Source organism: Prolixibacter denitrificans, from assembly GCF_003014495.1.
Classification (GTDB): Bacteria; Bacteroidota; Bacteroidia; order Bacteroidales; family Prolixibacteraceae; genus Prolixibacter; species Prolixibacter denitrificans.
The window spans coordinates 344,831-402,501 of the sequence record NZ_PYGC01000004.1 but is presented as its reverse complement, the minus strand read 5'-3'; the positions used below and the strand labels follow the sequence as shown (position 1 = coordinate 402,501).

The 57,671-nt window shown below is 46.0% G+C and carries 50 protein-coding genes and 1 tRNA gene (2 of these 51 running past the window's edge); 23 read left to right on the top strand and 28 right to left on the bottom strand.

Features of this window, described 5'->3' with window-relative positions; all coding sequences use genetic code 11:
• The 4 genes from CLV93_RS10755 to CLV93_RS10740 form a co-directional block, all read right to left on the bottom strand.
• Positions 1–1,031, bottom strand: the 5' portion of a protein-coding gene (locus CLV93_RS10755) for a hybrid sensor histidine kinase/response regulator (protein WP_106542195.1). Its footprint begins 64 nt before the window's first position; the window shows 1,031 of its 1,095 coding nt (coding positions 1–1,031); it begins with the start codon at positions 1,029–1,031; the stop codon falls past the left edge of the window.
• Positions 1,032–1,309: 278 nt separating this feature from the next.
• The gene (locus CLV93_RS10750; protein ID WP_106542194.1) at positions 1,310–2,140 is read right to left on the bottom strand and encodes an SMP-30/gluconolactonase/LRE family protein; all 831 of its coding nucleotides are present in this window, start codon (positions 2,138–2,140) and stop codon (positions 1,310–1,312) included.
• Between the two features lie 126 nt (positions 2,141–2,266).
• On the bottom strand, positions 2,267–3,085 hold the full coding sequence (locus CLV93_RS10745; protein ID WP_146142006.1) for a CPBP family intramembrane glutamic endopeptidase: 819 nt from the start codon (positions 3,083–3,085) through the stop codon (positions 2,267–2,269).
• A 116-nt stretch (positions 3,086–3,201) separates the two neighbouring features.
• Positions 3,202–3,849, bottom strand: coding sequence for a peroxiredoxin (locus CLV93_RS10740; protein WP_106542192.1), 648 nt, complete (start codon positions 3,847–3,849; stop codon positions 3,202–3,204).
• Positions 3,850–4,264: 415 nt separating this feature from the next.
• Between CLV93_RS10740 and rpmB the strand changes: the two genes are divergently transcribed.
• The 8 genes from rpmB (at position 4,265) to CLV93_RS10700 (ending at position 8,395) form a co-directional block, all read left to right on the top strand.
• Positions 4,265–4,507, top strand: coding sequence for a 50S ribosomal protein L28 (gene rpmB / locus CLV93_RS10735; protein WP_106542191.1), 243 nt, complete (start codon positions 4,265–4,267; stop codon positions 4,505–4,507).
• 15 nt (positions 4,508–4,522) lie between these two features.
• On the top strand, positions 4,523–4,705 hold the full coding sequence (rpmG, locus tag CLV93_RS10730) for a 50S ribosomal protein L33 (protein WP_106542190.1): 183 nt from the start codon (positions 4,523–4,525) through the stop codon (positions 4,703–4,705).
• 8 nt (positions 4,706–4,713) lie between these two features.
• Positions 4,714–4,866, top strand: coding sequence for a DUF4295 domain-containing protein (locus tag CLV93_RS10725; RefSeq protein ID WP_106542189.1), 153 nt, complete (start codon positions 4,714–4,716; stop codon positions 4,864–4,866).
• A 134-nt stretch (positions 4,867–5,000) separates the two neighbouring features.
• Entirely contained in the window at positions 5,001–5,948 is a 948-nt protein-coding gene (gene ftsY / locus CLV93_RS10720; RefSeq protein ID WP_106542188.1) for a signal recognition particle-docking protein FtsY, read from the top strand.
• Positions 5,949–6,037: 89 nt separating this feature from the next.
• A complete protein-coding gene (gene rimO, locus CLV93_RS10715; RefSeq protein ID WP_211297803.1) occupies positions 6,038–7,333 on the top strand; it encodes a 30S ribosomal protein S12 methylthiotransferase RimO in 1,296 nt (431 codons plus the stop codon).
• Between the two features lie 173 nt (positions 7,334–7,506).
• Positions 7,507–7,782 carry a YtxH domain-containing protein gene (locus tag CLV93_RS10710; RefSeq protein ID WP_106542186.1) on the top strand — a complete coding sequence of 92 codons (276 nt, stop codon included), beginning with the start codon at positions 7,507–7,509 and terminating at the stop codon, positions 7,780–7,782.
• Between the two features lie 27 nt (positions 7,783–7,809).
• Positions 7,810–8,190 (top strand): phage holin family protein, encoded by a 381-nt coding sequence (locus tag CLV93_RS10705; RefSeq protein WP_106542185.1) that lies wholly within the window; start codon positions 7,810–7,812, stop codon positions 8,188–8,190.
• Entirely contained in the window at positions 8,177–8,395 is a 219-nt protein-coding gene (locus CLV93_RS10700) for a hypothetical protein (RefSeq protein WP_146142005.1), read from the top strand. Before CLV93_RS10705 ends, CLV93_RS10700 begins: the two co-directional genes overlap by 14 nt.
• Positions 8,396–8,456: 61 nt before the next feature.
• Here CLV93_RS10700 and CLV93_RS10695 read toward each other — a convergent pair whose 3' ends face one another.
• From CLV93_RS10695 to CLV93_RS10675, 5 genes are all read right to left on the bottom strand, one after another.
• Entirely contained in the window at positions 8,457–9,032 is a 576-nt protein-coding gene (locus CLV93_RS10695; protein WP_246187228.1) for a DUF2179 domain-containing protein, read from the bottom strand.
• Positions 9,033–9,099: 67 nt separating this feature from the next.
• Positions 9,100–10,674: a peptide chain release factor 3 gene (locus tag CLV93_RS10690; RefSeq protein WP_106542183.1), complete on the bottom strand. Its 1,575-nt coding sequence runs from the start codon at positions 10,672–10,674 to the stop codon at positions 9,100–9,102.
• 122 nt (positions 10,675–10,796) lie between these two features.
• Positions 10,797–11,405 carry a class I SAM-dependent methyltransferase gene (locus CLV93_RS10685; RefSeq protein WP_106542182.1) on the bottom strand — a complete coding sequence of 203 codons (609 nt, stop codon included), beginning with the start codon at positions 11,403–11,405 and terminating at the stop codon, positions 10,797–10,799.
• A 3-nt stretch (positions 11,406–11,408) separates the two neighbouring features.
• Positions 11,409–11,741: an iron chaperone gene (locus tag CLV93_RS10680; RefSeq protein ID WP_106542181.1), complete on the bottom strand. Its 333-nt coding sequence runs from the start codon at positions 11,739–11,741 to the stop codon at positions 11,409–11,411.
• 222 nt (positions 11,742–11,963) lie between these two features.
• A complete protein-coding gene (locus CLV93_RS10675) occupies positions 11,964–12,176 on the bottom strand; it encodes a hypothetical protein (RefSeq protein ID WP_106542180.1) in 213 nt (70 codons plus the stop codon).
• 388 nt (positions 12,177–12,564) lie between these two features.
• Between CLV93_RS10675 and CLV93_RS10670 the strand changes: the two genes are divergently transcribed.
• Complete coding sequence (locus CLV93_RS10670; protein ID WP_106542179.1) at positions 12,565–14,508, top strand: OmpA family protein; 1,944 nt, start codon at positions 12,565–12,567, stop codon at positions 14,506–14,508.
• Between the two features lie 28 nt (positions 14,509–14,536).
• Here the strand turns inward: CLV93_RS10670 and CLV93_RS10665 are convergent, their stop codons facing one another.
• From CLV93_RS10665 to CLV93_RS10640, 6 genes are all read right to left on the bottom strand, one after another.
• Positions 14,537–16,528 (bottom strand): DUF4954 family protein, encoded by a 1,992-nt coding sequence (locus CLV93_RS10665; RefSeq protein ID WP_106542178.1) that lies wholly within the window; start codon positions 16,526–16,528, stop codon positions 14,537–14,539.
• A 1-nt stretch (position 16,529) separates the two neighbouring features.
• Entirely contained in the window at positions 16,530–17,255 is a 726-nt protein-coding gene (locus CLV93_RS10660; protein ID WP_106542177.1) for a class I SAM-dependent methyltransferase, read from the bottom strand.
• A 35-nt stretch (positions 17,256–17,290) separates the two neighbouring features.
• On the bottom strand, positions 17,291–17,563 hold the full coding sequence (locus tag CLV93_RS10655) for a hypothetical protein (RefSeq protein WP_106542176.1): 273 nt from the start codon (positions 17,561–17,563) through the stop codon (positions 17,291–17,293).
• 133 nt (positions 17,564–17,696) lie between these two features.
• The gene (locus CLV93_RS10650) at positions 17,697–19,790 is read right to left on the bottom strand and encodes an ATP-binding protein (RefSeq protein WP_106542175.1); all 2,094 of its coding nucleotides are present in this window, start codon (positions 19,788–19,790) and stop codon (positions 17,697–17,699) included.
• Positions 19,791–19,911: 121 nt separating this feature from the next.
• On the bottom strand, positions 19,912–23,598 hold the full coding sequence (purL, locus tag CLV93_RS10645; RefSeq protein ID WP_106542174.1) for a phosphoribosylformylglycinamidine synthase: 3,687 nt from the start codon (positions 23,596–23,598) through the stop codon (positions 19,912–19,914).
• Positions 23,599–23,773: 175 nt separating this feature from the next.
• Positions 23,774–25,279, bottom strand: coding sequence for a dihydrolipoyl dehydrogenase family protein (locus CLV93_RS10640; protein ID WP_106542173.1), 1,506 nt, complete (start codon positions 25,277–25,279; stop codon positions 23,774–23,776).
• Positions 25,280–25,566: 287 nt separating this feature from the next.
• On the opposite strand from CLV93_RS10640, the gene CLV93_RS10635 reads away from it, so the two are divergent.
• From CLV93_RS10635 to CLV93_RS10610, 6 genes are all read left to right on the top strand, one after another.
• Positions 25,567–26,874, top strand: coding sequence for an acetyl-CoA hydrolase/transferase family protein (locus CLV93_RS10635; RefSeq protein WP_106542220.1), 1,308 nt, complete (start codon positions 25,567–25,569; stop codon positions 26,872–26,874).
• Between the two features lie 333 nt (positions 26,875–27,207).
• Entirely contained in the window at positions 27,208–27,609 is a 402-nt protein-coding gene (gene mce / locus CLV93_RS10630; protein ID WP_106542172.1) for a methylmalonyl-CoA epimerase, read from the top strand.
• Positions 27,610–27,644: 35 nt separating this feature from the next.
• Complete coding sequence (locus CLV93_RS10625) at positions 27,645–29,204, top strand: acyl-CoA carboxylase subunit beta (RefSeq protein ID WP_106542171.1); 1,560 nt, start codon at positions 27,645–27,647, stop codon at positions 29,202–29,204.
• A gap of 11 nt (positions 29,205–29,215) precedes the next feature.
• Positions 29,216–29,575, top strand: coding sequence for an OadG family protein (locus tag CLV93_RS10620; RefSeq protein WP_106542170.1), 360 nt, complete (start codon positions 29,216–29,218; stop codon positions 29,573–29,575).
• Between the two features lie 39 nt (positions 29,576–29,614).
• Positions 29,615–30,040, top strand: coding sequence for a biotin/lipoyl-containing protein (locus CLV93_RS10615; protein ID WP_106542169.1), 426 nt, complete (start codon positions 29,615–29,617; stop codon positions 30,038–30,040).
• A gap of 20 nt (positions 30,041–30,060) precedes the next feature.
• Entirely contained in the window at positions 30,061–31,710 is a 1,650-nt protein-coding gene (locus tag CLV93_RS10610; protein WP_246187229.1) for a sodium ion-translocating decarboxylase subunit beta, read from the top strand.
• 226 nt (positions 31,711–31,936) lie between these two features.
• Here the strand turns inward: CLV93_RS10610 and CLV93_RS10605 are convergent, their stop codons facing one another.
• The 3 genes from CLV93_RS10605 to CLV93_RS10595 are packed head-to-tail and all read right to left on the bottom strand — an operon-like array spanning position 31,937 to position 33,348.
• Positions 31,937–32,149, bottom strand: coding sequence for a (2Fe-2S)-binding protein (locus CLV93_RS10605; protein WP_106542168.1), 213 nt, complete (start codon positions 32,147–32,149; stop codon positions 31,937–31,939).
• A 3-nt stretch (positions 32,150–32,152) separates the two neighbouring features.
• Positions 32,153–32,560, bottom strand: coding sequence for a secondary thiamine-phosphate synthase enzyme YjbQ (locus CLV93_RS10600; protein WP_106542167.1), 408 nt, complete (start codon positions 32,558–32,560; stop codon positions 32,153–32,155).
• Between the two features lie 2 nt (positions 32,561–32,562).
• Positions 32,563–33,348, bottom strand: coding sequence for an HD domain-containing protein (locus CLV93_RS10595; RefSeq protein WP_106542166.1), 786 nt, complete (start codon positions 33,346–33,348; stop codon positions 32,563–32,565).
• A 252-nt stretch (positions 33,349–33,600) separates the two neighbouring features.
• Between CLV93_RS10595 and CLV93_RS10590 the strand changes: the two genes are divergently transcribed.
• The 3 genes from CLV93_RS10590 to CLV93_RS10580 all read left to right on the top strand — a co-directional run bounded on the left by CLV93_RS10590 (position 33,601) and on the right by CLV93_RS10580 (position 36,545).
• Positions 33,601–33,673, top strand: a tRNA-Arg gene (locus tag CLV93_RS10590).
• 182 nt (positions 33,674–33,855) lie between these two features.
• The gene (locus tag CLV93_RS10585) at positions 33,856–35,448 is read left to right on the top strand and encodes a L,D-transpeptidase family protein (RefSeq protein WP_106542165.1); all 1,593 of its coding nucleotides are present in this window, start codon (positions 33,856–33,858) and stop codon (positions 35,446–35,448) included.
• Between the two features lie 263 nt (positions 35,449–35,711).
• Entirely contained in the window at positions 35,712–36,545 is an 834-nt protein-coding gene (locus tag CLV93_RS10580; protein ID WP_170108920.1) for a DUF481 domain-containing protein, read from the top strand.
• A 94-nt stretch (positions 36,546–36,639) separates the two neighbouring features.
• Here CLV93_RS10580 and CLV93_RS10575 read toward each other — a convergent pair whose 3' ends face one another.
• From CLV93_RS10575 to CLV93_RS20255, 7 genes are all read right to left on the bottom strand, one after another.
• The gene (locus tag CLV93_RS10575; protein WP_106542163.1) at positions 36,640–38,244 is read right to left on the bottom strand and encodes a hypothetical protein; all 1,605 of its coding nucleotides are present in this window, start codon (positions 38,242–38,244) and stop codon (positions 36,640–36,642) included.
• Positions 38,245–38,270: 26 nt separating this feature from the next.
• Positions 38,271–39,509 (bottom strand): hypothetical protein, encoded by a 1,239-nt coding sequence (locus tag CLV93_RS10570; protein ID WP_106542162.1) that lies wholly within the window; start codon positions 39,507–39,509, stop codon positions 38,271–38,273.
• Positions 39,488–41,059, bottom strand: a complete 1,572-nt coding sequence (locus CLV93_RS10565; protein ID WP_211297802.1) for a cytochrome c3 family protein — start codon at positions 41,057–41,059, stop codon at positions 39,488–39,490. Before CLV93_RS10565 ends, CLV93_RS10570 begins: the two co-directional genes overlap by 22 nt.
• A gap of 33 nt (positions 41,060–41,092) precedes the next feature.
• Positions 41,093–42,439, bottom strand: coding sequence for an NAD(P)-binding domain-containing protein (locus tag CLV93_RS10560; RefSeq protein ID WP_106542160.1), 1,347 nt, complete (start codon positions 42,437–42,439; stop codon positions 41,093–41,095).
• Positions 42,427–43,230 carry a hypothetical protein gene (locus CLV93_RS10555; protein ID WP_106542159.1) on the bottom strand — a complete coding sequence of 268 codons (804 nt, stop codon included), beginning with the start codon at positions 43,228–43,230 and terminating at the stop codon, positions 42,427–42,429. Before CLV93_RS10555 ends, CLV93_RS10560 begins: the two co-directional genes overlap by 13 nt.
• A 15-nt stretch (positions 43,231–43,245) precedes the next feature.
• Positions 43,246–46,107, bottom strand: coding sequence for a cytochrome c biogenesis protein (locus tag CLV93_RS10550; protein WP_281351404.1), 2,862 nt, complete (start codon positions 46,105–46,107; stop codon positions 43,246–43,248).
• A 66-nt stretch (positions 46,108–46,173) separates the two neighbouring features.
• Positions 46,174–46,338 (bottom strand): hypothetical protein, encoded by a 165-nt coding sequence (locus CLV93_RS20255; RefSeq protein ID WP_153637036.1) that lies wholly within the window; start codon positions 46,336–46,338, stop codon positions 46,174–46,176.
• Between the two features lie 258 nt (positions 46,339–46,596).
• Here CLV93_RS20255 and CLV93_RS10545 point away from each other — a divergent pair, with 258 nt between their 5' ends.
• The 4 genes from CLV93_RS10545 (at position 46,597) to CLV93_RS10530 (ending at position 51,989) form a co-directional block, all read left to right on the top strand.
• Entirely contained in the window at positions 46,597–46,920 is a 324-nt protein-coding gene (locus tag CLV93_RS10545) for a hypothetical protein (RefSeq protein WP_106542157.1), read from the top strand.
• A 603-nt stretch (positions 46,921–47,523) separates the two neighbouring features.
• Positions 47,524–48,534 (top strand): tRNA dihydrouridine synthase, encoded by a 1,011-nt coding sequence (locus tag CLV93_RS10540; protein ID WP_106542156.1) that lies wholly within the window; start codon positions 47,524–47,526, stop codon positions 48,532–48,534.
• Positions 48,535–48,920: 386 nt separating this feature from the next.
• Positions 48,921–50,438 carry an aldo/keto reductase gene (locus tag CLV93_RS10535; protein ID WP_106542155.1) on the top strand — a complete coding sequence of 506 codons (1,518 nt, stop codon included), beginning with the start codon at positions 48,921–48,923 and terminating at the stop codon, positions 50,436–50,438.
• Positions 50,439–50,606: 168 nt separating this feature from the next.
• A complete protein-coding gene (locus tag CLV93_RS10530) occupies positions 50,607–51,989 on the top strand; it encodes a 3-keto-disaccharide hydrolase (RefSeq protein ID WP_106542154.1) in 1,383 nt (460 codons plus the stop codon).
• Here CLV93_RS10530 and CLV93_RS10525 read toward each other — a convergent pair whose 3' ends face one another.
• Positions 51,990–52,694, bottom strand: a complete 705-nt coding sequence (locus CLV93_RS10525; protein WP_106542153.1) for an SOS response-associated peptidase — start codon at positions 52,692–52,694, stop codon at positions 51,990–51,992.
• Positions 52,695–52,873: 179 nt separating this feature from the next.
• On the opposite strand from CLV93_RS10525, the gene CLV93_RS10520 reads away from it, so the two are divergent.
• Positions 52,874–54,280, top strand: coding sequence for a putative oxidoreductase C-terminal domain-containing protein (locus tag CLV93_RS10520; protein ID WP_106542152.1), 1,407 nt, complete (start codon positions 52,874–52,876; stop codon positions 54,278–54,280).
• A gap of 48 nt (positions 54,281–54,328) precedes the next feature.
• On the opposite strand, the gene CLV93_RS10515 is transcribed toward CLV93_RS10520, so the two are convergent.
• Complete coding sequence (locus CLV93_RS10515; RefSeq protein WP_106542151.1) at positions 54,329–56,767, bottom strand: ATP-binding protein; 2,439 nt, start codon at positions 56,765–56,767, stop codon at positions 54,329–54,331.
• Between the two features lie 261 nt (positions 56,768–57,028).
• On the bottom strand, positions 57,029–57,671 hold the 3' portion of the coding sequence (locus CLV93_RS10510; RefSeq protein ID WP_106542150.1) for a polysaccharide deacetylase family protein. 308 nt of this gene lie beyond the right edge of the window; 643 of the gene's 951 nt are visible here — the last part of the coding sequence; its start codon lies beyond the right edge, outside the window; its stop codon occupies positions 57,029–57,031.

Genomic DNA, 57,671 nt, shown 5'->3' with positions numbered 1-57,671 from the left:
GTACCGTCGAACAACTCGACAACCCGTTTGGCATTGTGTAAGCCTAATCCTAAGCCGCTTTCACTACCTTCACGTTGTTCGTAGTCGACAAATGCACCGGCTTTCAGAATTTGCTCGTCACTCATTCCAATGCCTTCGTCCTCGATGGAAAGACGATAAACACTGCCATCGACAGTTGCCACCAGTTTTACATCCGTTTTCCGGGTCGAAAATTTGAATGCATTCTCAACCAGTTCGCTGATGGCCATCTCCATCAGGTCTCTTGGAATTCGAACCGACGCATCAACAAGTGCCAGGCGCAAATCACTTTCGCGCTTCGCTTCTTTGGCAACCGAATGAGCAGCCTGCTCAACAACTTCATAGACATTCTGAGTCGCCGATTCTTTCAGCGTATTTAACTCGTCAGCTTTGTTCGATAAGGCTTCGAGGCGGTAGAATACCAATGTTTTGGAAACGGTTTTCCGGAGTTTAATTCCGGCTTTCAATATCATGTTGACGAAATCGACAATCTCCTGTTTCTCCATGTTGGGATATCCGGTAGCAATTAATTCTGAAAATCCCACAATGGCTTTCATCGGATCCTGAAGCTCTGACGCGAAAGGTAAGCCAATCCGGTTGGTCAGGTTTTTGACGGTCTCGTCGGCTTTTTTCTTCATCGCGCCGATGCGCTCCAGACGGGTGTTAACCGCATCCAGAAGCTGCTCAATCGTAAACGGTTTTGGAATGTAATCATCGGCTCCCAGCAACATACCTTCGCGAATATTTTCTACTGCACTTTTTGCCGTCAGAAAGATAAAGGGAGTGGTAGCTGTAATCTCATTCTCCCGAAGTTTTCTAATCACTTCGTATCCATCCATTCCGGGCATCATAATGTCGCAGAGAATTAAGTCGGGTTGAATCTTACGGGCCATTTCCACACCTATCTCCCCGTTTTCTGCGGTATGTGATTCGAAATTCTCAGCTTCCAGTATCTCTGCAATATTTTCGCGTACGCTCTCGGTATCTTCGATAATCAGAATTTTTGCTTTCATCTGTGTTGTGTTTGTGTTTTATCGCCAGATGTAACTCCTGAAGTCATCTATCAAGGTGTTGCATTGGGAAGTTAAGTTTGATGTTTTTTATAACACTAAGTGATTTAGTTGATTAACGCTTTCCTAATATTAACGACAAAATAGCGAATTTATTGGGAATACATCCATCGAAAATTCACAGTTTCTTTACTTCAGCGAAAGGCGGTTCATCAACGCAAAACATCTTCATCAAAACATCATACAGCCCGAAATTAGTCGTCACAAAATCAAAAGGTGAACTAAAGTTTGATTTTATACGCCATCACCCGGTTATCGGCAAATGTAGGAACCAGTAAAACATCCTTGGACGGTATGTACTCCAGGTCGGCTGCATTGATTTTTTTATCGGTTGTATCGAATAACACGGATTGGCCGGTAGCCGATACGACCTGTACTTTTCCTTTCCAATCGGAAACAATGTACTTTCCATTTCCAACCGCTTTTAAACCGTCAATTCCCCCGGAAAGTGCGACCAGTTTCTCAACTTTTCCACTAACCGGATCTGCGGAAAAAATACCGTCGTTAGTGCCGATTAACAAGTGGCCTTTTTCGCATAACAATCCATTGGGACCAGCAAGTGGTGCTACCTTTCCCCAAATCCCGAAAACGCCGTTTTCCAGTTTGTAAATTCTACCGGTTCCTGAGTCGGAAACATACACCACTCCGTTTTGACTAATGGCAACATCATTCAGGAACTGCGCTTTTGGTGCCTCGTAGAACTTGATTTTTTTCGGATTTGTCAATGATATTTCTGCAAGGCGGTCGATATCGCTTACATACAATTTGTTTTGGTAGATGGCCATTCCTTTAGGTGCATTCAATCCTGAGGCAAACTTCAAGTCGACGACCTTACCCTCGGGAGATATCTTGGAAATAAAACCCTTACCATTTTTATCTGTGGGATTTCCATTAACATTGGATACGAACAAACAATTCTGGTTGGCATCGTATAGTACCGATTCAGGCACTTTTAGTACCCTTTCGGTTTGCCATATGGGACTGACAATTTGTGCATTTGAAGTAAAAGCTGTTAGTAGCAGGAAAAGCAAGAATCCGGGAAGTGATTTCATCGTTTTATAATTTGGTTTTATGAATATCAATCGAGTTTGCTGTACCGACTTTGTCGTCTGGCTCTTTGCACTCGTTGCGGAATGAACTAAACTGAACTTTAAAGTTACGATAGCTTTCAGTAAAAATCAGGCCGCGGGCTTCTTTTTTCGTGAAAACGTTGCCAGGAAGGTGATGATAACACCAACTGCAAATAATAAAACAACTGCCGGAATGTTTAGTTTGTAATCCGGAAGAATAATTCCCGCTTTATGCAGGTTGGTCAGATAGTAAACCGTCAGGAATACCAGCCCGTTGTGCATGGCATGTCCGGTGATAGCTGCCAGGATTGAACCAGTCCGGATACGTACCCAACCCAAAATGAGGCCGAGTAAGAATGTTGCCGGGAATTGCCATGGATTAAGATGAAACAAGGCAAAGAGCAGTGCGGTGTAAAATATGGCCATGGATTTTGGGTAATTCCGGATGAACCCCCGCATGATTAAACCGCGAAAAATTAATTCTTCCACAATCGGAGCGATGATGACCACCCGGAGAATTCCTCCCCAAACGCCTAAGTCGGAGTCGAAGAGCCGCGAAAACATTTCGATAAACCATCCGGGCGGTGGAAGCAAGGTTTCGAAAGCAGCATTGATTTTTCCCAGCGAAATCTGGAGTGCTGCCAACATCAATAATAATCCGGGAATGACAAAAATATTGAAAAGCTTGAATGGAAAAACACTGCCAATTTTTAGTCCGGTCTTTCGGTATCCCCAGTATAAAATGAAAAGTGTTGAACCAAAGAAAACCGGGACTTTTACCCAAGGTTCATATAACCAGTCGGTACCGTGATAATAATCGTATAGAGCAAGAGGAAAATCAACCAGGGTCTGTATAAAAGTATACAGTACAACCAAGTGGACTGCCGCCCAAAAAGTAGGGTAGTATCGCGTTTGTCTTTTGCTCAAATTCGGGAGAATTATAATCGAATATAACTAAAAATGTACGATCTGATGTACTTAACCATAAAAAAGGAGGAGCCTTTTGGCTTCCTCCTAATAAAACATTGATTTCATAGTTAAGTTTAGATGTTCTTTTTTGCCAGATAAAAGTCCACCATTTCGAAGTCCGACTTTTCGCGTTCTTCCATTGCCTCTACCGAAGTAGGAGGCGGAACGATTACTTTTTCGCCCGGCTGCCAGTTCAGCGGCAGGGCTACTTTGTGCTTGTCGGCAGTCTGAAGGGCTTTCAGTGCGCGAACGATTTCGTCCATATTCCGGCCCACATTCAGCGGATAGTACATAATCAGCCTGATAATCCCATTCGGATCGATAATAAAGACGGCCCTCACTGCGGCAGTGGTTGCTTCACCCGGCATAATCATACCATATTTCATGGCAACGTGCATATCCAGGTCGGCAATAATCGGGAAATCGAAAAGTACACCAGTATTCTTTTTTACGTTATTCACCCAGGCAACATGGGCGTGAATACTGTCGATACTTAATCCGATCAATTTACAGTTCATATCCTTGAACTCATTATGGCGGGTGGCAAAACCACTCATTTCGGTGGTACAAACCGGTGTAAAGTCAGCCGGATGGGAAAACAGGATAACCCAGCTTCCTTTGTTGTATTCCGAGAATACCAAATCGCCATAAGTAGTGGTAGCTTTGAAATCAGGAGCCTTATCACCAATGCGGGGCATGGGATTTTCAATATGTTCTTCCATAATAGATTTTTTTGAAATTAATTTGAATTTTAACGAGTAACTTAAAATTACGAGGATAAGCGGGAAAAGTCAAGGTGATTTGCACTTCTTAACTTCCAGTTGGCTAGTTAATTGTATTTAACCGATAGTTATGAGTGCTTACCCTGGAAATGGAATGAGGACCTGAAACGATCGGGAGTGAAATTTTTTGTAGTCAATTACATAGGCCGAAAATGATTCATTCAGCTATTGACAAAAACGTTTTTTCGTACTTTATTTGTTTCTGAAACCTTTAGGTACAGTCGTTTGTGCACGGGTATTTCCTTTTTCGGTTTCCTGCGTAAAAAAACATATAACTGTTTGATATTTTAATCAAAAAGTAGTTACTTTGCGAACTGTTTGAAAAATGTAACGGACGGAAGTAAAAAATACTGAAATGTCAAGAGTTTGTCAGATAACCGGAAAAAAGGTGATGGTGGGTAACAATGTTTCTCACTCAAAGCGCAGAACTAAGAGAAAGTTCCAAGTGAACCTCTTCCACAAGCGGTTTTACCTTCCCGAGGATGATCGTTGGATTAACCTGAATGTTTCTGCTGCCGGGTTGCGCATCATCAATAAAAAAGGATTGAATGCAGCCCTGAAGGATGCGAAAGCAAAAGGTTATATTGATAACATCTAAAAAGGAGCTTGAGAAATGGCAAAGAAAGGTAATCGTGTACAGGTAATTCTGGAGTGCACCGAACATAAAGAAAGTGGAATGCCCGGGACTTCCCGCTATATTTCTACTAAAAACCGGAAAAACACTCCTGATCGTCTGGAGTTGAAAAAATACAACCCGATTCTTAAACGTGTAACCGTTCACCGGGAAATAAAATAATTTGAATCATGGCTAAGAAAGCAGTTGCAACACTTCAGAAAGGTGCCGGAAAAGCATATTCCAAAGTAATCAAAATGGTGAAATCGGAAAAAACCGGTGCTTACACATTCGTTGAGGAAATGGTTCCTAACGATATGGTTAATGACTACTTCAAAAAGTAAATCATATTTCCGTACTAAAGAGAAAGCTTTCGTCAATCACTGATGAAGGCTTTCTTTTTTTATATACACCAACAAGTTGAACCGGGGCTTTTTAACGGCAATTTTGTATCTTCGCCCTGCAATAATCTGATACCATGGGGATATTTAATTTTACCAGGAATAAAAAAGAGAACCTGGATAAAGGTCTCGCCAAAACCAAGGAGAGTGTATTTTCCAAACTCTCGCGTGCCGTGGTTGGCAAATCGAAGGTCGATGACGAGGTACTCGACAACCTTGAGGAAGTTTTGATTACTTCGGATGTGGGCGTCGATACAACCTTGAAGATCATCGAGCGCATCGAGGAGCGGGTGTTGAGAGACAAGTACCTTGGCGTTGATGAATTAAATACGATCCTGAAGGAAGAAATTGCTGCATTGCTCGAGGAGAATAATTCGGTCGATGTGTCGGATTTCGAATTGCCTGATCGTCCGGAACCATACGTGATTATGGTCGTAGGTGTGAATGGAGTAGGGAAGACCACAACCATTGGCAAATTAGCTCATAAGTTTAAAGCGGCCGGCAAGAAAGTCTATTTGGGGGCGGCCGATACGTTCCGTGCTGCAGCCATCGACCAGTTGCAGATTTGGGCCGATCGTGTAGATGTTCCCCTGGTGAAACAAAAAATGGGTTCCGATCCGGCTTCCGTAGCTTTCGATACGCTTCAGTCGGCCAAATCCAACGGGGCCGATGTGGTTATCATCGATACCGCCGGACGTTTACACAATAAGATAAACCTGATGAATGAGCTTTCTAAAATCAAGAAAGTGATGCAGAAGGTTTATCCCGGTGCTCCGGATGAGGTTCTGTTGATTCTGGATGGTTCAACCGGACAGAATGCATTTGAGCAGGCCAAGCAGTTTACAAAAGCGACGGAAGTTACTGCCATGGCGTTGACTAAACTGGATGGTACTGCCAAAGGTGGTGTCGTCATCGGTATTTCCGACCAGTTTAAAATTCCGGTGAAATACATTGGTATTGGCGAAGGAATGGAAGATTTGCAGATATTTAACCGAACTGAATTTGTCGATTCGTTGTTTAGCTAACGGATTCGGTAAATCGATATAACACTGGATGCCGGTTGTGCATCCTTTTTTTGTATATAGGGAAACCATTCAGTAAACAGGATATAGTGATGAAGAAAAAAGTGAATGTGGTGACCATGGGGTGCTCGAAGAATCTGGTCGATTCAGAACTGTTTCTGAACCAGCTTCAGCACAACGGGTATGATGTGGTGCATGATTCGAATGATACAGATGCCCGGATTGTGGCGGTGAATACGTGTGGGTTCATTCTGGATGCGAAAGAGGAATCGGTGGAAGCGATCATGAATTTTGTCGATGCCAAGAATAAAGGAATGGTCGACAAGCTCTTTGTTTTCGGATGTTTGTCTGCTCGCTACCGCGATGAGTTGATTAACGAAATTCCCGAAGTGGACGGGTTTTACGGGAAGTTCGAGGTAAAGAAAATGATTAGCGATTTGAAGGCTAATTATTATATGAGTCTCAGCAACGAACGGTATCTGACGACTCCGTCTCACTACGCTTTTCTGAAAATATCCGAAGGTTGCGATCGAACCTGTTCCTACTGTGCTATTCCCCGCATGACCGGAAAGCACATCTCCAAACCGATGGAGGATATAATTGAGGAAGCAACGCTGTTGGCTAAGAAAGGTGTGAAAGAGTTGCTCATCATTGCGCAGGATTTGTCCTTTTACGGAATGGACCGATACAAGAAAAGTATGCTCGACGAATTGCTGAACAAGCTGTCCGATATTCCTGGCATCGAATGGATAAAGCTGCATTACGCTTATCCGGCCGGTTTTCCTTACAAGATTCTTCCTGTGATGCGGGAGCAAAAAAATATGGCGCGCTATCTCGACATTGCGCTGCAGCATTCCAGCAACCATATGCTGAAAATTATGCGCCGGAATATCACCAGGGAAAAAACGATTGAACTGTTAAACCGTATCCGGAAAGAGGTTCCCGGTATTCATATCCGCACGACGATGCTGGTGGGACATCCCGGCGAGACGGAAGAGGATTTTGAAGATCTGAAGGCGTTTGTTCGTGAGATGCGCTTCGAGCGGTTAGGTGTTTTCCCTTATTCTTTCGAAGAAGATACGTATGCAGGGGAAAACTACAAAGATGACGTTCCGCAGGAGGTAAAAGAAGCCCGGGCTGCCGAATTGATGCAAATACAGCAGGAAATTGCCGCTGAAATTACCGCTGAAAAAGTGGGAACAGAAATGAAAGTGCTCATCGACCGTAAGGACGAAGATTTTTACGTTGGGCGCACCGAATTCGACTCGCCCGAAGTGGATGGGGAAGTTTATATCGACAGCCAGGGTAAAGAACTGGAAGTCGGGAGCTTTTGCCAGGTGGAAATTACCCACACAAACGATTACGATCTCTACGGAGTTGTAAAATAAGAGACCCAATTGAAAAGGTATAAATATGCATATTTATACCTTTTTTGTTTCCCGTCTTTAGCCCTTTGGTTTATCACTTCTGACCTAAAGCATTAGAATTTAAGCTTTTTTAGTAAACATATTTGTCTGTTAGCTGTTCTGTTTAATGAGTTAATCACTAAAAATTTTAAGCTATGGATAAATTTGGATACGGACTTCTCGGAACATTTGTTATCGGAGCAGTCGTTGGAGCATCGGTAGGTTTGCTGTTTGCTCCGCAGAAAGGTGAAGACACCCGCAAATGGATTGGCGACAAACTGAACGACCTCGAAGGTGAAGTTGAAGCCATGGGTAGAAAGCTAAAAACGCAGGAATCAAAAGCTGAAGAGACATTAAACAAGAAAATTCAGGATCTGGAGAAACAGCTGGGTGACTTGTTGAAAAAGTCAAAAACAGCTGAATCCAAGTAACTTATCCGGCAGATAAAATTAAAGCTTATGAAAGATAGCCTGACAGAAGACACCGAAAAGCTGAGCCAAAACCTGAAAGAGTACGTTTCGGCCAGAATAGAATTACAAAAGCTGACATTGGTGGAAGAAAGCACGCGGGTATTGTCGCGGTTTTTCTCGACGACAATTGTCTGGCTGCTGGGTGTTCTGGTACTGTTTTTTGCTTCTATCGGATTAGCTATTCTTATCGGTCAGTGGCTTCAAAATCTGGCTCTTGGATTTCTTATTCTGGCCGCAGGCCTGTTGGTTTTTGGACTACTGTTTTACTTGTTAAGCAAGAAGTGGATAGAACGATCGGTTTTATCCAATATTTACAACATGGTTTTCTCTCAGAAAAAAATGCAACAGGATGAAGATGAAGAAGAATAGAACCATACGAAGTTTAAAAGATGTAGAGATGGAACGTCTCCGGATGGAGTACGAAGTATTAATGGCTGAACATCGGCTGAATATCAGTTGGTTATCTCTTCGTAATGAAATCAATCCTGAAAACATTGTTCGAAGCCTGGCGGCGAAGGCTTTGGTCCCGCTTATTGCAGGCCTTAGGCAATGGTTGTTAAACCGGAATAAATAGCATTTGATTCTTTATTAGATGAAGATAAGCAAGGGGGCACTTTACGATGCTCCCTTGTTTACTATTTACCCATCCTTATTCCCGAAAGATCGTGTGATGGTGCGGTTATACCCCGGTTAACAAATTTCACATCATTGATGGAATAAAACGCGTTGGGATTGTATTGTTTGATGATTTCGGCTACGTTGCTTAAATCGTTCCGCTTTACGATGCTGTAAATAACACTGACCCATTTTCCGGTAGCTCCTTCTGCATTGTGATGAGTAATACCATATCCTGCATTTTTCAGCGCATTAATTAATTTCGTCGAGTCTTTTCGGGTGATAATCTGAAGCTGTACAATACCTACAGCCAGCCTTTCCTCAATCATTAAACCAATGAAGTTACCGGCCGCAAAACCTCCGGCGTAAAATATGTAGCAGACCCAGTTGTCGAGGTTTTGCACAATCTTACTCATCGCCAATATCCAGATAAATACTTCGAAGAAGCCCAGTAGCGGAGCGAGATTCTTTTGCCCTTTCGACACCATCACAATACGAATGGTTCCTATGGTTACGTCCAAAATCCGGGCAAAGAATATTATTAGGGGAAGAACCAGGTAGTTGAACAGGTTCGAGTCCATGAAGGTAGCGTCCATCGGTTTGTTAGTTTTAGTTTTTCGGAAAAATATGAAAAAACCCGGGAAGTTGTCCCGGGTTGTATCTTTAAAACTCTGATTTAAAATGGAAGCTTAACTCCGGAAAATCACGTTGAGCCATATCCAATATAAATGGCGAATCGGCCATGAAGACGTCACGCCCGTGTTTGTCCTTGGCCATTTTGTTGTGTTTCCGTTTTTTGAAATCAGCCAGTTTCTCTTTGTCGTTACTTTCAATCCAGCAGGCTTTGTACATCGAAAGGTTTTCCCACCGACACTTCGCATTGTATTCGTGTTCCAGCCGGTATTCAATAACCTCAAACTGAAGAGCACCCACGGTTCCGATGATTTTTCGACCGTTCAACTCGCTGGTGAACAACTGTGCAACACCTTCGTCCATCAACTGGTCAACACCTTTGTTTAGCTGCTTGGATTTCATCGGGTCGGCATTTTCAATGTATCGGAAGATTTCAGGTGAGAATGAAGGAATGCCTTTGAAATGCAAATCTTCACCTTCGGTAATGGTATCACCGATGATGAAATTGCCCGTATCGGGAATACCTACAATATCACCGGGATAGGCTTCTTCGATAATCTCTTTCTTTGAAGCCATGAAAGCAGTCGGACTGGAATACTTGAAATTCTTTCCCAACCGCATGTGTTTGTAGTTGGTATTCCGTTTGAATGTACCTGAGCATATTTTCACGAAAGCGATACGGCTACGGTGATTCGGGTCGATGTTGGCGTGAATCTTAAACACGAAGCCGGTAAATTTCTCCTCCGTGGGGTCCACGTTACGCTCTTCTGCATCTTTTGGGCGTGGATGCGGAGCGATGCGTACGAATGTGTTCAGTAACTCATGTACACCGAAGTTATACAAGGCACTTCCGAAGAAAACCGGCGCCAAATCACCGGCACGGTAATCTTCTACATTAAATTCAGGGTACACGCCTTCTACCAACTCCAACTCTTCACGCAATACATCGGCATCGTTTCCAATGTAATTTTCCAAATCCGAAGAATCGAGATCTTCAAAGCTAATGCCTTCTTCAATCTCTGTAATACTGGGATTGAAAAGTCTCAGGTTCTTGTCGAAGATGTTGTAAACTCCCTTGAAATCGGGACCGTTGTTGATGGGCCAGCTCAGTGGACGAACCTTGATTTTCAGTTGTTCTTCAATTTCGTCCAGCAGGTCGAAAGAGTCCTTTGTTGGGCGGTCCATTTTGTTGATAAAGACAATCACCGGCGTTTTGCGCATCCGGCAGACATTCATCAGCTTTTCGGTCTGCGGCTCAACACCTTTGGCAGCATCAATTACAATAATCACGCTATCGACAGCAGTCAACGTACGGAACGTGTCTTCCTGGAAATCCTGGTGACCGGGCGTATCCAAAATGTTGACTTTGTACCCCTCGTATTCGAACCCCATTACCGAGGTAGCCACGGAAATTCCACGCTGACGTTCAATTTCCATGAAGTCAGACGTAGCACTCTTCTTGATTTTATTGCTTTTTACCGCTCCTGCCGTATGAATGGCACCACCAAAAAGCAACAGCTTCTCGGTCAATGTGGTTTTACCAGCATCCGGGTGACTCACAATTCCAAAGGTCCTGCGGCGTTTAATTTCTTCCTTAAAACCCATAACTAACTTTTGAGTGGGCAAAGATAGCCTTTTTCGGACATCAGAGAAACCATGTGTCATGAAAACAAATGGGTTACCAGAAGCCTGTTCTGGGTTTGTTTATAGGCTCCTTTATTTGGGAATCAGGCTGGTTGGTAAAAGTTGAGAGCGATGGTTCCTCCTGCGAAGTTCCGGGAAGAATGATGTTTCATGGGGAGGCCATCGATAATACTGGTCAATTCGCCGTTCCTCCTGTAATATCGGAAATTACGGTAATGGTCGCCACCAACCATGAATTCAGCGAACGAAACTGCTTTGTCGGCAATCCATTTTCGGTTTTCGGTAAAGTGATAGTCAACGATGATTAAATAGCCATCGGGTTTTACCACACGAAGCATTTCCTTCAGAATAAGACGACCTTCTTCCGGGCTTTTCTCGTGCAATGCCAGTGAAATCATTGCTGCCTGGTATTGCTGGTCGCGAAAGGGTAATGCGGTGGCATCGGCTTGGATGTATTCGATCCCGGACGATTTCTTACGAGCGACTCTCAGCATGCCATCCGAACGGTCGACTCCTGTGCACCTAATTCCTTTCGTAGCAAGCCGACGAAGTTGGCTACCGGTTCCGCAGCCGACATCCAGTATGTTTTCGATTTTTAAATTGACAAGTGATTCTGTTAAGTTTTCTCTCAGTCCGGTTAAAACCGGTTCCACTAAGGGATCATAAATTCGGGCAAACCAATACGACTCCATTCTTCACGATTTCATTTCTTCAAAAATTTCTTCCAGCACATTTAGCGGAAATTCTTCCGGATGCGTGTAGCGAATACAACTACGTCCGATGCTGGCATTGGCAAAACGGTCACGGTATTTCTCAATTTTTCGTCCGTCAAACAAATAAAACGTCAGGTACTTTTTTTGTGAGGCCATGGCGCAAAACGGCTTGTAAGTGGGCATTCCGTATTCCATTGTCTCTTCGATGTCAGGGAAATACTTTTGAATCATTAAACGAATTTTGGCAATAACCTGTGCCCGTTCTTCGGGAATCATCGTCAGATACTCATCAACGTTAATGGCTTCTGTTTTCATGACGTTCGTATTAGTGTTTGACTTATGTGCGGCCGATGTACCAAATTAACAAAATATCATGATATGTGACTGTTTTAATTTATGAAACATATATGAGTGGGACATAGTTCGGATGCTGTTGGGCATCCATATCGCGGGGAAAGAGCATAAAAAAGAGGAGAGTGGCCTCTCCTCTGTATATTTTAGTTGGTTTGAATCGTTTGGGATGATCGAATCGTTTGACTAATCATCGTCCTCCTCGTCGTAGAAATCTTCTTCGTCATCATCATACCGATTATAACTTTTAATTTCTTCCCAATCTTCCAGATCCTCATTCAGTTCTTCTTCGCTCAAAAGAAATGCGTTTTTCTCTTTTCTGCGAATCTTTTTTGGGCGGAGTGAATCATCTCTGCCATCCATTACATCCCGGTTCTTTTTAAAATTCTTTTTTTTCATAACGTGATGATTAATATCCGTTTCGGTTTACGATATTGGAATAAATCTATCAAATTTTGATATTAATTTCAATTTTAAACTACATGTAAATCAAGGAAAAGTATGTTTTTCTTCAACTCAATCCGGTTGGACATCGTGTGGTTGTATTCCGCTATTGGCGGAATATCGCCTTTTCATCGTTTGGCGGTTTTTGGCTGTGGATGCTTATTTCTTCTCTTAATTTTTAATTTGTTGGTTGTTAGAGTTTTGTATTCTTGTGTGCGACTAAGTTTATTTATCGGTAATTATACAAATCTTTTTAATTAGTTTGCAACCATAAAACGAAAAATTGATCGTTTATTTCAATGTAACGCTCTCTATCATAACGAAAAGAATCTTTATACATTATATGCGACGCCTATTTTTTATGCTATTTTTTGCTTTGTGCTTTTCTGTTCAGGGGGTGGGACAATCGCAGAAAAACGTAGATCCCCGGCTTCAGCGGGAGTTTAACGAAGCAAAACAACTGTTTCAGCAAGGAAAAAGCAACGAAGCTATTAACAAGCTTCAGCATGTTCTGCGGCTGGATGAGCATTTCGCCTTGGCGCATTTCGCCCTGGCTGATATCTACCATTGGAAGAAGAAATCGGAGCAGGAGGAGATACATCTAAAAGCGGGTTTGAAGACGGACTCGCTCAGTTATCCTCAGGGCTTTTACTTTTTGGCTTCACTCCAATATAAAAAGGGCGTGTACGACTCGGCTGTTGTCAATCTAAAACGGTATTTCAGGCTTTCGCCGAAGAAGGAAAATGATGCGAAGCATTTGCTGAAAGCAGCCGAATTTGCCAGCTACGCAATAAAGCACTCGGTTCCGTTTCACCCGGAAAATCTCGGTCCGAATATCAATACGAAGGAAAATGAATATTGGCCCAGTTTGAATGCGGAGGCAAATCAGCTTGTTTTTACGCGCTTGATAACGGTTGATTCTACCGGGAGGCCGTTGCGTTTTCCACAGGAGGATTTCTATTCATCACATCTTGATAGTACCGGTTGGTCAGTTGCCAGGGCCTTGGGGCCGCCCGTGAACACGCCGGATAATGAGGGAGCACAGTGCATTTCAGCTAGCGGGAATTTATTATTTTTCACCGCTTGCAACCGAAAGGACGGTTATGGTAGTTGCGATATTTATTTTACCATGAAGCGTAACGGGAAATGGATGAAGCCGCTCAACCTGATGGCACCGGTGAACACAAAAGGCTGGGAGTCTCAGCCATCGGTCACAGCTGACGGTCGCTATCTTTATTTTGCCAGCAATCGCAAAGGAGGGAAGGGGAAAATGGATATCTGGCGAGCTGAACGTACTAGTATCACCCCTTCGGGACTGCCGGTTTACGGAAAGGTGACCAACGTGGAAGCGGTTAACACGCCTGGCAATGAGTCGTCGCCTTTTATTCATGCCGATGGTAAAACGCTCTACTTTGCTTCGGATTACTGGCCTGGCCTGGGGGGAAATGATCTATTCGTTTCAAGAAATGGAGGCGATGGATTCTCGGTACCGGAAAATCTGGGTTACCCGATTAATACGAATGAGGACGATGAAGGCCTGATTGTCGATGTAACAGGTGAGAATGCCTATTTCGCCTCCAATCGGGAAGGGTATGGCGGAAAAGATATTTTTCATTTCGTTCTGCCCGAAGCATTGCGGCCTGATGCGGTTAGTTACGCAGCAGGAAAAGTGTTCGATGCTGAAACATCGCAGCCACTTTCACCTATGGTGCAAATTATTAATCTGAAGAATGATAGTGTTTTCGAAGAAACCCGGCCCGATGCGTTGAACGGGAAATTCCTCTTGTGCCTTCCGGCAGGAGAGAATTACGGATTAAATATAGAAACTCCTGGCTACCTGTTTTATTCCGAGCATTTTGATTTACGGGATTCGTATGAGAAATCGAAGCCATATCAGCTAGCAATTGCTTTGCAGCCTATAAAGGCTGGGAGTGTAACGACCCTTCGGAATGTGTTTTTCGATACCGATTCGGCAACGCTAAAGCCGGAGTCTTTCCCACAATTGAATCAGGTCGTGGCATTTATGAAGAAAAATCCGGAATGGATAGTGGAAATTTCGGGGCACACCGACAATACCGGAACAAAAGCTCATAACCTCGAGCTTTCAAAACAAAGGGCGAAGTCTGTTGTCAGCTTTTTGGAGGAAAAAGGTATTTCCGCTCAGCGATTGGTGGCGAAAGGCTATGGTGCCACTCAGCCGGTTGCCAGCAACACCACTGCCGACGGACGTGCTCGTAACCGTAGAACGGAATTTCGACTTCTGAAGAAAAACGAAGATAATCGATAATAAAAAAGCCGGAATCTCCGGCTTTCATTTATTGTAGTTGATTTAACTGTTCGAGCATGATGTCGGCCAGTCGGGATTTTCGTTCGATATGATCCAGAATTTCCCGAACAAATTGATTGTTTTCAAAGGTTCCTCTTACCACCTCAAAGTCTTGTGAACGTGTTTCTTCATTTCCGTCCGAACCGAAACCGGTTTGTGATTTTAGTGTGAATTCCTTCCTGGCATCGTCGTAAAGCATGCGGTCGAGTGAAACAACACTTTCTTTCCAGCGTTCTACCATTCCCTTGATGTCGCTGATGGTCATCTCGGAAATCGATTTTCCAAGCCTTTTTTCCAGTAGGTGAGAAGCCCACGTCCATTCATATTCGTAATAGTTGCTGTGGAGACGCGCAAACCATTCACGTGCTTCTGTTAACTCCGTGATTTCTCCTGCCTCAATCTTGTTCATCAGTGATGAAACCTCTTTTTTGGGAGCAATCAATCCGCCCAGGTCAATCCATTCTCCCTCACCGATTTCGGTACCAGGAGTGAGACGCTGACGCATCTCTTCTTCAGTTTTTATTCCCGAGTCCTTTAATCGGGTGATCACCGAGTTACCTAAAAACTTGGTGATTCCCATATTATACAATTGCCAACCTTTCTGAAGCGAGGAGTTCTTGATAATGGTTGAACTGTAGGAGTAGGTCTGGGATGTTTTTCCTGAAATATTTTGTAAGTCTTCGAGAACCTGCTGGCCTCGCAACATCTTCTGAATGGTAAACGGGCTAAGCAGGTTGAAGTTAATAAAGTCGAGCATATCGGGGTCGGTTCGTCGGTCTCTTCGTGGCCATTTGATGGCGTCACGAATGGTACCAACGCTCCGGAGGTTGATTCCAGGCATCAGGTAACTCTCGTCTTTGTTCTCGATCATATAGGAGAAAGGTAAATCCGACGTATCAGAATTCTTGTAGTGACGTCCCATAACTAAAGTGAAGGGACCGATTTTAGCGGGCCACAATAAGTAAGAGTCACTGGCTGTTTTCGAACCGCGTTGTACAATACCGTGGTGAATCGGCCCAAGTTTGTACATGTGGTTACTTTGGTTCGAACCGGAACCTGCATTCAGAAATGAGAACATTCCGGCAATCAACAAAGTCGATTTATGGTGGGTGACGGTGTATGGGCCGGCAAATATGGAGCATGCTTCCCCGTGAAAACCCTGGCAGTTGGCAAAGAACAGCGAGTTCTCAGCCGAGTATTGTTTGCTTAACTGGCAGCCCTGCCCGATGAAGCAATTTTCTACAATGGCTCCGTCGGAGATTTCAGAACCGGAACTGACGATAAAATTGCGGCCAATAACTCCGGCTCCCAAAACAACGGGTGATTCCATTTTGCTGTTTAGGGTCGCATTCTCCAGCCGGTGAACGCCTTCCGCCAGTGTGTAAGGGCCAAAATATACATTGATAATGGAGTGACAATTCAGTATTCGCGTGCCTTTTCCAATGAATCCTCTTTCCGCCCGGCGACTCTCGGCATATTGTTCCACCCAGGCAAATAGTTTTTCCTGTAAATCGCGTCGGTGACGATAGAGTGTCATCATGTATGCGAGGTGTGCCGAAAGATGGTCGTAAATCGGGATTGAGCGTCCGCCGGATTCATCGAGAACAGCCACCATCGTACCGTTACCAAAAGTAGAAGATTCGGTTACGACAACCTGGTCGGTATTTTTAATCACTACATCTTCTTCAATGTCGTAATTGGCGATAAGATGTTGTACGCCGCGAATGAGCACATTATCGCCGATGGTGCAGTTGTGCAATGAGGCATCGTATATCCCGGTCGGTTTTTCTATTCCGTTGAAAAACTTAATTTTTTTGTCGAAGCGGCCCAGTACGTTGGTCCCATAAAAGTGCACGTTTCGGAGGTTTCGGATATCGAAATCATGTGGAACAGTAATCTGATTCCAGTCTTCCGCCGTGCAATGTCGTTGTTCCAGTTTTTCAATTTCATCGGATGTCAGTTTTCTGTTGGTGTGAGCCATTTCAAATTTTTTTTAATACTGAAAGGTAATCATGATGGGAACCTTCTATCATATCGACTACCTGTAATTTATTTTTTTGCGCTGTCAATGTGAGTGTTTCCTGGTCAACAAAAAGCCAATTGAAAGGAATGCCTTCTACATCCCGGTAACTTAAACGGTACTCAACCTGTCCATAGTATTTGTCTGAATTTAAATCTATCCAGGCTTCACCGTTTTCGTCGGTAAACAGATGGAGTAAATCAGCTGAATCAGCCAAAATTTGTCCGCCAGGTTTGAGTAATGTGCCCAGATGATTTAGTAAAAGATCAAGTCCTTGTGGTGTGCCAGAAATTCCCAGTCCATTCATTAACAGTAAAATGGTGTCGAATTGTTCGTCCTTCATCTGCATGACATCGAGTAAACGAACATCCTGAACGCCTCTTTCTTTCATCGTTTGGCAGGCAAAAGGAGAAATATCCAGGGCGGTTACTTTTAATCCTTTTTCCTGAAGCCAAAGTGCATGTGAACCGGCACCGGCACCTACGTCAAGTACGTGGCCGATGGTTTTATCCAGTGCCGATTGCTCAATCTCCGGCATCTGGTCGAAATCTCTGAAAAGATAGGCGGGGGATAACTCCTCGTCTTCCGCAATGTCTGTCTTTACTGTAATTTGATGGTCTTTGGCAGCTGTGTAATAATCCCATATGGCAGCTCCCATCGGATCATGTTCTCTGGTTAAAACTCCCATGGTATACGATTGACCCCGCAAAGTAAGAAAATTACCTATACAGTTACTGCGGTGCTCTCGTATTTATAGAAGACATTTTCCCGTTCCGAAAAGAAATATAGTCCTTTATAGTCTCCCGATGGGATGATAACATTTTGAATATTACCCAACAAGCGATAAATCGCTTTAATCTGGTCGAGGTTCACCTTTTCGTGGTGTAACCAGAATTTTGCATCAAAATCGGAGAGATGAAGAGTCTTTCCACTCCGGGAGGACTGGAGGATGTATTCCTTAATATGGGCATAATTTATTTTACGGAAATGCTCCATTTTCGATCTATTTGAACTTAATTTACAAAAAGGGGCAGCGAGAAAAAAGTTTTGTTAATAAACGTTGAAAACTTTCTGACGAACGTACGGATCTGTTCATCGAATGAAAAATGGGAAAGACTATTTTAAAATATTATGTTCTATCTGAAATGGGCATTGTAATCCAAAAATGACTGCCTTTGCCTGGTTCACTGGTGACGCCGATTTTCCCTCCGTTTTTTTTGACAAATTCCTGACAAACAAGTAATCCAAGTCCTGAGCCTTCTTCGCTGTCGGTGCCTGTCTTTTTCAGGTGCCTGTCGATGCGGAATAATTTGCCCTGTTCTTCCGGTGTGAGTCCTACACCGGTATCAAATACCGAGATTTTAATAAAGTTGCTTTCGGGTTCCAGCTCCGATTTTACCCGGACAGCACCTCCTCTGGGAGTGAATTTGATTCCGTTGGTAATAAGGTTTTTTATTACCGTTTCCAGCATCAAGGCATCGGCATAAACCTGATGTTGTCGCCGAATGTCAAACGAAAGAAATATGTCCTTTTGGTGAGCTTGGGTGATGGTATTCTCGTACAACTCCTCTGCAAATTCACTCAGATTGATGTATTCCGGATTGTATTCAATTTGGTTGGTCTGTGTGCGGGCCCATGCCAACAGGTTTTCGAGCATCTGGAATATCTTAATACTGGTCTGGTTGATTTCGCCCGCAAAATTGACCCGCTCATGGTCCGTCAGTTTGGGATAATCTTCTTTTAATAAGAACGATAAACCCAGTAGTGCGTGAAAAGGATTCTTTAAATCGTGAGCAATGATGGAGAAGAACGTATCTTTTTCTGAATTCAGGGTACGCAACTCCTTGTTCATTTCCCGGTAGGCGTGGTTGAGATCCTCCAGTTCTGCTTTTTGAATTTCAATCTCTTTGTTCTTCGACTCAAGTAGCCGGTTAGCCTGTCGGTTTTCCAGAAAACGATTCAATAAAATGATTAGAATGATAAGAAAGATGCCGGCCAGACCATAGGCAATTTTGTTTTCCAGGATATTTCTTTTCAGCCTGCTTTCTTTCAGCTCATTTTCGAGTTTTAGATTCTGAACTTCACGGGCATTTTTTTCCGTTTCGTACTGTGTTTGTATTTTGGCCAACTGGTCTGCTTTCTCCTTGTTGAAGAGGCTGTCTTTCAGCTGGGTGTACATGACATGATACTTCAGCGCTTTTTTATACTCGTTTCTATCGTTATGGAACTCGTACAGGTTCTTATAGGTGTCCCTGATGAGCAACGGGAGATCGTGTTCTTTGGCAAGACTTAATGCTTCGAGGTAGTCTTTTTCAGCCTGATTATACAGCTTTAGTTTGGACATAGCTGTTCCCATTCCGTGCAGAACATAAGCTTCGCCCATAATGTCTCCCTCTTCTTTAAACAGCTCTTTTGCCTTGCGGAGATAGGGAAGCGAACGTTGATATTCGTTTTTCTTCTGAAAAATCATGCCCAGATTATGCAACACCGAAGCTTCCCGCGAAACCTGTCCCAGTCGGTGAAAAATGTCTTTTGCCCGGTTAAGGTATTGTGATGCGAGGTCGAGACTATCTCGGTCCATATTTAACAAGCCAATACCGTTTGAAATAATCGCGATGCTGGAGCTGTCTCCCAGTTCTTCTTCCACCGCCAATGCGTCGACATAATTTTTCATTGCCTTTGCATTGTCACCGGTTTCTTTTTGGATCATGGCGATATTGGTAAGCATATCAGCCATGTCGCTTTTTTGTTTGAGCTCAGAATAAAGATTGTAGGCATTGATAAATTCCTGAATTGCCTTGTTGAACTCTCCTGTATAATAATAAGTGAGGCCAATGCAGTTTTTGGTCTCGGCGCAAAGTGAAGTATCGCCTATCGTCTGAAACATACTGCATGCTTTTTCATAATAAGGGCGGGCCGTTTTAAAATCACTTTCGTAGTAATACGATTCTCCGATAACGTAATTTGCTTTGGCGATAAGCTTGGGATGATCCTTTTCTGTCTGTTCCAGCTTTGTTAGAGCTTCATTACAGAGAAAACGTGCCAATTCGGATTTGGCGGGTAGAAATGAAGTAGAGTTATTAATCAGTGTTTGGGCCTGTTCTGACTCAGACAGACCTTGTAACTTTTGTTTTAGCGTGTCGGGAACAGACAACGGCTGGCATTGAGCTGTCAGGCCGACAAAAAGGAAAATAACAGTTACAAAAACAGATTTGAGGCTCATTTAGCTCTGCTTGATTAGAGATACATCGTCAATACTCATCATAAAGTTAGTAAACTTTGAGGGAATATCAGATGGTGGGAAAAAGAAAAGGAGCCAGACTATAGAGCCGGCTCCTGTTATTTTATTGCTGCTGATTTTCAATCCATTTCCTCGCGTTGACGAATGCCTCAATCCACGGAGTCACTTTGTCGTCTTTGTGAGCTGAGGGATAAGTTCCCCATTGCCATGGATAAATAGCCCGTTCCAGGTGCGGCATCATGGCCAGGTGGCGACCATTTTTCGAACAAACAGCAGCGGTGTTGAATACCGAACCGTTCGGGTTACCCGGATACCCTTCGTGGGTGTATTTCATTGGGATGTGATAGTCATTTTCCTCCAGCGGCAGGCTGAATTTGCCTTCTCCGTGAGCTACCCAAATTCCCAACCGCTTTCCAGCCATATTTTTCAACATTACTGAATCGTTTTCCTGAATATCCACATTGATGAAGCCGGATTCGAATTTATGTGATTCGTTGTGCAGCATTTTACCTTTCTCTGCATGCTCCGGATAAATCAAATCCAACTCAATCATCAACTGGCAACCGTTACAAACACCCAAACTCAGTGTGTCTTCGCGACGGTAAAAGTTCTCCAGTGCTGTACGTGCTTTTTCGTTGTAACGGAAAGCTCCGGCCCAACCTTTGGCCGAACCCAGTACATCGGAGTTGGAGAAGCCGCCAACGAAAACTATCATGTTGATCTCTTCCAGCGTCTCTCTTCCACTAATGAGGTCGGTCATGTGAACGTCTTTTACATCGAAACCGGCGAGGTAAAGACTCCAGGCCATTTCGCGATCGCCGTTTACACCTTTCTCGCGGATGATAGCCGCTTTCACGCCGCACGGTTGGCGACGTTTGGGATCGATGCCCAGACTGGCAAATTCTCCGTCGAATGACTGGAAGTCGAACTCAAGAGCCTGTTTCTTGTAGTTCTGATAACGTTCCAACGCCAGCTTGCTTCCGCTCTGTTTCCGGTCGAGCAGGTATGAAGGTTTGTACCACAGTTCACGGAGCGAATCTATATCGAAGTTTAATTCTGTTCCTTGGTTGGTAACAGCGATTTCGCGTTTCACAGAAGGCTGTCCAATCTTAATCAAGTCGACACCTTTTTCGTTCATCAGTGCCTCAAGCTTTTCTGCATCATTGGCCTGAAGCAATAATCCCGGGTTTTCACTGAAAAGCAGTTTTACGGAATCAGCTTCATTCAGCGCACTCAGGTCAGTTTCAATACCTCCCTTGTTCTGCGCGAAACACATTTCCAGCAGAGCGGTAATCATTCCGCCGGCAGATATGTCGTGGCCAGCAGCTACTAAACCATTATCGATGGCGTCCTGAACGGCATTAAACGCTTTCACGAAAGCAGCAGGCTCTTTTACGGTAGGAGCTTCATCTCCCAGCTTGTTCACAATCTGGGCAAACGAACTTCCGCCAAGTGTCTTCGGTACTCCCGATAAATCGAGATAATATAGTGGTTTTGATGCGTCGTTGACGAGCACTGGTTCCACTACTTTGCGGATATCGGAAACTTCGCCGGATGCGGAAATGATAACTGTTCCGGGAGCAAGGACGACATCATCCTTGTATTTCTGTGTCATCGAAAGAGAATCTTTCCCGGTAGGAATGTTGATGCCCAGTTCGCAGGCAAAATCGGAAGCGGCTTCCACTGCGTTGTACAGGCGGGCATTCTCGCCCGGGTTACGGGCCGGCCACATCCAGTTGGCGGAAAGCGAAACGCCCTTAATACGGTGCGTTAATGGTGCCCAAACGATGTTGGTCAGCGACTCGGCGATGGAGAGGATGGAGCCTTTCGGCGCGTCAACCAATCCGGCTACCGGTGCGTGACCGATGGAAGTGGCAATACCATATTTCCCCTGGTAATCGATAGCAATTACACCGAGGTTATTCAGCGGAAGCTGTAGCTCGCCGGCGCATTGCTGTTTGGCTATTTTTCCAGTTACCGAACGGTCCACTTTGTTGGTCAGCCAATCCTTGCTACCAACTGATTCCAATTGCAGCACTTGTTCCAGGTAACTGGTAATTTTTTCGTTCTCGTAAGCAATCGGCGCAAATTTTTCTTCAACGGTCGTGTCCTCCAATACCGTAACCGGTGGTTTTCCGAACATATCGGCCAAATCGAGGTCGATGGGTTTTTCGCCGGTTTTGAAATCTTCAAAGGTGAATCGGTGATCGCCTGTGGTTTCACCAACGTCGTACATCGGCGACCGCTCACGATCGGCAATGCGACGGATGAGTTCGAGGTTTTCTTCCCGGACAACCAGCCCCATTCGTTCTTGCGATTCGTTTCCTACGATTTCCTTGGCGGAAAGTGTTGGGTCACCAACCGGAAGTTTGTCCAGATGGATTTTTCCACCGGTTTCTTCTACCAGCTCAGAGAGGCAGTTCAGGTGACCACCCGCACCGTGATCGTGGATGGAAACAATCGGGTTTTTGCCCGATTCCGCTAAAGCGCGGATGGTGTTGTAGGCACGCTTCTGCATTTCGGGGTTGGCGCGCTGTACAGCGTTCAGCTCAATGTGGCTTTCGAACTCACCGGTATCGACCGATGAAACAGCGCCACCGCCCATTCCGATGCGGTAGTTATCACCGCCAAGCAACACCACTTTGTCGCCGGTCGAAGGTGTATCTTTGAGACTGTCTTCACTGCGGCCGTAACCGATGCCGCCGGCCAGCATGATGACTTTGTCGTAACCATATTTTTTGAAGTTCTCGGTATGCTCGAAAGTGAGTAGAGAACCGTTAATGAGAGGTTGTCCGAATTTGTTTCCGAAATCAGACGCCCCGTTGGATGCTTTAATCAGAATCTGCTCTGGTGTTTGGTATAACCAGGGACGTTCTTCCATCGCTTCTTCCCATTCACGGCCGTCTTCTGTGCGCGAATAGCTGGTCATATAAACTGCTGTTCCAGCTATGGGATAGCTGCCTTTTCCGCCCGCAATCCGGTCGCGAATTTCTCCACCAGTTCCGGTAGCCGCACCGTTGAATGGCTCAACAGTAGTTGGGAAGTTATGTGTTTCCGCTTTCAGCGAAAGCACGGTGTCAATATCTTCAACAACGAAATAATCGGGTTTATCCTGTGTGGCCGGTGCAAACTGTTCAACTTTAGGACCTTTGCTGAAGGAGCAATTGTCTTTGTACGCGGAAACGATGGTGTTGGGATTGGTTTGGGTGGTCTTTTTGATGAGGTGGAAGAGGGTGGAAGGTTGTTCTTTGCCGTCGATTATGAAATTTCCGTTAAAAATTTTGTGGCGGCAGTGCTCCGAGTTGACCTGCGAAAATCCGAATACTTCGCTGTCGGTTAGTTTGCGGCCGATTCGTTTTGCTACACCTTCCAGGTAATCAATTTCTTCAGTGCTTAAGGCCAGCCCTTCTTTTTGGTTGTAATCGGCAATGTTATCGATGTAAATAATGGGCTCGGGTTTCCGATCGATGGTGAACACATGCTGATCGAGTCCTTTGTAAAAAGCCTGCAACATCGGGTCGAATTGCGGGGAATCGGTGTCGACCGGGAAAAACTCCTCGATGCGGGCAATGCCGCTAATTCCCATATTTTGTGTGATTTCGACTGCGTTGGTGCTCCAGGGAGTAATCATCTCTTTGCGCGGGCCAACAAAATTGCCTTCCAGATGGTCGGCGTCGATAGGTTGCGCCTGGTCAAAGAGCCAGATTAGTTTTTCGAGGTTTTGCTGGTTAATTTCCTCGTGTGCATCAACGGCAATCAAGTTGGATTTGCCTCTAAAGAACAGGATCATTGTGTGGGTTGTTTTCGTTTACGAAATCAGATAATTCGGATGCCACAAATATAAGGAAATTCGCTTTATGGATTCGGTTGATACATGTTGCTGACCGATGTCGTTCCATGAAGTTCACAATTCCTTTTGGCAACAAAAAACCGCAGAGAGAATTGCTCAATCTGCGGCTTGTATTTTATGATTTTTCGCTTTGTAATTCGAGCGGCTTCCAGGCCCAGCTTTTTATCTTATCAGGAAAAGCTTCGGGTTTGAAGATGGAGCGTTTGTTGAATACCCGGAAACATTCCTGTATTCCTTCCGTCACACTCGGGTGAGGATGAATACTTCGAAGTACTTCATTCATCCCGCTTTCGGAATTCATCAGGTACGAAACGGAGACGATGAAAGCGGATGCCTGTGGACCGGCAGCCTGCATTCCTAAAATCCGGTCACGCCCATCGTCGCTGACCAATACTTTCACAAAGCCGTTGGTGTTCCGCATGGCGATGGTCCGGTTCACCATTTCGTTGGAATAGAATGCTGCTTTGTAAGGAATCTTCTTCTCCTGTAGAATCTTTTCGTTGACGCCAACCGAAGCGACTTCCGGTTTGAAGAACATGAGCGTAGGCATGTGCGAGTAATCGGTGGGATACTCCAGTTCGCCGAAGATGGCCTCGACAATAAAACGTCCCTGTTCTTCAGCTACACAGTAGAGTGCTTTGTGCCCTGTGACGTCTCCCGCAGCAAAGATGTTGCAGTTGTCGAAATCGCCGGTAGCACACTCTTCATTTACTTTCAGGTAGCCGTGCGGCGTTGTTTGTATATTAACGTTTTCCAGTCCCAGGCCTTTGGTGTTGGGATCGCGGCCAATCGAAACCAGAACGACATCTACTTCGATTACTGTGCTGTGCCCGTCCTCATAGTCGAGCACGACTTCCAGGTAGTCTTTCTTTTTATTAACGGTACGCAAGTTGGCGGTGTGGTGAATGACGACCCCGTTCTTCTGGAGGTTTCCGGATACGAAATCACTGACGTCATTGTCGGCAAAGGGAATTACACGGTGTGCGCGGTCGAGAAGGTGAACCTCAGTGTGTCCAAAATTGGAAAAGATAGTGGCGAACTCACAGCCGATAATTCCGGAACCGATGATCATCATTCGCTCGGGGAATTTTTTGAGGTTGAGAATACCGTCCGAGTTGATGATGCGTTTTTGGTCAACCTTCAAATCGGGAAGTTCCCGCGGGCTCGAACCAGTGGCAATAATAATATAATCTGCTTCAATGGTCTCCTTATCTTCTTTCTTCCCGCGGTCAATTTCCAGTGTATTCCGGTCTTTGAAACTGGCGAAACCGTATTTAATGGTTAAACTTCCTTTCTGTCCGGGCTTTTGGGAGTAGGTTTCGATTTGCGAAAGAATCTGATATTGCTTGGTTTTGGCGGCTTTCATCACCGATTTCTTGACTTTCGTGAAATCAACCTGAAGCCCTGAAGCCCGGTATCCCCGGTCTACTGCCGCGGCAACTGCATAATCGTGCGACAACTCCCACATGGTTTTCGAAGTCAGTGCTCCATTCATGACGCCTGCCCCTCCAACATGTCCGGCTTCGATCAAACAAACATCCTTTCCAAAATCCAGGGCACGGACAGCAGCGGAGAAGCCTCCCGGCCCGCTTCCAATGACCGCTAAATCGTATTTTTCCATAGTTTGTTATTGGTATCTTATCGTAAAACAGACTACTTGGGTAATGGTTTCATGCCCCGAAAATAAAAAGCGTTTCAAACATTTTACTCATTTATTTTGATTTTTAATAAATAAGCGTGTTGAGCACATAAATCTTTCCTACAGACTGTAATATGTTTTACATTTGCACTGACTTTGAAAACAGAAAATTTTTCTACATGAAACAAGCCTAGAAGAATATCTCACAGAGGATCGTGATTATCGGTAGCGAGTTCCGTGTGGAAAATTTAAATGCAAATGATAAGCACATGAAATCGATCAAGTATGTAACCGCAGGTGACGCTGTAAAAGTAATTAAATCTGGTGATCGAGTACATTTGAGTAGTGTGGCCGTAACCCCGCACAAACTCATTCGCGCTATGGTTGACCGGGGTCGTGCAGGGGAGTTGTACGATGTGAAAATTCAGCATATTCACATTGAAGGGGAAGTTGAATATGCCAATCCCGAATTTGAAGGTATTTTCGTTGCTGAACAGTTTTTTGTCGGCTCTAATCTTCGCAAGCAAACCCAGGCCGGGTATGCCGATTATATCCCCGTATTCCTAAGTGAGACACAGAAATTAATCCGCGAAGGCTACCTGAAAGTGAACGTAGCCATGGTGTTGGTTTCTCCTCCCGATAAACATGGTTTTGTATCGTTGGGGACTTCAGTAGATGCTACACTGGCCGCCATTGAGTGTGCTGATGTTGTTATTGCTGCTGTTAACCCGAACGTGCCAAGAGCCTGGGGAGATGCCATGATTAGCATCAACGAGATTGACTATTTCGTCGAGGATGACAGTCCTCTGTTTGCTCACGATTGTGCGCCATTGACCGACACAGACATCCAGATTGGGAAAAATGTGGCCGCACTCGTCGAAGATGGCGCCTGTCTCCAGATGGGTATCGGCGGTATTCCGAATGCTGTTCTTGCTCAACTCGAAAACCACAAGGATTTGGGTGTACACACCGAAATGTTTGCTGACGGAATCCTTCCGTTGGTTGAAAAAGGTGTGGTAAACGGAAAACGCAAGTCCATCGACCGGGGCAAAATGGTTGCCTCCTTCCTGATGGGGTCGCAAAAGTTGTATGACTTCATCGATGACAACCCGATGGTTGCCATGATGGATGTGGCCCATACCAACAGTGTAAATGTCATTAGAAAACTGGACAACGTTACCGCAATTAACTCAGCTTTGGCTATTGATCTCACCGGCCAGGTTTGCGCCGATTCTATCGGTATCAGACATTATTCCGGTGTAGGTGGTCAGATTGACTTCATTCGCGGAGCCGGATATTCCCGGGGTGGTAAACCTATCATTGCCATGCCATCGGTAACAGCCAAAGGAATGTCGAAAATCTCGCCGACGTTATTGCCGGGCTCGGGCGTAGTAAGTACCCGCGCCAACATGCACTGGGTAGTAACCGAGTTTGGTGCTGTGAACCTTTACGGGAAAACACTGCAGGAACGCGCACGTTTGCTGATTTCGGTTGCTCATCCCGATCATCAGGAAGAGCTTGATAAAGCAGCATTTGATCGCTTCGGATCGCACTATAAATTTATTTCCTCGAAATAAATAGGAACTCATAAAGGAAGTAAGGTGGGGCTAACGTTCTGCCTTCTTCCTGATCTTTTATATTTCGGTCAATTAGGAGCGAAATATCGGCTTTTCGATCATAAACGTGTTGTTTGACAGTGTGGTATCAGTACTCTTGCCATTTGGTGAGAGTTTTCGCACATGTATAATTATCATGAAAATCCGTTTCTGTTTCTGAATGATCTCATTATTCAGTAAATTATATTTCCTTTTATTTACATATAAGCTTAAAGGACAGGTATCATAGGACCTCTGTCAAAAATTTATCATTATTCCTTAACCATTAGGATGTAACCTAAAACATTAATCACAATGAGCGTATCACATATTGAACACATCGGAATTGCAGTCCAGAGTTTGGAAGAAACTATTCCTTACTATGAAAAACTGCTGGGTACAAAATGTTATGCGGTGGAAGAAGTAGCCGATCAGAAAGTGAAAACGGCCTTCTTCAAAGTAGGACAAACCAAAATTGAACTGTTGGAATCAACCGATCCGGAAGGACCGATTGGTAAATTTATCGAGAAAAAAGGACCGGGCATTCATCATGTTGCCTTTGCCGTTGATAATGTAGACCAGGCGCTGAATGAGGCAGAAGAAAACGGCATCCGTTTGATTGACAAACAAGGACGCAAAGGAGCCGAAGGTTTGAACATTGGTTTCTTACACCCGAAATCCACTTTCGGCGTGCTGACCGAACTTTGCAGTGACTAATCATTTTTTAACTCACTATCTATAGTATAAACACAATGAGCAATCAGGATAAAATCAACAAACTAATTGACCTTCGTGCTGAAGCTAAACTGGGAGGCGGTGAAAAACGCATGGAAGCCCAGCACAAAAAAGGCAAATTTACAGCACGCGAACGCATCGAGATGCTGCTGGATGACGGTAGCTTCGAGGAGTTTGACATGTTCGTAACACACCGTTGTACCAACTTCGGTATGGAGAAAAAGAAATTTTTGGGAGACGGTGTGGTAACCGGTCGGGGTACCATCGACGGTCGGACCATTTTTGTTTTCTCACAGGACTTTACCGTTTTTGGTGGTTCACTGTCCGAAACCTTTGCACAGAAAATCTGCAAAGTGATGGATATGGCTATGAAAGCGGGCGCTCCGGTTATCGGAATTAACGATTCGGGAGGTGCACGTATCCAGGAGGGAGTGACTTCACTCGCTGGTTATGCTGAGATTTTCGAACGGAACATTCTGGCTTCGGGAGTTATCCCGCAGATTTCAGCCATCTTCGGTCCTTGTGCCGGTGGTGCTGTTTATTCTCCGGCGCTTACCGACTTTATCATGATGACCGAGGACAACTCGTACATGTTTGTGACGGGTCCGAAAGTGGTGAAAACCGTTACCGGTGAAGATATCTCAGTTGATGACCTGGGGGGTGGAAAAGTGCACGCGCAGAAATCGGGTGTGGCTCACTTCCTGGTAGAGAACGAAGAGGAAGGTATTTTGCTACTTCGCAAATTGCTGGAGTACCTGCCGCAGAACAACCTGGAAGAACCGCCAATCACCGAATGTTATGACCCAATTGACCGGTTGGAAGATGGCTTGAACGAGATTATTCCCGATAATCCGAACCAGCCTTATGATGTGAAGGACGTCATTCACGGTGTTGTGGATTCAGGCGAATTTCTCGAAGTTCACAGGAACTATGCTAAAAACATCGTGACAGGTTTTGCCAAATTCGACGGGCAGCCGGTTGGTATCGTGGCTAACCAGCCCAACTATCTGGCCGGTGTACTCGACGTGGATGCTTCGCGTAAAGCAGCTCGCTTTGTTCGCTTCCTCGATGCTTTTAACATTCCGATTATCACGTTAGTGGATGTTCCCGGATTCCTTCCCGGTTCCGGACAGGAATATGCCGGTATCATTACGCACGGTGCCAAATTGATGTTCGCTTACGGTGAAGCCACCGTGCCGAAAATCACTGTTACGCTTCGTAAATCCTATGGTGGTGCACACGATGTGATGTCGTGTAAGCAATTGCGTGGTGACCTGAATTACGCATGGCCTTCTGCCGAAATCGCTGTGATGGGTGCGTCGGGTGCTGTTGAGGTGTTGCATGGTCGTAAGCTGGCTGAAATTACCGATCCAGAGGAACGGGCTGCATTTGTTCAGAAGCACGAGGATGAATACAAAGCCAACTTCGCGAATCCTTACCAGGCAGCTGCTTATGGTTACATCGATGATGTGATCGAGCCCCGTAATACCCGTTTCCGCATTATTCGCGGATTACAGGCACTGGGAACGAAAAAGTTGACCAATCCGCCGAAAAAACATTCGAATATACCATTGTAAAAACTGAACGAATGAACATAGCAAGCATATTACTAACGGATGTTCAGGGACTGGGATTGACCATTGCATTGGTTGGTTTTGGAATTGTTATCACTGCTTTGTCAGTCCTGGTACTGGTATTCCTTTATGCTCCGAAACTCATGAAACTCCGGCGCCCTTGCCGAAGAAAGAAGGAGGATTGTGGAGATGGAGAGGAAGAAGAAGTTCAACTGGAGGGTAACGTTAACGCGGCCATTGCATTGGCTATTCATTTGTATCTGAATGAAGCGCACGACGAAGAAAGTAACGTGGTGACGATTAAGCGGGTAAGAAGACGTTATTCTCCTTGGAGTTCGAAAATTTACGGAGTATACGACCGCTGGGCTCGATAATCCGTGGACTAGTCAAAATCAAATCATAACTGACGCAAAATGAAAAAGTTCAAATTTACCATAAGCGGAAACCAGTACGACGTTCAGATCAATGATATCGAAGATAATATCGCCGATTTGGAGGTAAACGGTACCCAATATAAAGTGGAAATTCATCAGGAGGCGAAGAAAATCGCCAAAACTCCTAAGCTGGTTAGGAAACCTGTTCAAAAAGCGCCGGGCGAAGGCGAGATTCAGAAAAGAAGTTCGAAAGCCAAAGCAATTAAAGCTCCGCTGCCCGGAACTATTCTCAGTATAGCCGTGAAGGAAGGGGATACTGTGACGAAAGGACAAACCCTCATGGTGATGGAGGCCATGAAAATGGAGAACTCGATTATGGCGGAAGCCGATGGTACAGTAGCTGCCATCAAAGTTTCTGCTGGTCAGAGTGTTCTTCAGGATGATGTTTTGGTCGAAATTGCATAACCCGGAAAAGACTTGCAGAAATGAATAAATTACTATTAACAATTATAAGCCTGTTTCTCGCGGTTTCCGGTCTTTTCGCTCAGAATCAACTGAAACCTTCAGATTTGACGGAAGGAAAGTGGGTGAACCGGTCGGGCGGCTACATTGCCAACCCGATCATCAACCCCGATACGGTGACGGCCCGGTCCGGCGTAGACAAGGTGGAACGATTTAAAACCCTTGAATTCAATGGTGATGGTTCGTTTAACATGGACTCAGCCAAAGAACGTTATACGGGAAAATGGAGAATAGCCGATGAGCATCTTATCATGGACTTCAATGCCAAGAAACTGATGCATCTTCGGAAAAACACCAACCCGAATCAGCGCTCAGGGTATTCAACTCAGAATTTTACACTGCAACTTCCTCAGCGCGTTCTGTCATTTCAGAACGGTGAACTGGTTGGACAGCCCGGCGATAGCGGTCAGGTATATAAAAATGTGGACGGTGCGCTTTCCGGATTGTTTAATTTTTGGGAATTTACCGGTTTTGCCAACTTTACCTGGGGACACTTCGTCATGCTCATCGTGGGATTGCTCTTTATCTTTTTGGCGATCCGTTACGACTTCGAGCCGATGCTGTTGATTCCTATTGGTACCGGTATCCTTATCGGGAATATTCCGATGTTCCAGGTAACTGATTTCAACCTGCAGCTGGGAATCTACGAGCCGGGATCGGTACTCAACTACCTTTATCAGGGAGTGGTACAGGGATGGTATCCGCCGCTCATCTTCCTGGGAATTGGGGCCATGACCGACTTCTCGTCGCTGATTTCCAATCCGAAGCTGATGCTGTTGGGGGCTGCTGCTCAGGTCGGTATCTTCCTTACTCTGATTGGAGCCCTGATGCTGGGATTTGCTCCGCCGGAAGCTGGTGCTATCGGTATCATCGGTGGTGCTGACGGCCCGACGGCTATCTTTATATCATCCAAACTGGCCAACGGTATCAATGTGATGGCGAACGGGCAGGTGGTGAAAAACCTGATTGGTCCTATTGCGATTGCAGCCTACTCCTATATGGCTTTGGTTCCGGTGATTCAACCACCGGTGATCAAATTGCTGACCAGCAAAAAAGAGCGTCTCATCAGAATGAAACCTCCGCGTGCGGTGACCAAGTTGGAGAAAGTACTTTTCCCGATTGTGGGACTGTTGTTGACTGCCTACATTGCGCCGACGGCACTTCCGTTGCTGGGAATGCTCTTCTTCGGTAACCTGCTGAAAGAATCGGGTGTAACCAAGCGACTGGCTGTAACAGCATCTAATGCGTTGATCGACATCATTACCATGTTGCTGGGAATCACCGTGGGTGCTTCTACACAGGCAGACGTTTTCCTGACTCCTTCCTCCATTAAAATCTTCATTCTTGGAGCGGCCTCATTTGTTGTGGCAACAGCAGGGGGAGTAATTGGAGCAAAAATTATGAACCTATTTTTCAAGAAAGGGAATAAGATTAACCCGATGGTTGGAGCGGCCGGTGTTTCGGCTGTGCCTGACTCGGCCCGTGTGGTACAACAGATGGGACTGAAGGAAGATCCGTCGAACCACTTGCTGATGCACGCCATGGCACCGAACGTCGCTGGTGTGATCGGTTCAGCGGTGGCTGCCGGTGTCTTGCTTAGTTTCTTGATGTAAGAAAAAGAGAACTGATATAATCAGGGGTAGTCTGTTTTCAGACTACCTTTTTTTTATTACCGTCATTACGAGCGTAGCGAAGTAATCTCACGTAAGTTAGAGTCATTAGTTCGGAGCGGGTTCGGTGTGTTGGATTGATGAGATTGCTTTCCCGAAGGATCGGGACTCCCTTCGGTCGCGTCGTCGTTCCTCCTTCTTCGCAATGACGATAAAATGAAGCCTTCTTTTAAAACTCTAACTTCAACTGCCGGATAGCAGGGAGCCTTTTCTTTTCCTCGTCAATCAGCTCCTGAATGCGCGAACGGCACCGGCCACACCCTGTGCCGGCTCCGGTGGCTTCCGAAACGGCCGGAACAAAATAGAGCTCTCCCTTCCGGATCGCTTTCTTTACTTCCGATTCTTCCACTTCGTTACACAAACAGAATAGCTTACGGGGCATAGGCTAACGACTTTCAATGAGGGTAACTACAATCGAACGGTCGTCGCGCGGACCGTCGAATTCACAAAGAAAAATGTTTTGCCAGGTCGACAATCCCATTTTACCTTCAATAATCGGAATGGTTTCGGATGGCCCGACAATTCCTGCTTTCAGGTGCGCATCGCCATTGTTGTCCTGGGCGTCGTGTTCCCAAACGCCAGGGGGAACGAGCTTCCAAAGTAAAGTGATGACATCGTTCTGAACCGAGTTATCCCAGTTTTCCTGAATCATAATACCAGCGGTAGCGCCTTGTACATATACGTTGACCATCCCACTCCCAATATTTGCTTGCTTCACGATGTTGGCGATTTGCGAGGTAATATCGTACAGCCCGTTGTGTTTGTCTGTTTTGAGGTGGACGATCTGTTGCATTATCAGAAAAGTTGGTTCTCGATGTGTATGCGTGCTTTCCGGTATATGTCGATGATGTTATCGTTTTTTGGCAGCGCGTCGTACAACCGCTTAACGTACCCCCGCTGGTTCAAGAGCAGGTAGGTTTTCCGGTAGGTTAAATCGAAAACCCACGAGAGCTGCAGCAGAACGTAGTCGTTATACGTAACCATGTCCTCTTTCTTCGGCATCATGTCGTTGATGATGGCTTTGCAGATGCTATCCGAAATGGCCGGACTTTTCGACAGATGCAAGGTGTCGGCCGGGCTGACTTTCACATCACGGTAGGTGAGGAACTCGGCCGTCAAACGGAGGGTATCCAGTTTATCGGCATCGCGCAGTAATTTGAGGTAATACACTACAAACTCGTTTTCCTTTTTGGGAAGCTCCGGTTTGTTATGAAAGATCGTCACCTTTTGCAGTATCTCTTGTTTCGCCGCTTCCAGCTGTTTGAAGGGGGGAAGTAACGACAACAATTCGGCGCCTGCTTCGGCATGATCCGTTTTGGTTAATTTCGAAAAATGGGGCGAAGACGAAACTTCGCGGAAACGGGCAATATCGTGAAACAGCGCCAGGATTTCCGCCATGCGCATCTCGCCGTCCTCCATATCCAGTGCCTGCCCCAACAACAGGCTGTTTTCCACCACTTTTTCATTGTGCGTCTTCCATTGCTCAAAAGCCTGCTGCTCAGCAAAACCTTTGGTTTCAACAGAACTAAGAATTTGGTTGTATTCCTCGCGGAATTGTTCAAGTGTCTCTTGCGAAATCATAATTTCGTGTTAAACAATATTTACCAAAATTATGGTTTTCTTGTATATAATATGCCATCCCTGATTTATTTAATTATTTGTTGAAATAGCCCCACTGATTTTCAGGTTTTTCGGCAGGAGAGTTAACCTGCAGTCTGAATAATTTCGGGGATTCTGAGAAAAATCCGGAACACACGATTTTGCGTTTGAAGAATATTGCTATTTTTGTGTTCGCAAAATCACGGTGCACCGTGAATATCGCACATAAGGTTTGGTCCCGTAGTTTAACTGGATAGAACGAGGGATTCCGGTTCCCTTGGTGGGGGTTCGAGTCCTCCCGGGATCACATTGAAAACTGCAAGTTCTGCATCAATAGGAGCTTGCAGTTTTTGTTTTATCCACCTACCCAACGACATCGTACATCAACTAATTCATTTTGAAAATACGCTTGAAGGGTTTTCCATACCTGGCTATTCTTATTGTTTCAAAATTTGCTAATATTGACGCCGTTCCAGAGTTGTGTAATTTATGAAGTTGAAACTGTTTTATATTCTGGTCATCGGCCTGGCGCTTATTTCATCGGGGGTAAAAGCGGCCAATCTGAACGGAGAGATAAAGTCAAATATCGAATGTCTGATACGTGAACAGACATTAGTCGGGGGAGGAAAAGTTTTTAATATATCCGAATTACAGAAAGCATATCTTCACGACCATTATGCACCTTATTGGGTAAAACCGAAACAGATCAATGGGTTTGTGTCGCAACTGGAACATTGCGATGCTGACGGGCTACAGCCAACCGATTATCACCTGAAACGGATAAAAACATTACTTTCAAGTCGCAATGTGCATGATCGCGCCAGACTGGACATCTTGCTCAGTGATGCTTTCCTGTTGTACGTTAGTCATATTCAGACGGGGAAAACGGATCCGGTAAAAATTGATCCGCAATGGCATGTTATTCTTAACGAGAAAAATCCGCTAAACTACCTGTACCGTTTATCCCGAACGACGATAAAAGAGGTTTATGCTGAATTGATTTCGATGTTACCATATTACCATGGATTGAAATACCAGCTGCAGCGTTACCGCGATATGGAAGCAAATGGCGGTTGGAAGCGCATTCCGGATGGGAAAATGCTTACACCCGGGATGAGTGATGACCGAGTGGCCATGGTCAGGAGGCGGTTGATGGTTACCGGAGATTATTCCGGAATACCAGATGCAGATTCAACTTTTTATGATAATACGTTAAAAGCCGCTGTCATCAACTATCAGAAGCGGAATGGCCTGGAGGATTTGGGCAATATCGGACCTCAAACTCTGGGCGAGATGAATGTGCCGGTGGAGGAAAGGATTAAGCAGATTCAGATTAATATGGAGCGTTTGCGATGGCTGCCACAACGGTTGCCTTCTTATTACCTGCTGGTTACGATCTATGATTTTTCGCTGTCTGTTTTCGATAATTATAAAGAAGTGGGAACCTACCCGGTAATTGTGGGACGTTCGTACCGGCAAACGCCTGTGTTTCATTCCACCATGCGCTATTTGGTTTTCAATCCGGTTTGGACGATTCCGTCTACCGTTTTGAAAAACGATATTCTTCCGGAAGTTAAGAAAAATACCGATTATTTAAATGAGAAACATATTACCGTTTCTGACGCGGCGGGAAAAGTGCTGGATCCCAAACATATTGACTGGAACGATGAAAAGGTATCAAGGTATGTATATCGCCAGGCACCCGGAGTCGATAATTCGCTGGGGGCGGTCAAATTTATATTCCCGAATCCATATGACGTTTACCTTCATGATACACCCCATCGGGAGTTATTTGAACGTAGTCAACGCACTTTTAGCTCGGGTTGTATCCGGGTGGAACATCCGTTGGCTTTGGCAGCTTACTTGTTACGCAATCAGGACGATTGGAATCAGGAAAAAATTGACCAGACAGTTGCTTCCGGCCAAACAACCAAAGTCGTTTTAAAAAAGCAGCCGGAGGTTTATCTGCTGTATTTAACCGCCTGGACGGATACAAAGGGGAACATGCAATTCCGGGACGATATTTATCAACGCGATACCCGGGTATACCAGGGCTTAACGACGAGGCCACAAAGTGAATAGCGGAAGGTTTCCCTGAAAATTATTCAGTTTTCAATAATTTACTAGCAACTTGCTAACTCCGACCGCAATATACTCGGCGGCCGATTTTTTAGATAATATTGTCCTAATGAAACAGTAAACGAGATGCCCGGCAGGTAGAGCAGAACTAAAAATGATCTAACCTGTTTTAACTGCAGATGGCGATGTATCAGGATAACCTCATGTTCCGGATATATCCCCAAAAGGACCAGGTCAGTTGTTGGTGTCGAATTTAAATGGATAATATGATTTCGAGTAGATTAGCGAAAAAAATCTATGCTGTTTTGTTTTCCGTATTCTTATGGGGGCCGGTAGCTATTCTGCCGGAAATGGCTGATGCTCAGATATTGGATGTGGATCAGCTGACGCTGCATATCGACAGTATTCATCAACATCAGTTGTATGGAAATATCAAAGCCGGCCTCGACCTGAATGAATCACAGACACATGTTTTGCATTTTACGTCGAGTTCGTCTGCATCCTATTTCATGAAAAAAGATGTTTTGATGCTTCTCGCGCAGTTTGGCCTGACACGAACCGGAAAAACCAACGTGTGGGATGCCGGCTATACCCACCTGCGCTATCGAATGGATTATAACCAGAAAATATCTCCGGAATTTTATGCACAATATCAATACGATGGTATTTTGGGTATGAAAAGCCGGTGGCTAGCGGGCTCCAATCTGCGTTTCGAGTTGAAAAGAGACAGTCTGACCATGATTTATCTATCAGGAGGTATTTTTTATGAAAGGGAAAAATGGAATACGGGCGTTGTCAATACTGCGGTTAATCCGGCTGACCAATATATCCTGCGGAACAAAATTAAAATCAACAGTAGTTTTAAATTCACCAGACGCATTACCGACAACTCGGACTTCGTGTTCATCAATTATTTGCAGTTTGTTCCTGATAAAGACATTATCTATCCGCGAATTGCTCCGTCGATGCAGTTGGATATCCAAATGTCCAAACACCTTCAGTTTCAGGTAGCCTTCGATGGTTTATACGATTTTCGGCCGGTCATTCCTATCGACCGTTTTTACTACAGTATTACCAATCAGTTAGTTTATAATTTGTGAGAATGGAGAACTGTGCAGAATTGAGGCCGGTGCTTTTTAGTCATTTTAGGGTATTGGCTTGTTGGAATGTACCTGATTTCCTATATGTTTTGATTTAAAACCGCTGACTTAATCCCCAATACATCCGGTGGAAGACGTTGCTCTTTTCGATAGTGGCTTCGTAGTTCATCGATAGTTGCAGCTTTTTCATGATATACCACGCAAACGAGCAACCGGCCAGGTTTTGATTGATGCCGGAGTTGGAATTGAGAAAGCTATAATCGATGATGCGGTAGGAGAGCGACCCGTACAATTTCCCATTCAGCAGGTATTTCGACAGGTTGCCTCCGTATTGCAGACCGTCGAGGTAACTCGTTTTTAGCTTGGTCACGTTCAAGGTCATCGACGACTCCAACCAGGGAATTTTGCTGTGCGTAATGAAGAAGTTATAATTGGTTGATGGATCGGGGTCGCCTTTCCGGGAACGGTAACCGGCCTGCGCCGAAACAATGAGGTAATTGATGGGTCGCACCATCACACGAAAGCGAACGCCTTGCCGCGTGGCATTATCGGTAATCAGGTCGACCAGTGTTTTATAGGTTTCGTAGTAAATCACATTCTTCCGCGCATCGTACGATGCATAAAACGACACCTTGCGCGAAGCCCGGTAGCGCGCCGAAATGTAGAAACTGGTCAGGTCGAGCGTGTTGGTCGGAACGCTGTCTTTCACCTGGTACAAATCCATTTCAACCGAAGTGAACAAATTGAAATCTTTCAGCAGTGAATTGCTGTGCTGGAAGTAGACAAACCGGCGGTCGGTATGGGAACCGTTCATCTGCTCGAATACGGCCAGCGAGCTCTGCACCATTCCCTCTTTTCCCTTCGCTTCATGACTGACATATGCGCCGAACTGCGGCAGGTTGGTATTGATGCCGTAATCCATGTAATCGGGACGCGCACCTCCGACAACGCCAAAGGTGAAATTCCTGACGCGGGTCTCGAACTGCAGTCCGTCGATGGCCCCGATATTCGAAATCTTCCTGTTCATTCTCCGCCCAAACCACAGGCTGGTATTGGGGCTGAAATTATAGCCTACAGCCATGCTGTATATCTTCAGGCTGTTGAAAATACTTTGATTATCGGTATTCCAGCCATCCGTTCGATGATTGTACGTGATGTAGCTGTCGAATGAGAGATGTGAATTGCCGATATTCTCCTGGTTCAGCGAAAGCGAATAACGCATCCGTTGCTGATTCTTCGCATCGGTGTTGGAGAAGTTCGAGTACGAAGCCAATTTGACACGCCCGTACAACCGCGATTTTTCCTGTATCAGCTTCGGCTGTGGCTTTGCCGGTTGTGGCGTAACAGCAACGGGTTTCCGGGGAACCGGAACAGGCTTTTTCTCCTCGGTGATGGTTGTTTTGGGTTCGAGCACGGCCCGAATTGAATCATTCATTTTTGGCGAGTAACTACCAACAACGGTCGTCACACACGAGATGGAGGAGCGCTGTACAACCACCAGCCCCGGAGTTCGCTTTCCTTTTGATTCGACGTACAGGGTATCACCCACGTTGATGCCCTCGGTAGAGGTAAAACGAACGTAAACATGTTGCGCGCTGATGTATGAGACTTTTCCGGTCAGCTGTTTCGCTTCCTGCGCTTTCGCGAAGAATCCGGCCAGTATCAGGACCATGAAAGGGATGATTGCTTTTCTCATCATCAGTGAGTTTTTTCGGTTACTTTTCTTTAATCTTCAGCTCTTCCGTTGGGGTGACATTCGTAGCAATTTACACTGTTATACACATAGTTATTCACGTTCGTGTGATGCTCATCCGTCGTGGTTTTATCATGTGTATGGCAATCGATACATGAGAAATCGGCATAATTGCTTGCATTGGTGTGACAATCGCTGCATGAGGTCCAGGCCTGGGCGTGCGTTCCGCTATAGATGGGGAAATACTGACCATCGTGGTCGAATGTCGCCGGCTTCCATGCTACATTGGTGTGACAGTCGTCGCAGGTTGTCGGGAAATTCGCCGCCAGGTGGTTCGGATCGGTGGTGTTGTCGTAATCGGTTTTGTGACAGCCGTAGCAATCGGTGGGTGTATTGCTGTATCCGTTGGCGTGGCATTTCAGGCAATCATTAGCGATGTCGGCATGTGCACCGGTCAGCGGATAAAAATCGTCGTGGTTAAAAGTCGCGGGACTCCAGCCCGGATGCGTCGTGTGACAATCCTGGCACTGTTGTGAGAACCCGGCCGTGACGTGATTCGGGTCGGTAGCGTTGTTGTAATCTTGCGCGTGACAGGAATAGCATTCAGGCGATAAGCCGGTAAACACTCCATTCTGGTGACAGGCCGCACAGTCGCTAATAGCGTGCCCTTCCGTCAGCGGGAAGAAATCGTGGTTGAAGCCTTCGGAGGCCCAATTAACGGCGTTGATGAAGTGACAATCGGTACACTCGGTCGAAAAGCCGCTGGCGATATGGTCAGGATTTTTAGCTGCCATGAAATCTTCTTTGTGGCAGTCGTAACATTCTACACCGATCGGGTCGAACCTCATAAGCGATATTGATTTGTGGCAGTCATAGCAATCGGCCATGGTATGCGCACCGGTCAGCGGGAACCGGCTCCGCAGGTGTATTTCCATGATGTCGGTTACGGCCCACGTTGTGGTGTTGTGGCATTGGTCGCAATCCGGTCCTACTGTATTTTCATGAATATCGTTGTGGCAGGCGTTGCAATTGGCTGGTGCCTGCGAAAAGACCAGCGATACATGGCATTGCCGGCAGGCCACACTTTTGTGGGTACCGGTCAGAGCAAAGCTGGTGGTATCGTGGTCAAATTTTGGATGTTCAATCAGATTCCATCCTTCGGGAGAATGGCACACTTCACATTTCACGTTAAAGTTGTCTCCATGTGGTGACTGTGCCCATAACTGGACGGGTAACAGCAGTATCAGTATTAGTTGTGACAGGTAGCGCATTCGATGGATTTATAGGTGTATTTTGTATATGAACCGTCTTTCGATTTTACTTGCGGATGACAGGAGACACAACTGACTGAAGCGTGCGCACCTTCCAGTTTGAACCGCGACTGGTTATGATCGAATTTCGATGCACTCCAGTCGTCAAATCCGTGACAATGTGAACAACCCTCTTTGCCGTATTTGGCGAATTGTTCGTGATGCACATCCTTGTGACATTCGGTGCACGAAGGATTTAATTGGGCAAATCGTTGTACGGTTTTTCCGTTGTCTCCTTTGGTGTAGTGACAAGCTCCGCAACTGGTTTGGGCGTGAACTCCTGATAAGGCAAATCCGGTTTTACTGTGGTCGAAAGATACTTCCGACCACGCGTTTTCATCGTGACAGGAGTTGCAGCCGTCCTTCAGCGTGTACTGGTCATCCATGAATCCACTATGCACGTTCTGATGACAATCGATGCAATTGCTGCCAATATTCCGGAAACGCCACCGATCTTCTTTCTTGTGACAGGAAAAGCAGGGAGTAGCCATATGGGCACCGTTCAGCTTAAAGTTACTCAAATTATGCTTTTCTATAGTATAATTGGTGAATTGAAATCCTTTAACCGTGTGACAGTCTTTGCAATCGGAGGTCGGATTCGTTCGTTTGAAGTCGCCTTTGTGGTAATCGGCATGGCAGTCGCTACAACGGTTGTGGGCTAACGGAGCGGCATAATTATTTTTGTGGCATTGCTGGCAAGCGACTTTCGAATGAAGGCCCTGCAACGGGAATCCGGTTTTGTTGTGGTCGAAGTTGGCCATGCCTTTGATTTGTGCCCACGATTGTTCACTGTGACACTGGGTACAGTTTTGCCCGAATTTGTTGTCGTGAACATCCTTGTGACAACTGGTACAATTGGCATGCGGTACCTCAGCAAAGTGCTGGAATGGTTGGCCGTCGATGGTTTCCTTTCTATGGCAATCGACGCAGGTTACTTCTGCGTGTTTTCCTTTCAGAGGAAAATCGGTTTGATTGTGATGGAAGTTCGGAACCGTTTTGAAACTCTCGAAATTATGGCATTCCGTACAGTTATCCGAAAGGGTTTGCCGGTGGTAGTCCTGGTGGCATGAAAGGCATTGCTGCGAGAGTCCCAGGTAAGTCAGCTTTTTATCTTTCAGTTTGGGGTTGGTGATGAACTCTTTTTTGTGGCAGGCCTGACAATCGATTTGCTTGTGTTTCCCCTCCAGTTGAAAGCCAGTGAGATTGTGATTGAAAGTGGCTTTGTCGAGGTTGAGCATGTCGAAATCGCGGCCATGATGTTCGTTGTGACAGCTGGAGCAATCTTTTCCTTGCACTTCCGACGAGGCGTGATAACCTTCGTGTTGTTGGATGCGAGTGGCAATTTCGGTGTGGCACGCGAGGCATTTTTCGTTGGTTACCTTGTCGCCCAGCTCATGGCATTTCACACAGTTCCGGATGCCTTCGAGGTTCGCATGTGCTTTCGACAGTTCGCCGGGCGATATCTGTCCCCAAACGGCGGGAACCGATACAATCAGGACGATTATGCACATGAGCACCTTCTTCATATGGGCTTTATCAGGTTGTTAGTGTTTCATCATCACATCACCGAATTTGCGGGTGATGGTAATACCGGTTTTCTTTAAAAATTCCGTGGGCAGTTCACCCCCGGCGAAAATGTAAATAAGATCGTTTGGAATGATCTCCTCCTCGTTGGTTTCACTATTCCTGAGGATGATTTGCTCCGCTTGAATCTCCGTTACATTCGTATGATACTTGACGGTCAGTTTTTGTTCGGCAACAGCTGCTTCCAGTTTGGTTGCATTTCCCGGCTTTATCCGGTTGAAGCTTCCGCTGCGGTATGATAAAGTTACTTCATTTTGCTCGGCCAGCATCATGGCCGATTCGACAGCTGAGTCACCTCCACCCACAACGATTATCTGTTGGTTTTGTATGATTTCGGGGTCGAGCAACCGGTAACGTACTTTTGGCAAGTTCTCTCCGGGAATACCCAGCTTTCGCGGAGTTCCCCGGCGTCCGATGGACAGCAGTATCCGGGCAGCTGTCAGGCTTTCGTTTTGCGAAGTTGTTACTTTGAAGTGGTCACCTTCCTTTTCGATGCTTTCTACTTTTGTGGTTTCCCGGATCGGAATATTGTTTTTATTTAAAACGGAAGTCCAAAGGTTCAGCAGTTCAGCTTTCGAGGTATTCGACAGTTTTACCTTTCCGTGAAGGGGCAGATCCATCGGCGCTGTCATCACGACTTTAGCACGAGGATAGGTGAAAACGGCTCCTCCGAGCGTGTCCTGGTCAAGCGTAACGAAATTCAGCTGGTGTTTCCTGGCGGTCAGCGAAGCAGATATTCCGGCCGGACCGGCACCAATAATGATGAGATCGTACGTGGCATCGTGCTTTTTCGGCAGGTGACGGACCATGTTGTCGATGGCCTGTCGTCCCTGTTCTACCGCGTTTTTAATCAATCCCATGCCACCCAGTTCGCCGGCGATGAAAATCCCTTTCACGTTGGTTTCGAAGGTTTGGCTCACATGGGGAAGGTCCACGCCGCGCGTTTCCGTTCCGATGTTCAGGGTGATAGCTTCCACCGGGCAGGCATGGAAACAAGCTCCGTGACCTATGCAGTGTGAGGCGTTGATGACGGTTCCGCGGCCCGACCGGATGCCCAGGACATCGGTTTCGGGACAGGCCTTAACGCATGCACCACTTTTGATGCAATTATTGACGTGAATGACGGGATGCAACGAAACCGGCTCATACAAGCCGCTTTTCTTTGCCAGCGCAATTTTTGATTCGGCACGCCGTGTTTCCCGCCTCAGCTTCAGTAAATAGATGCCCAAGACAATGGCAATGATGAGGAAAACCCCGCCATAAATCATCAGTTTCTCTAACCATATGTCTGCCACTAAAAAATCCATCGGTATCCGAATAATATCGTGACGGTTACGTGAATAACCATAATAATCAGCATGATCAGCGCAAAAGGCTGGTGTGCAATGTGCCAGTACCGGAACAGGTTTTGCATCTTTTCCAGCCGTTTGATCCGGCCGGTCAGTTTATCCTCTGTTTTCAGTAACCTGATGGCTTTGCGCATCTCTTTTCCACGCATTCCTTTTTTTCGCGACTCTTTTTTCAGCAACCGGATGGCAGCACGCCGGTTTTCCTTCAATGATGCGAAAACCTGTTCCTCCACGCCGTAATCGGTCCGGAGCTTGCGTTCGATTCCCTCCTGCAAGGAGTGTACTTCATGCAGGTTCATTTCGCGACCTTCGATGGTATGTGGGATTTGGATATAGATGTACCGTCCGATGACACCACTGATGACAACGGCGACCATGCTCCAGAAACTGGCGGAAACAATGCCTCCGAACTTGAAGGAAGTGTGGAATAGAATCAGAATGGCTCCGAGAGTGCACAGAAAGATATGAAATTCAAGCCAATGTTTCAAACGTCCCCACCGCGAGAACATCCGCATCCGTTTGCGCATCATGTAGGTTGCTATGCCGGCGATGATGAGCAAGGTGCCCACAATACCGTATCCGTGTCCCAGAATGCCACTTGGTTTCAGTAGGTTATAGTCGGGGTGATGGAACCGGTCGACGATGGGTGTGGTGTAGTAGGAATAGCCCACGATGGTCAGTGCCGCGGTGATGACCACTACGATGACGACAAATGTTCCGATGTATACTTTGTGTGCTTTTGGCGACATAAATTCGTTTTTTAGTTACTCACTCAATCGGGTTAAGGGCGAATTCTTTTCCTTCACGTAAGCAGCTACCATCATCCCCAGGATGACAACAACGGTGATGTATACGGCGTTGGGAACCGGCGGTGCTTCTCCCTGTGCGTACGAATGCAGTCCGGACAGGTAGTAGTTCACTCCGACAAACGTCATCAGTACGGAGCCAAAACTCAATACCGACAGACCGTTGAATATCGCGTTGTTCTTCATTCCCGGAATTTTCCGCAAGTGTAACACCACGGCATAGACCAGGACGGTGACCAGCGACCAGGTTTCTTTCGGGTCCCAGCCCCAGTAACGTCCCCACGATTCGTTAGCCCAGATTCCGCCCAGAAACGAACCGGCTGTGAGCAGAATCACTCCAACAATCAAGGTAATCTCGTTCACTACCGTGATTTCACGGATGTGCAGGCTCAATCGTTGATTATTCTTCTGATTTCGGATGATAATAAGGAACAGGTTCAGGAATCCCAGCAGTGCGCCGATGGAGAGGAAACCGTAGCTGGAGGTAATTACGGCCACATGAACAATCAGCCAGTAGGATTTCAGTACCGGAACCAGCGGTGTAATTTCCGGGTTGAGCCAGCTCATTCCCGCTACCAGCAGCATGATACCGGCCAACAGGTTGGTGACGGCTAAGGTGATGCCCGACTGGCGTGCCAGGAACAGTCCGGCGAGGGCTGTTGCCCAGCCCACGAAAATCATGGTTTCGTAGCCGTTGCTCCAGGGGGCATGCCCCGAGATGTACCAACGCAAAATCAAACCGAAAGTGTAGACGGCGAAGATGAAGATGAGCATCGAAAGCACCATGCCGGTCAGGTTAATGCGGCTTGTTTTCATTTGCGGGCGGAAGAAGATAACGAGTTGAATGATGAGCAGCAGCGAGCCGAGCAGGGCGTAAACGATTGCCAGTTTTCCAAAGAGGTTGGCCCGGTTGTAAAAATTCTCCATCCTGATTTTCGATTGGGATGGAATGATGCTTCCACCATTGGTCAGCTGATATTGTTTCAGGGCCAGGAGTAATTGGTCGGGTTGTCTCCAGTTACCATTGGTTTGCGCCTGCTGTACCGCTTGCAGATAGTTGGTGTAAATCGTCAGCGGTTCGGTCGTATGTTCGTTGCTTCCGATTTGCTTCAGCGTCTGTTCGGTTACCCAGCTATCGCCATGATTTCCCGGCAAGGGGAAGAGCTTTAAAAAGGAGTGATTGAACAGCTGGTAGCAAATATTCACCCGTTCGTCGAGGTTGATGACTTCCTTGTCGAACTGGTTCCGCTGGCCGGGCTCTTTGTGGTAGGCATTGTTGGCGAGTTCCCGCAACTTGTACCGGCCGTTTTCAAACAACTGCTGAAAGCTGATGTATTCGCCTGAGCTTCCCAGTTGCGAAGCCAGTTCTTTGTTGTAGACCTTAATGAATCTTTCCTGTTGCCATTGTGCCGGATTGGAGAGCATGCCCAGTATCACTTCCGTGGAAGACATGTCGCGGTAGCTCTCACTTTTATGAATCTTTCGCATTAGCGCGGAAGAGATAGTCGAAAATGGTTCGACACGTCCGTTGCGGTTTTGTACCAGCAACAAGTTGAGTTCTTTGATGTGTTGCGCTTTGCTACCGGAAAGGGTTTGTGCGTTGAGTGAGGTTGGTAAAGCAGAAGTCAACAGCACAAAAACGGTGATGAGCCCCAATGAGCTGCGCTTGAGCTTCCTGATTTCGGCGCCTTGCCGGATAAGGGTACGCACGCGACTGTTCCGGTTCATCAGCGATAGGACCATCCCGATGCCCATGAGCAGGTAGCCCAGGTAAGTGAAAAATGTTCCCCAATAGTCGTGACTGACGGAAAGAATGGTGCCCCGCTCATCACGGTCGTAGGAGGCCTGGAAAAAGCGGTAGCCTTTGTATTTCAGGATGTGATTCATGAAAATGCGGTAGGGAAACGACGAACCGTCGGAATTCAGAACCGTTACCTCGCTGGCATAAGAAGATGGGCTTTGTGAACCGGGATAACGTTCCAGGATGAAATCATTCAGCTTAATCGAGAATGGCAGCTCCACGGATTTGGCTCCGAAAGAAGCCGTGAGGTTAAGGTCGCCCAGTTGTGTTTGTACCGGAACGGCTTCACCGTCACGATTCAGCAGGTTGAGCCTTTTCGTTTGGTTGTCGGTTGAAAGGGAAACCACCAGTCCCTGCATGCCGCTGTTATTTTCGGCTACGCTGGTCATGCTTTTTTGTGCCGAAGGAAGAAATGATTTGATAACGAACACTTGTCCGCCCATGCGATAGATGGTCTTTTCCTTCGCCAGATGCAGGATGCCGGGCAGCAGTACGGTCGTGTCCCGGGTCATCATACCGGTCATTAGCACCGTATCAGTACTGGTGAATGCCGGTTGATTGTTTTGGGTACTGAACGTGATGTTACCCGGTCGTCCGGAATGGAACGAGTAGGTTTGGTTTTCGACGGTAGTTTCTTCTCCCTGCAACAGCTCACTCTCGTGTCCGCCTTTGCGGTTGTCCATGATGAAGAGGGATATGCCGGGAATGCCATTCGTCGTGGGCACCAGTTTTTCGGCGGCATTGGGAATGTACAGCTCGGTTTCTATCCGGACTTTGATGCCGCCAATTTCCAGTGATTCAGTGTACTGATTGTTACCCCGCGGCGTCAGACTAATGGCTTTGGATACCGATTTTTTTACGCCCATGTAATCGGCTTGCAGGGTGAGGTAGGTCTCATTCAGTTGCAGCTGGTTGGAGGACGCCCCTTCACGGATGTGCATCATTCCTTCGTAGCCGAAATAGCTGGTAGTGGCTCCTCCGGCCAGGATGAAGAGAAAGGCGATGTGAAACAGCAGGATGGTCCATTTTTTCCGGTTGACCAGCTTGTATTTGACTACGTTGCCGGAGATGTTGACGGCGACCAGTCACAAAACGATTTGAAACCAAACGGCGTTGTACACCAGTTTATGTGCCGTAGCCGTTCCATAATCGCGCTCAATAAAAGTGGCCCATGCAATAGCAACAGCGAAAACCGTCATAAGGATGACGGCTGTAGCCATGGAGAAAAGGAGATTTCCTGCCTTCTTCATAAGTCTGGTTTTAGTGGGGGAACCACTCATTTCACATGCACATAGTCATTTATTAAAATGAATGGATGTTGTGAAAATAGTTGGAGTTATTCAAAATAGGAAATGTTGGATGTGATTTATAATGCTTTCAGATAGGGGATTAAGGTTTCAGTGATGAAATAGTCTGATTGATAAGTTTCATTTTCGGAGGGTAAATTCCATTTGTCATCCTTACCCTTATTTAGTAAATTTTCGGGTAGAACTTAAAAAAGGACCATTATGCCCATTATGCCATTAGACGGACAGCGATTTGACGAAGAACCCTATGCTTTGGATCGGACTCTTTGTGGTTTCAATGCATTGATTGACTATTTGAACCTGGACATGAAGAAAGCGAACGAATCGACATCGGCTGAAGTGGCGCGGATGATTCGTGAGTTGACCAATGAAGAATTGGATCCCGGCATCGGCATCGGAGAGCAAAGTAAGCAACTTCAACAACTGATTGACAGCTGCGTAAAAGGACCAGAAGAACAAAAAAGGGTTATCGAGCTGGCTGATGAGAAGTTTGAGAAATTGCGCGTGCACGGAGAGTGGAGTTGAAACTGAGAGTAGGCGAAGGCAGAGAAAAAGGTTAAAGTGAAAAGTTGAGCGAAGCGAAATCCCGACCTTGCGTCGGGGTCAAATTCCGAACGTCATTGCGAGGCCGACAAAGGAGGCCGCGGCAATCTGTTGATGTAAAGGTTGAGCGAAGCGAAATCCAGCCTCTAATGGGAGATTGCCACGGTCGCTCATGCTTCGCTTCCTCGCAATGACGGCGTTTCGTGGTTTTTCTTAACACTTAACACCTAACACTAATATTCAACCTGTAACCGGAACACGAAAACTACTCACCCCAACCCCTCTCTGACACAAAGAGGGGCTTTGGCCGGTGATGATAATAAACGTCGAACGTCTTTCTTAAAACTTAACACCTAAAACTTAAAACTAATCTAACAACAGTAACCATAGTAACTACAGGAACTACAGGAACCACAGTAACCACAGTAACCGCGTAGCGCAACCTGTAACATGAAACCTGAAATCCAATAACCATATTAACCGCAGCCCAACCTGTCACTTCGTTCCCGCTTCCGATTTGCAGTTTCGGGCGGATGGATTATTTTTGCATTCCGTTATTAAGATTGATTCTTAATTTTTCGAGACATGCAGCAAGTAGTGGAGAATTTCTGGACCCGGTTTGAGGAGCCTGTATTTTGCCTGGCTCCGATGGAGGATGTGACCGAAACGGTTTTTCGGGAAGTGGTGATGAGAATGACTGATCCGGGGAAGTTGCATGTGATTTTCACTGAATTTACTTCTGTTGAAGGCCTGAACCATCCGGTAGGACGGGAACGGGTAGGCGAGCGACTAATTGTGAATGAATCGGAACGGGAGTTACTGCGCAAGCTCAACATCAAGCTGGTGGCCCAGATTTGGGGGAAAACGCCGGAGATTTACTGCAACATGGCGCAGTTCATTACCGAAAACTACGATTTCGATGGTCTCGACATCAACATGGGCTGCCCGGTGAAGAATATTGTGAAACAGGGCGCCTGCAGTGCCTTAATCGACCAACCCGATTTGGCGAAGGAGATTGTGTTGGCGACCAAAGAAGGAACGCATCTGCCGGTGAGTGTCAAAACCCGGACCGGCATTCGTCAGCATGAAACGGAGCGTTGGATCGACCAATTGCTTGATACCCGGCCGGCGGCTCTTACCCTGCATGGCCGTACGCAAAAACAACAATCCGATGGCGAGGCCGACTGGAACGAAATAGCCAAAGCCGTTCAGGTACGGAACGAGCGGAACGTGAATATTCCCGTGTTGGGAAACGGAGATGTGAATTCATGGCAGGAAGGAATGGATCGTGTAGCGCAAACCGGTGTGGATGGTGTGATGATTGGACGTGGCATCTTTCATGATCCCTGGTTTTTTCAACCCGGAAGAACAGTACCGACACCTTCCGAACGGGTGGACATGCTCCTGTTTCATACCCGACTTTTTGAGCAAACCTGGGGCGGGAAGAAGAACTTCAATATCCTGAAGCGTTTCTATAAAATCTACTTAAATCATTTTCCCAATGCGTCACACATGCGGGCGGCACTGATGGAAACCAAAGACTATGACGAGGTATATCGTTATTTCGAAGAGCACCCGGTAGCTGAATTTCTCTGATCCTTTTGGTAGCATTGCTCTTTATGCTTTGTCTTGATTAGCAAAGGACAAGGTAAACCTTTCCTGTGTTTTTGTTGTTCATACATGTTGAAGTCTCCGGTGAGAAATAAAAGAGAGCAACCGAGGTATGATGATGAAGAGACTTATCCTGTCAGCCTGAACTCGGACGGCTCTAATTCCCGGAATGTAGCTTAACTAGTCTTTGCAAGAAAACGCCGGATACTGCGTTATTCTCGTTTTTGAATCGGTCATTTACCATTAGTAAACTCCCTGAATTCAAAAACTTCGAAAGCCTTGTCTTTGACATTTTCTTATCAAAGACCTGAAAAATGTAGTTTTCTTGCAGCTACTAACTAACATTGTTCAAAAACACCTTAAACTTGTTTATGATGGCAGCAAAATCAACTAAAAACATTTCCCGCCGCCGTTTTATCCGCACTTCAGCAACAGCCGCTTTCGGTATTTCCATGATTCCCTATATCAGTCGGGGCAGTCTGGCTGTCGAGAATCCGATGAAGCGGGTATTTGGCCGTACGGGCTTTGAAGTTACCACCCTCGGTCTGGGCGGTCAGGCATCCATTCAGTGGACGCCATCGGATGTCGATCCGGTCGCTATTATTCTGAAAGCACACAAACTGGGCGTGAATTATTACGATACATCGAATGTATATGGCCCAAGTCAGATGAATTATGGAAAAGCTTTCCGCAAGCTGGATATGGTTCCCGGTTTGCCCGGATACCGCGAAAGGGCCCGACGGAATATATTCCTGACCTCGAAAACACATCTTCGCTATGCCAAAGGTGGCGATAATGTGGAAGGGGTCCGGAGTGGTACCAACGGTCCCGATGGTTCCAAAACACTGGATGATGTTCGTCGTTCGCTTTCGCAGATGTTTGGCGATGGAAAAGGAAACTATCCGAAAGGTGCCTATCTCGATATGGTGTTGATTCACAGTTTGTCGACCTGGCAGGAGCTGGATGCGGTTTATGAAGGTCTGGATCATCCGGACCCGAATGCAGAACGGATTGGAGCATTAGCCGCCCTGCGTGATGTACGTGACGGAACTAATCTCACGGGGCTGAACCCGAAAGAAGAGCGGTTGATTCGTCACATCGGTTTCTCCGGCCACTATGATGCCGCTTTGATGATGGCCATGATTCAGCGCGATAAATACGAACTGCTCGACGGTATGCTGGTGGCTATCAATGCCAACGATAAGTTGAATTTCAACATGCAAAACAATGTGATTCCGGTGGCGGCCGCTAAAAATATGGGTGTGATTGCCATGAAGGTTTTTGCCGATGGTGCTATGTATACCAAGCCGGCCACCTGGTCGAACAAACCGGAACATGTGGTTCGAACGGTTGGAAGTGCGTCGCTGCCCAGCACTCCGCTGGTTCAGTATTCGCTCACAACACCCGGCATTCACACAGCCATTATCGGAATTGGTCACATCAGTGATGAGCACCGCGATTGTCAGTTGACGCAAAATCTGGCTTCTGCCCAGGTCGAGCCGGACAGCTTGTCGGCATCCGATCGGGAAAAGATTGAGAAGATGGCGAATGTGGTGAAAAATGGTGAAACTAACTATTTCCAGATGAATCATAAGCCACTTTCGGCTCCGCGTGAAGTGGCTCTTCAGCAACAGATTGAAGGAAGTACCAGAAAGGCGGTTTTAACCTGGCAAACAGCTTATGCCGGTGCGTCACCGCTCGATCGGTATGAAATATGGCGCGATGGTGAAAAAGTGGGACAAATGCCTTTCCGTCCGCAAACTACCATGGAACCTTTTGTTTATGAAGACGTAGTAGAAGATAATGCAGCGCATAGTTATATCATGAAGAGCGTTGATAAGCATGGAGAATCAGCTTCGTCCGAAGCGGTTACCATGCAAGCAGTCTGAAGGAGTTAAGTAGTCATTTTGTTAGATTGTGAAAAGCAATTATTTCGAATCCGGAATAATTGCTTTTTTGCTTCCGTGTAAATGAAATAATTTTTCATGGAGAACGGAAAACAATGATTTTCTGTTATTTTAGTCTGTAACTAACCAATTAACTAACAAACCAAACACATGAGAACACGTATTTTTTTCTTCCTGCTTTTTTGTCTGGTGATTACTTCTGCTTTTGCCGGAAACGGTCAATGGCAGAATCTTTTCAATGGTAACAATCTATCTGGTTGGAAACAGATAAACGGAACAGCTCCCTTTGAAATCGCCGACGGGGAAATTATCGGAACCACGATTACCGGTTCCCCTAACTCTTTTCTGGCTACGCAAAAAGATTACGGCGATTTCATCCTCGAATATGAAATGAAAATGGATGAAGGCCTGAATTCGGGGGTTCAGATTCGCAGTTTGAGTACACCCGATTATCAGAATGACCGGGTACATGGCTACCAGGTAGAGTGCGATGATTCGGAACGGGCGTGGTCGGCTGGTATCTATGACGAGGCTCGTCGCGGCTGGCTCTATCCGATGGAATATAATCCGAAAGGAAAAACAGCATTCAAAAAGGGTGGGTGGAACCATTACCGGGTCGAAGCCATTGGCAACACCATCCGGACCTGGTTGAACGGTGTGCCTTGTGCCAACCTGGTGGACGACATGACTCCCGAAGGTTTTATCGCCTTGCAGGTACATTCGATTGGGGATGACAAGACGCATGCCGGCAAGCAAATCCGGTGGCGGAATATCCGCATTATGACCGATAACCTGGAAGCGGAACGAAAACCGATGCCCGATGTACAACAGGTGAGCTATCTGAATAATCAGCTCACCGAGTGGGAAAAAGAGCATGGCTGGCAATTGTTGTGGGATGGTAAGTCCACGGATGGATGGCGAAGTGCACGTGGGAGAGATTTTCCCGACAAGGGCTGGACCATTGCCGACGGGGTATTGACGGTGAAAGCATCCGAAGGTAAAGAATCAGCTAATGGCGGCGATATTATTACGAGCCAACGTTATCGTAATTTTGTACTGGAAGTGGATTTCAAACTTACCGAAGGAGCCAATTCCGGCATCAAGTATTTTGTGCAGACCGGTTTGAATAAAGGGCCGGGCTCTTCTATCGGTTGTGAGTATCAACTGCTGGATGACCAGCGGCATCCCGATGCCAAACTGGGTGTGGATGGCAACCGGACACTGGCTTCGTTGTACGATTTGATTCCGGCCAATGCCCAGTGTTTTGACCCGGCTCAGATGGTGAAGCGTTTCAACGGAATTGGTTCCTGGAACCGGGCCCGGATTGAAGTCCGTGGTGATACCGTCATACATTTCCTGAATGGGGTAAAAGAAGTGGAATATGTCCGGAATAACCAGATGTGGAATGCGTTGGTCGCCTACAGCAAATATAAAAAATACAAGAACTTCGGGAACTTCACGGATGGACACATCCTGCTGCAGGATCATGGAAATGAGGTTCATTTCCGGAATATAAAGATCAAGCCGTTGTAATCAGTTTTTGGTTTCCGGAACAAGTCTTGGACCGGCGGGGTGAATCAACCCGGGATCGTCTGCCTGAGGATTTTTAATGGTAGGAGCGATTGGATAGGCATTCATGTGCTCGGCCGGAAAGGGTTGTAACATGGCCATTATTTCGGTTAACGGAGTGGATGGATTGAGCCATGCTTTTTCCTGTTCCTCGAGAAGGATGACGGGAGAGCGGTCGCAAGGTAATTTTCTGAGTAACTCATTGGCCGTTGTGGTGATGACAGCGAATGAACGAATCAGTTCACCCGTTATCTCATCCAGCCGGGTGTCATGTATTCCCGCGAAAGCGAAAGGACGAGCCTTCTTCCGGAGATAAACCAGAAATGGTTTGCTCAAACCATGTCCCTTAGTTCCCTGGATATAAGCATCGGCTGGAACGAGGCAGCGTTGTTGCTGAATGAGGTATCGGATGGAGGTAGTCGGAGTAGGCAATTCCAAATCTTTTGCGTCAATATGGCTGACGAATAGGTTTTTGTCTTCGGTGGGAAACGGCATAGAGCCCCAAATGTAGTGTAGTAGCGTTTCCGGTTGCTGAGAAGTGATGACCGGGGCGTACTTTCCGGGAGCGATATTGTAGGATGGTATCCATTGGATATTCCCGGGGACGAAAACCTGAAACCGTTTCCGGATAACGCTTGCTTTTTGCACGAAAACATATCGGTCGCACATGGTTTGGATTTGAGATGATAATATAAGTTACAAAAATTATAAACAGAAGACTATCAGGGAATATGATTCCGGGATTGATTGGAACTTGTTCTTTTTTATGATAATTTTATGAAACTCATCTCCGGCGATATCATTCCGGAAACAATACTAACAACCGAATTGTAACTAAACCTGATACAATGAAAAGAAATGTTTTTAAATGGATTGGAGTAGCTGCTTTGGTGGCGTTGTATGCCTGTGGTGGCTCCGGACAAAAAGAGAAGAAACAGGAAAGTGCCTTTACCGGTGCTGCCGGTGAAGTGAAGCTTTTAGTACTCGATCCCGGCCACTTCCATGCCGGCCTGGTACAAAAGACCATGTATAAGCAGATCTCGCCCGACGTTCATGTTTTTGCACCTGCAGGGAGCGATGTTCAGGCATATCTGGCTCAGGTGGAAGGCTACAATAACCGGAAGGAGAATCCGACTTCCTGGAATGAGATCGTTTTCACCGGATCGGACTTTCTGCAGAAAATGCTGGCAGAAAAACCGGGAAATGTGGTTGTTCTGGCCGGGAATAATCAGGCAAAAACAGAGTACATCAGCCAGTCGGTGGGTGCCGGTTTAAATGTACTGGCCGACAAACCGATGGTCATCTCGCCGCAGAAATTTTCGGAGTTAAAAGCTGCTTTCAAAAAAGCAGAAGAGAATGGAGTGTTGTTATACGATATCATGACCGAGCGTTACGAAGTTACTACCCGGTTGCAAAAAGAGCTGTCGCGCCTTCCCGATATTTTCGGAGAACTGCAAAAAGGTACACCCGATGAACCTGCTGTGGTGGAAGAGAGCGTTCATCATTTTTATAAGCTTGTTTCCGGGAAACCGGTACAACGGCCAGCCTGGTTTTTTGATGTGGAACAGCAGGGCGAAGGCTTGGTTGATGTGGGAACGCATTTAGTCGATTTGGTACAGTGGAATTGTTTCCCCAATCAGGCATTGCAACCCGAAGATGTGCAGATTCTGAAAGCCAGTCACTGGTCTACCCAGCTTACCGCAGATGAATTCGAAAAAGTTACTGGCATGCCGGATTTTCCTTCTTACCTCGAAAAGTACATGGTGGAGAACCAATTGGAGGTAATGGCCAACGGCGAAATGACCTATCAGCTGAAAGGCGTCAACGTGCGGGTGAAAGTGGAATGGAACTACGAGGCGCCCGAAGGAGGAGGTGACACGCATTATTCGTTTATGCGGGGTAAGCTTTGCGATTTGGTCATTCGGCAGGGTGAAGAAGAAAATTATCAGCCAACCTTGTATGTTGAGGCTCACGCAGATGTCGACTTAGGAACGTTTACCGGTAATCTGGAAAAAGCGGTTATTCAGGATATGCCGATAACCGGATTGTCGCTGGAGAAAACAGGGGACCGGGCCTGGAAAGTGGTTATTCCGGATCAATATCGTGTTGGGCATGAAGCTCATTTTGCCCAGGTAACCCAAAAATATCTGCAGTATCTGGTGAAGGGAAAGTTACCTTCATGGGAAGTTCCTAATATGATTACAAAGTATTACACAACAACGGAAGGACTGAAAAAGGCCAGAGAAGTTGAATAGTGATTTTTTGAAGAAAAGAACAGAGGGCATCCGAAACGGTGCCCTTTTTTAATTGTTATCGGATTTCACCAGGAAACGGACCAATTTGGCATAGAGTTCTGCCGGATTGATAGGTTTCGTCATAAAGTCATTCATCCCGACACTCTGTGCTTTTCGACGGGTTTCGTCCATCGTAGCGGCTGACAAAGCGATAATCGGAATCTTCTGAATTTTTTCGTCTGATAGTTTCCGGATGTGCAGTGTTGCTTCCAGACCATCCATTTCCGGCATTTGGATGTCCATCAAAATCAAATCGTATGTATTTCGACTGATCTTTTTCAGTGCCACCAGGCCGTTCTCTGCCCGATCGATGGTGAGGTTCCATTTTTTGAAAAGCTGAGTGGTGAGGTAATAATTAATGTCATTGTCTTCCACCATCAACACTCTTTTATCTGAAAAATCAACTGCTTCTGCTGTGTCCGCCTGGCGTTTCTTTCGTTTATCCTGCATGACGAGTTCCGGCGGCACTTTTTCGAATCGTAGTGTGAACTGGAAGTCCGAACCTTCGCCTTCTTTGCTTTTGACAGCTATATTGCCACCCATTAAATCGACTAAGCGCTTGCAAATGGTTAAGCCCAGTCCTGTACCTCCGTAATTTCTCTGCGTGCTGACATCGGCCTGGGTGTACAGTTTGAATATTTCCCTTATTTTATTTTCCGGAATACCGATACCGGTGTCCTTCACCGAAAAGTTCAGATGAACATAGTGTTCGCTCTGTTTTTCGGTTGTAATCGAAATTTGGACCGCCCCTTGTTCGGTGAATTTTACTGCATTGCTGGTCAGGTTATTCAGTACCTGCGTCAACCGGGTTTTATCACCTTTGATCCAGCGGGGAACATCCTCACCGATTTCGGATAGTAGTTCTACCTCTTTGGGTTTGGCCGATGGGCCGAAGGCACCCGTCAAATCTTCCACCAGACCCGGAAGGTCGATAATGGTTTTTTCCAGTTTAATTTTTCCTGCCTCTATTTTGTTGAAATCAAGAAGGTCGTTAATGAGGAAAAGGAGATTTTCGGCTGAGAATTTGAGTGTATGCAGGTTCTTTAGCTGTGATTTGTTGGGCTTTTGGTCGAGAAGTAAATCGGTTAACCCGATGACTGAAGTGAGCGGCGTACGTATTTCGTGTCCCATGATGGACATGAACTCTGCTTTTTCCCGCATGGCTTGTTCCGCCTGTTGCTTGGCAATCCGAAGATGCTCGTTCAGTGTCAACTGCTGTAAGATGATACTGGCCTGGTGTAACAACGGTTCTACAAGTTCTCTTTCGAGCGGTGCTGCTCCTTCCTGTTTCAGAAAGTGAATGCCGCCATAAATAGAGCCTTGCTGTACGATTCCTGCCGAGAATACATCGGTGATTGACAGCTTTTGTTCCAGCTTTCGGGCTAATTCTTCCGGCAAATTCTTTCGGGTAATAGATGACCAACCATCTTTGTGTTTTTGTACCCGGCTATGTGATAGGAAGTTCTGTATGTCGTGTGTCAAGTCAAATTCCTTATGAAAAAGATTTTCCCCCAGCTCTTCGTTCACTTTGTCAATTACCCCGTCAGGGATGCCGGTAATGGCATGTACGTTATAATTTTTGTCTTTCTGGTCAACTTTTAAATATACAGCGATATATCCCGGAAGGTGAGGTTTCAGCATACTCTCCAGGTAATTGAAAACTTCATCAGTGTTGTTCAACCGGATGAAATGCATCGCCGTACGTGCCAGTACAGTTATCTTTTCGCGGATAGCACCAACGCGGCGTTCACTCTTTTTCTGGTAAGAAATATCGAACAGGATACTCAGGAAATTTCCTTTTTCCCCGGAGGCTTCGGTTAGCAAATGAGAATGGGCCAGCACAGGAACGATTCCTCCGTTTTGGTGAACAAATTCCAACTCTGCCGGACGGATTTCCTGACCTTTGGCCATCGCTTTTAAGCGGCAGTGGAGTTTTTGCTTGCTTTTATCGGTTAGCAGATTGAATACATTCAGCTGCTGTATAGGATAATCCGGGGATAATCCAAGCTTTTTGTATCCCATCTTATTCAAATGAACCAGCTTTCCTTCAGTCGTATATTGCATGTAGATCTCCGGAAAATCTTCCAGCAAATCATGAATCGACAACTCTGAACCTGCATTGGCCGATTTTGAAGTAAATGGTTCCAGGCTCAGAAGATTGATGTCGTTATACCTGATGGCCTGGATAAGCAACATTTTGTTGTCGACGGAGCGGATGAGCTGCTTTGCTTTGCCATCATCTTCCAACTGATTGGAAAAATGCTCGTAATCAGCCGGAGTGGCAAAAAAAAGGTTGACTTTTTCGGGAATTTCTCCAAAGAGTTTTTGGACTTGCGGTGTATATTCAACAATCTCTCCCTGCCGGGTTTCAATCAGCAAGCCGATTTGCGTATGCGGGGTGCCGTTTACTCTATGTCCGGGGGAGACTTTTTCCTGTTGATTTTTCATCGCTACTTAGTTCGGTATAATAATTTACAAAATGTTTCCGACCTGTAAATGCGGCAGTTACAGAATTATCCGGACAAGTGTGTTGATAACCTTTATCCCCGGATAGTTGAAATTTGAAGAGGTGGTTGGTAATGGGTTGATATTCAGAAGAAAGAAGGAGAGGGGGATATCTGGAAACGCAATGAAAACAGAATTCGACCTGTTTAAAAAAAAGCAGATCAAGAGAGACTTATTATTCTCTTGATCTGCGTGGAAAAGCTTTTATTGTTCACTATCCGGATACATGACATTCTGGATCTGATGCCATGTAACCAGCTTGATATTGTTTTCTTCGAGAAGCGATTTCATTTTATCGCTCGTCATCAGATCGTAATCGTTTTGTCTCCACTTCGCACCAAAGTCATCATGATGGATCATGACTGCCCGGCTCTCATCGTTGTTGTATGCCAGATGGACGATGATTTGATTGAGGCCCGGCTGCATATTTTCAATAAATTCCCGGTAAGGTTGTATCCAGTTGCCTTCTGCGGGCGCTTGATTCAGCATGAACAAATGGTCGACCATGATATTTTCTTTGGCAATCTGTTCCAGAAATTGCGGAGCTGCTGCCTGTAGCATATCTTTGGGAATCAGCACAGGAATTCGGTATTCGTGTCCCAGCTTAATTAGTATCTGATAAAAAGCAGGGTTTACCATAACTGAACCCATATGATTATCGAGATGAGTAGGAGTGATACCAAATGCGATGGCCCGGTCAATTTGAGCACGCATTTCTTTCTCTACTTCTGCTGGTTTGGCATTTGCTCCAAAAGCTTCAACCGTTGGATAAAAATAGCCTTCGTTGTTTTGCAATGACCGTACCTGATCCGCAGAAGTGACAGGACCAAATTTGTAGTTTTCCCAT

Coding starts and splice junctions, on each gene's coding strand:
- CLV93_RS10615 (WP_106542169.1), top strand. CDS start 29,615: ATGAAAAAGTTCAAATTTACCATAAGCGGAAACCAGTACGACGTTCAG.
- rimO (WP_211297803.1), top strand. CDS start 6,038: ATGAAGAAAAAAGTGAATGTGGTGACCATGGGGTGCTCGAAGAATCTG.
- CLV93_RS10680 (WP_106542181.1), bottom strand. CDS start 11,741: ATGAAAACAGAAGCCATTAACGTTGATGAGTATCTGACGATGATTCCC.
- CLV93_RS10525 (WP_106542153.1), bottom strand. CDS start 52,694: ATGTGCGACCGATATGTTTTCGTGCAAAAAGCAAGCGTTATCCGGAAA.
- CLV93_RS10655 (WP_106542176.1), bottom strand. CDS start 17,563: ATGGAGCATTTCCGTAAAATAAATTATGCCCATATTAAGGAATACATC.
- CLV93_RS10740 (WP_106542192.1), bottom strand. CDS start 3,849: ATGGAAGAACATATTGAAAATCCCATGCCCCGCATTGGTGATAAGGCT.
- purL (WP_106542174.1), bottom strand. CDS start 23,598: ATGATCCTGTTCTTTAGAGGCAAATCCAACTTGATTGCCGTTGATGCA.
- CLV93_RS10665 (WP_106542178.1), bottom strand. CDS start 16,528: ATGGCTCACACCAACAGAAAACTGACATCCGATGAAATTGAAAAACTG.
- CLV93_RS10600 (WP_106542167.1), bottom strand. CDS start 32,560: ATGCAACAGATCGTCCACCTCAAAACAGACAAACACAACGGGCTGTAC.
- CLV93_RS10560 (WP_106542160.1), bottom strand. CDS start 42,439: ATGGATTTTTTAGTGGCAGACATATGGTTAGAGAAACTGATGATTTAT.
- CLV93_RS10545 (WP_106542157.1), top strand. CDS start 46,597: ATGCCCATTATGCCATTAGACGGACAGCGATTTGACGAAGAACCCTAT.
- rpmG (WP_106542190.1), top strand. CDS start 4,523: ATGGCAAAGAAAGGTAATCGTGTACAGGTAATTCTGGAGTGCACCGAA.
- CLV93_RS10700 (WP_146142005.1), top strand. CDS start 8,177: ATGAAGAAGAATAGAACCATACGAAGTTTAAAAGATGTAGAGATGGAA.
- CLV93_RS10520 (WP_106542152.1), top strand. CDS start 52,874: ATGAAAAGAAATGTTTTTAAATGGATTGGAGTAGCTGCTTTGGTGGCG.
- CLV93_RS10610 (WP_246187229.1), top strand. CDS start 30,061: ATGAATAAATTACTATTAACAATTATAAGCCTGTTTCTCGCGGTTTCC.
- CLV93_RS10695 (WP_246187228.1), bottom strand. CDS start 9,032: ATGGACGCTACCTTCATGGACTCGAACCTGTTCAACTACCTGGTTCTT.
- CLV93_RS20255 (WP_153637036.1), bottom strand. CDS start 46,338: ATGAAGAAGGCAGGAAATCTCCTTTTCTCCATGGCTACAGCCGTCATC.
- CLV93_RS10690 (WP_106542183.1), bottom strand. CDS start 10,674: ATGGGTTTTAAGGAAGAAATTAAACGCCGCAGGACCTTTGGAATTGTG.
- CLV93_RS10535 (WP_106542155.1), top strand. CDS start 48,921: ATGATGGCAGCAAAATCAACTAAAAACATTTCCCGCCGCCGTTTTATC.
- CLV93_RS10675 (WP_106542180.1), bottom strand. CDS start 12,176: ATGAAAAAAAAGAATTTTAAAAAGAACCGGGATGTAATGGATGGCAGA.
- CLV93_RS10570 (WP_106542162.1), bottom strand. CDS start 39,509: ATGCGCTACCTGTCACAACTAATACTGATACTGCTGTTACCCGTCCAG.
- CLV93_RS10725 (WP_106542189.1), top strand. CDS start 4,714: ATGGCTAAGAAAGCAGTTGCAACACTTCAGAAAGGTGCCGGAAAAGCA.
- CLV93_RS10530 (WP_106542154.1), top strand. CDS start 50,607: ATGAGAACACGTATTTTTTTCTTCCTGCTTTTTTGTCTGGTGATTACT.
- CLV93_RS10540 (WP_106542156.1), top strand. CDS start 47,524: ATGCAGCAAGTAGTGGAGAATTTCTGGACCCGGTTTGAGGAGCCTGTA.
- CLV93_RS10650 (WP_106542175.1), bottom strand. CDS start 19,790: ATGAGCCTCAAATCTGTTTTTGTAACTGTTATTTTCCTTTTTGTCGGC.
- CLV93_RS10710 (WP_106542186.1), top strand. CDS start 7,507: ATGGATAAATTTGGATACGGACTTCTCGGAACATTTGTTATCGGAGCA.
- CLV93_RS10640 (WP_106542173.1), bottom strand. CDS start 25,279: ATGGAAAAATACGATTTAGCGGTCATTGGAAGCGGGCCGGGAGGCTTC.
- CLV93_RS10595 (WP_106542166.1), bottom strand. CDS start 33,348: ATGATTTCGCAAGAGACACTTGAACAATTCCGCGAGGAATACAACCAA.
- CLV93_RS10580 (WP_170108920.1), top strand. CDS start 35,712: ATGATTTCGAGTAGATTAGCGAAAAAAATCTATGCTGTTTTGTTTTCC.
- CLV93_RS10620 (WP_106542170.1), top strand. CDS start 29,216: ATGAACATAGCAAGCATATTACTAACGGATGTTCAGGGACTGGGATTG.
- CLV93_RS10575 (WP_106542163.1), bottom strand. CDS start 38,244: ATGATGAGAAAAGCAATCATCCCTTTCATGGTCCTGATACTGGCCGGA.
- CLV93_RS10660 (WP_106542177.1), bottom strand. CDS start 17,255: ATGGGAGTTTTAACCAGAGAACATGATCCGATGGGAGCTGCCATATGG.
- CLV93_RS10585 (WP_106542165.1), top strand. CDS start 33,856: ATGAAGTTGAAACTGTTTTATATTCTGGTCATCGGCCTGGCGCTTATT.
- CLV93_RS10515 (WP_106542151.1), bottom strand. CDS start 56,767: ATGAAAAATCAACAGGAAAAAGTCTCCCCCGGACATAGAGTAAACGGC.
- CLV93_RS10705 (WP_106542185.1), top strand. CDS start 7,810: ATGAAAGATAGCCTGACAGAAGACACCGAAAAGCTGAGCCAAAACCTG.
- CLV93_RS10685 (WP_106542182.1), bottom strand. CDS start 11,405: ATGGAGTCGTATTGGTTTGCCCGAATTTATGATCCCTTAGTGGAACCG.
- CLV93_RS10625 (WP_106542171.1), top strand. CDS start 27,645: ATGAGCAATCAGGATAAAATCAACAAACTAATTGACCTTCGTGCTGAA.
- ftsY (WP_106542188.1), top strand. CDS start 5,001: ATGGGGATATTTAATTTTACCAGGAATAAAAAAGAGAACCTGGATAAA.
- CLV93_RS10750 (WP_106542194.1), bottom strand. CDS start 2,140: ATGAAATCACTTCCCGGATTCTTGCTTTTCCTGCTACTAACAGCTTTT.
- mce (WP_106542172.1), top strand. CDS start 27,208: ATGAGCGTATCACATATTGAACACATCGGAATTGCAGTCCAGAGTTTG.
- CLV93_RS10635 (WP_106542220.1), top strand. CDS start 25,567: ATGAAATCGATCAAGTATGTAACCGCAGGTGACGCTGTAAAAGTAATT.
- CLV93_RS10605 (WP_106542168.1), bottom strand. CDS start 32,149: ATGCCCCGTAAGCTATTCTGTTTGTGTAACGAAGTGGAAGAATCGGAA.
- CLV93_RS10565 (WP_211297802.1), bottom strand. CDS start 41,059: ATGTGCATAATCGTCCTGATTGTATCGGTTCCCGCCGTTTGGGGACAG.
- rpmB (WP_106542191.1), top strand. CDS start 4,265: ATGTCAAGAGTTTGTCAGATAACCGGAAAAAAGGTGATGGTGGGTAAC.
- CLV93_RS10555 (WP_106542159.1), bottom strand. CDS start 43,230: ATGTCGCCAAAAGCACACAAAGTATACATCGGAACATTTGTCGTCATC.
- CLV93_RS10670 (WP_106542179.1), top strand. CDS start 12,565: ATGCGACGCCTATTTTTTATGCTATTTTTTGCTTTGTGCTTTTCTGTT.